The 57,671-nt window shown below is 43.3% G+C and carries 45 protein-coding genes and 1 riboswitch (2 of these 46 running past the window's edge); of the genes, 23 read left to right on the forward strand and 22 right to left on the reverse strand.

Annotation, left to right across the window (positions count from 1 at the left end; genetic code table 11):
• The 3 genes from P4S58_RS06640 to P4S58_RS06650 all read right to left on the reverse strand — a co-directional run.
• On the reverse strand, positions 1-939 hold the 5' portion of the coding sequence (locus tag P4S58_RS06640; protein ID WP_042482572.1) for an amino acid ABC transporter permease. Its footprint begins 159 nt before the window's first position; the window shows 939 of its 1,098 coding nt (coding positions 1-939); the start codon lies at positions 937-939; its stop codon lies off the left edge, out of view.
• Between the two features lies 1 nt (position 940).
• Entirely contained in the window at positions 941-2,146 is a 1,206-nt protein-coding gene (locus P4S58_RS06645; protein WP_102955056.1) for an amino acid ABC transporter permease, read from the reverse strand.
• 68 nt (positions 2,147-2,214) lie between these two features.
• Positions 2,215-3,243, reverse strand: coding sequence for an amino acid ABC transporter substrate-binding protein (locus P4S58_RS06650; protein ID WP_042482566.1), 1,029 nt, complete (start codon positions 3,241-3,243; stop codon positions 2,215-2,217).
• Positions 3,244-3,700: 457 nt separating this feature from the next.
• Between P4S58_RS06650 and P4S58_RS06655 the strand changes: the two genes are divergently transcribed.
• Positions 3,701-4,642 carry a precorrin-2 dehydrogenase/sirohydrochlorin ferrochelatase family protein gene (locus tag P4S58_RS06655; RefSeq protein ID WP_102966597.1) on the forward strand — a complete coding sequence of 314 codons (942 nt, stop codon included), beginning with the start codon at positions 3,701-3,703 and terminating at the stop codon, positions 4,640-4,642.
• 114 nt (positions 4,643-4,756) lie between these two features.
• Here P4S58_RS06655 and yidA read toward each other — a convergent pair whose 3' ends face one another.
• Positions 4,757-5,563 (reverse strand): sugar-phosphatase, encoded by an 807-nt coding sequence (gene yidA, locus P4S58_RS06660; protein ID WP_102966596.1) that lies wholly within the window; start codon positions 5,561-5,563, stop codon positions 4,757-4,759.
• A gap of 241 nt (positions 5,564-5,804) precedes the next feature.
• On the opposite strand from yidA, the gene queE reads away from it, so the two are divergent.
• Both queE and queC read left to right on the forward strand, forming a co-directional pair.
• Positions 5,805-6,473 (forward strand): 7-carboxy-7-deazaguanine synthase QueE, encoded by a 669-nt coding sequence (gene queE / locus P4S58_RS06665; RefSeq protein ID WP_337163293.1) that lies wholly within the window; start codon positions 5,805-5,807, stop codon positions 6,471-6,473.
• 11 nt (positions 6,474-6,484) lie between these two features.
• Positions 6,485-7,174, forward strand: a complete 690-nt coding sequence (gene queC / locus P4S58_RS06670; RefSeq protein ID WP_102968000.1) for a 7-cyano-7-deazaguanine synthase QueC — start codon at positions 6,485-6,487, stop codon at positions 7,172-7,174.
• Here queC and P4S58_RS06675 read toward each other — a convergent pair.
• Complete coding sequence (locus tag P4S58_RS06675; protein WP_337163296.1) at positions 7,140-9,113, reverse strand: tetratricopeptide repeat-containing diguanylate cyclase; 1,974 nt, start codon at positions 9,111-9,113, stop codon at positions 7,140-7,142. The two genes, queC and P4S58_RS06675, sit on opposite strands and share 35 nt — an antisense overlap.
• 285 nt (positions 9,114-9,398) lie before the next feature.
• On the opposite strand from P4S58_RS06675, the gene P4S58_RS06680 reads away from it, so the two are divergent.
• On the forward strand, positions 9,399-10,178 hold the full coding sequence (locus tag P4S58_RS06680) for a GNAT family N-acetyltransferase (RefSeq protein WP_337163299.1): 780 nt from the start codon (positions 9,399-9,401) through the stop codon (positions 10,176-10,178).
• Positions 10,179-10,339: 161 nt separating this feature from the next.
• The gene (locus tag P4S58_RS06685) at positions 10,340-10,567 is read left to right on the forward strand and encodes a hypothetical protein (RefSeq protein WP_042482548.1); all 228 of its coding nucleotides are present in this window, start codon (positions 10,340-10,342) and stop codon (positions 10,565-10,567) included.
• A gap of 112 nt (positions 10,568-10,679) precedes the next feature.
• Here P4S58_RS06685 and P4S58_RS06690 read toward each other — a convergent pair whose 3' ends face one another.
• The 4 genes from P4S58_RS06690 to P4S58_RS06705 form a co-directional block, all read right to left on the reverse strand.
• Positions 10,680-11,228: an MSHA operon transcriptional regulator gene (locus P4S58_RS06690; RefSeq protein ID WP_337163302.1), complete on the reverse strand. Its 549-nt coding sequence runs from the start codon at positions 11,226-11,228 to the stop codon at positions 10,680-10,682.
• 480 nt (positions 11,229-11,708) lie between these two features.
• Entirely contained in the window at positions 11,709-14,525 is a 2,817-nt protein-coding gene (locus tag P4S58_RS06695; RefSeq protein WP_337163304.1) for an Hsp70 family protein, read from the reverse strand.
• Between the two features lie 65 nt (positions 14,526-14,590).
• The gene (locus tag P4S58_RS06700; protein WP_337163306.1) at positions 14,591-16,495 is read right to left on the reverse strand and encodes an Hsp70 family protein; all 1,905 of its coding nucleotides are present in this window, start codon (positions 16,493-16,495) and stop codon (positions 14,591-14,593) included.
• Positions 16,495-17,127 carry a DUF2760 domain-containing protein gene (locus tag P4S58_RS06705; RefSeq protein WP_102968004.1) on the reverse strand — a complete coding sequence of 211 codons (633 nt, stop codon included), beginning with the start codon at positions 17,125-17,127 and terminating at the stop codon, positions 16,495-16,497. The genes P4S58_RS06700 and P4S58_RS06705 overlap by 1 nt, the downstream gene beginning before the upstream one ends.
• A gap of 325 nt (positions 17,128-17,452) precedes the next feature.
• On the opposite strand from P4S58_RS06705, the gene P4S58_RS06710 reads away from it, so the two are divergent.
• On the forward strand, positions 17,453-17,983 hold the full coding sequence (locus tag P4S58_RS06710; RefSeq protein WP_337163308.1) for a 3'-5' exonuclease: 531 nt from the start codon (positions 17,453-17,455) through the stop codon (positions 17,981-17,983).
• Positions 17,984-18,071: 88 nt separating this feature from the next.
• On the opposite strand, the gene P4S58_RS06715 is transcribed toward P4S58_RS06710, so the two are convergent.
• From P4S58_RS06715 to P4S58_RS06725, 3 genes are all read right to left on the reverse strand, one after another.
• Positions 18,072-18,518, reverse strand: a complete 447-nt coding sequence (locus P4S58_RS06715; protein ID WP_337163309.1) for a tellurite resistance TerB family protein — start codon at positions 18,516-18,518, stop codon at positions 18,072-18,074.
• A 103-nt stretch (positions 18,519-18,621) separates the two neighbouring features.
• Positions 18,622-18,984, reverse strand: coding sequence for a hypothetical protein (locus tag P4S58_RS06720; protein ID WP_102987072.1), 363 nt, complete (start codon positions 18,982-18,984; stop codon positions 18,622-18,624).
• Positions 18,985-19,325: 341 nt separating this feature from the next.
• Positions 19,326-19,913, reverse strand: a complete 588-nt coding sequence (locus P4S58_RS06725) for an FMN-dependent NADH-azoreductase (RefSeq protein ID WP_112404717.1) — start codon at positions 19,911-19,913, stop codon at positions 19,326-19,328.
• A 183-nt stretch (positions 19,914-20,096) separates the two neighbouring features.
• Here P4S58_RS06725 and hrpA point away from each other — a divergent pair, with 183 nt between their 5' ends.
• Entirely contained in the window at positions 20,097-24,026 is a 3,930-nt protein-coding gene (hrpA, locus tag P4S58_RS06730; RefSeq protein WP_337163310.1) for an ATP-dependent RNA helicase HrpA, read from the forward strand.
• A gap of 99 nt (positions 24,027-24,125) precedes the next feature.
• Positions 24,126-24,608, forward strand: coding sequence for a porin (locus P4S58_RS06735; protein WP_102955068.1), 483 nt, complete (start codon positions 24,126-24,128; stop codon positions 24,606-24,608).
• An 88-nt stretch (positions 24,609-24,696) separates the two neighbouring features.
• On the opposite strand, the gene P4S58_RS06740 is transcribed toward P4S58_RS06735, so the two are convergent.
• Entirely contained in the window at positions 24,697-26,181 is a 1,485-nt protein-coding gene (locus P4S58_RS06740) for a carboxypeptidase M32 (RefSeq protein WP_112404715.1), read from the reverse strand.
• Between the two features lie 257 nt (positions 26,182-26,438).
• Between P4S58_RS06740 and hcp-2 the strand changes: the two genes are divergently transcribed.
• The gene (gene hcp-2 / locus P4S58_RS06745) at positions 26,439-26,957 is read left to right on the forward strand and encodes a type VI secretion system effector Hcp-2 (RefSeq protein ID WP_042482515.1); all 519 of its coding nucleotides are present in this window, start codon (positions 26,439-26,441) and stop codon (positions 26,955-26,957) included.
• A 71-nt stretch (positions 26,958-27,028) separates the two neighbouring features.
• On the opposite strand, the gene P4S58_RS06750 is transcribed toward hcp-2, so the two are convergent.
• The gene (locus P4S58_RS06750) at positions 27,029-27,922 is read right to left on the reverse strand and encodes a DMT family transporter (protein ID WP_102964445.1); all 894 of its coding nucleotides are present in this window, start codon (positions 27,920-27,922) and stop codon (positions 27,029-27,031) included.
• 348 nt (positions 27,923-28,270) lie between these two features.
• Here P4S58_RS06750 and P4S58_RS06755 point away from each other — a divergent pair, with 348 nt between their 5' ends.
• Both P4S58_RS06755 and P4S58_RS06760 read left to right on the forward strand, forming a co-directional pair.
• Positions 28,271-29,626 (forward strand): 8-oxoguanine deaminase, encoded by a 1,356-nt coding sequence (locus P4S58_RS06755; protein WP_042482508.1) that lies wholly within the window; start codon positions 28,271-28,273, stop codon positions 29,624-29,626.
• A gap of 83 nt (positions 29,627-29,709) precedes the next feature.
• On the forward strand, positions 29,710-30,348 hold the full coding sequence (locus tag P4S58_RS06760) for a LysE family translocator (protein WP_042482506.1): 639 nt from the start codon (positions 29,710-29,712) through the stop codon (positions 30,346-30,348).
• Between the two features lie 87 nt (positions 30,349-30,435).
• On the opposite strand, the gene P4S58_RS06765 is transcribed toward P4S58_RS06760, so the two are convergent.
• Complete coding sequence (locus P4S58_RS06765) at positions 30,436-31,803, reverse strand: alanine/glycine:cation symporter family protein (RefSeq protein ID WP_042482503.1); 1,368 nt, start codon at positions 31,801-31,803, stop codon at positions 30,436-30,438.
• A gap of 99 nt (positions 31,804-31,902) precedes the next feature.
• Positions 31,903-32,001, reverse strand: a riboswitch (glycine riboswitch).
• 305 nt (positions 32,002-32,306) lie between these two features.
• On the opposite strand from P4S58_RS06765, the gene P4S58_RS06770 reads away from it, so the two are divergent.
• Positions 32,307-32,465, forward strand: coding sequence for a hypothetical protein (locus P4S58_RS06770; RefSeq protein ID WP_042482498.1), 159 nt, complete (start codon positions 32,307-32,309; stop codon positions 32,463-32,465).
• A 115-nt stretch (positions 32,466-32,580) separates the two neighbouring features.
• Positions 32,581-33,315, forward strand: coding sequence for a chromosome partitioning protein ParA (locus tag P4S58_RS06775; RefSeq protein WP_337163320.1), 735 nt, complete (start codon positions 32,581-32,583; stop codon positions 33,313-33,315).
• A 64-nt stretch (positions 33,316-33,379) separates the two neighbouring features.
• On the opposite strand, the gene P4S58_RS06780 is transcribed toward P4S58_RS06775, so the two are convergent.
• Both P4S58_RS06780 and P4S58_RS06785 read right to left on the reverse strand, forming a co-directional pair.
• Positions 33,380-33,862: a YajQ family cyclic di-GMP-binding protein gene (locus P4S58_RS06780; RefSeq protein ID WP_102955554.1), complete on the reverse strand. Its 483-nt coding sequence runs from the start codon at positions 33,860-33,862 to the stop codon at positions 33,380-33,382.
• 11 nt (positions 33,863-33,873) lie between these two features.
• Positions 33,874-34,938, reverse strand: a complete 1,065-nt coding sequence (locus P4S58_RS06785; protein ID WP_337163322.1) for a 3-deoxy-7-phosphoheptulonate synthase — start codon at positions 34,936-34,938, stop codon at positions 33,874-33,876.
• Positions 34,939-35,144: 206 nt separating this feature from the next.
• Between P4S58_RS06785 and P4S58_RS06790 the strand changes: the two genes are divergently transcribed.
• Both P4S58_RS06790 and P4S58_RS06795 read left to right on the forward strand, forming a co-directional pair.
• A complete protein-coding gene (locus P4S58_RS06790; protein WP_337163324.1) occupies positions 35,145-36,035 on the forward strand; it encodes a putative PEP-binding protein in 891 nt (296 codons plus the stop codon).
• A gap of 144 nt (positions 36,036-36,179) precedes the next feature.
• Positions 36,180-36,665 carry a PaaI family thioesterase gene (locus P4S58_RS06795; protein WP_042482485.1) on the forward strand — a complete coding sequence of 162 codons (486 nt, stop codon included), beginning with the start codon at positions 36,180-36,182 and terminating at the stop codon, positions 36,663-36,665.
• A gap of 24 nt (positions 36,666-36,689) precedes the next feature.
• On the opposite strand, the gene P4S58_RS06800 is transcribed toward P4S58_RS06795, so the two are convergent.
• Positions 36,690-38,042, reverse strand: coding sequence for a hypothetical protein (locus P4S58_RS06800; protein ID WP_112404618.1), 1,353 nt, complete (start codon positions 38,040-38,042; stop codon positions 36,690-36,692).
• A 113-nt stretch (positions 38,043-38,155) separates the two neighbouring features.
• Between P4S58_RS06800 and P4S58_RS06805 the strand changes: the two genes are divergently transcribed.
• Positions 38,156-38,989, forward strand: coding sequence for a CvfB family protein (locus tag P4S58_RS06805; RefSeq protein ID WP_042482480.1), 834 nt, complete (start codon positions 38,156-38,158; stop codon positions 38,987-38,989).
• Between the two features lie 221 nt (positions 38,990-39,210).
• On the opposite strand, the gene rsmF is transcribed toward P4S58_RS06805, so the two are convergent.
• The 4 genes from rsmF to P4S58_RS06825 all read right to left on the reverse strand — a co-directional run bounded on the left by rsmF (position 39,211) and on the right by P4S58_RS06825 (position 46,562).
• The gene (rsmF, locus tag P4S58_RS06810) at positions 39,211-40,635 is read right to left on the reverse strand and encodes a 16S rRNA (cytosine(1407)-C(5))-methyltransferase RsmF (protein WP_042482477.1); all 1,425 of its coding nucleotides are present in this window, start codon (positions 40,633-40,635) and stop codon (positions 39,211-39,213) included.
• Positions 40,636-40,816: 181 nt separating this feature from the next.
• The gene (locus P4S58_RS06815) at positions 40,817-43,480 is read right to left on the reverse strand and encodes an MlaD family protein (protein ID WP_042482475.1); all 2,664 of its coding nucleotides are present in this window, start codon (positions 43,478-43,480) and stop codon (positions 40,817-40,819) included.
• Complete coding sequence (locus P4S58_RS06820; RefSeq protein WP_042482472.1) at positions 43,473-44,729, reverse strand: paraquat-inducible protein A; 1,257 nt, start codon at positions 44,727-44,729, stop codon at positions 43,473-43,475. Before P4S58_RS06820 ends, P4S58_RS06815 begins: the two co-directional genes overlap by 8 nt.
• A 33-nt stretch (positions 44,730-44,762) precedes the next feature.
• Complete coding sequence (locus P4S58_RS06825) at positions 44,763-46,562, reverse strand: ABC transporter ATP-binding protein (protein ID WP_337163328.1); 1,800 nt, start codon at positions 46,560-46,562, stop codon at positions 44,763-44,765.
• A gap of 124 nt (positions 46,563-46,686) precedes the next feature.
• Here P4S58_RS06825 and P4S58_RS06830 point away from each other — a divergent pair, with 124 nt between their 5' ends.
• The 7 genes from P4S58_RS06830 to P4S58_RS06860 form a co-directional block, all read left to right on the forward strand.
• Positions 46,687-47,160 carry a GAF domain-containing protein gene (locus tag P4S58_RS06830; protein ID WP_042482467.1) on the forward strand — a complete coding sequence of 158 codons (474 nt, stop codon included), beginning with the start codon at positions 46,687-46,689 and terminating at the stop codon, positions 47,158-47,160.
• 99 nt (positions 47,161-47,259) lie between these two features.
• Positions 47,260-47,886, forward strand: coding sequence for an RNA chaperone ProQ (proQ, locus tag P4S58_RS06835; RefSeq protein ID WP_042482463.1), 627 nt, complete (start codon positions 47,260-47,262; stop codon positions 47,884-47,886).
• A 17-nt stretch (positions 47,887-47,903) separates the two neighbouring features.
• The gene (prc, locus tag P4S58_RS06840) at positions 47,904-49,910 is read left to right on the forward strand and encodes a carboxy terminal-processing peptidase (protein ID WP_102964454.1); all 2,007 of its coding nucleotides are present in this window, start codon (positions 47,904-47,906) and stop codon (positions 49,908-49,910) included.
• 145 nt (positions 49,911-50,055) lie between these two features.
• Positions 50,056-50,730, forward strand: a complete 675-nt coding sequence (locus tag P4S58_RS06845) for a hypothetical protein (protein WP_042482457.1) — start codon at positions 50,056-50,058, stop codon at positions 50,728-50,730.
• Between the two features lie 155 nt (positions 50,731-50,885).
• Positions 50,886-53,492, forward strand: a complete 2,607-nt coding sequence (gene pepN / locus P4S58_RS06850) for an aminopeptidase N (protein ID WP_337163331.1) — start codon at positions 50,886-50,888, stop codon at positions 53,490-53,492.
• A 75-nt stretch (positions 53,493-53,567) separates the two neighbouring features.
• On the forward strand, positions 53,568-53,786 hold the full coding sequence (locus P4S58_RS06855) for a DUF2835 domain-containing protein (RefSeq protein WP_081878676.1): 219 nt from the start codon (positions 53,568-53,570) through the stop codon (positions 53,784-53,786).
• 185 nt (positions 53,787-53,971) lie between these two features.
• On the forward strand, positions 53,972-57,671 hold the 5' portion of the coding sequence (locus tag P4S58_RS06860; RefSeq protein WP_102969504.1) for an NAD-glutamate dehydrogenase. Its footprint extends 1,139 nt past the window's final position; 3,700 of the gene's 4,839 nt are visible here — the first part of the coding sequence; the start codon lies at positions 53,972-53,974; its stop codon lies off the right edge, out of view.

Below are 57,671 nucleotides of genomic sequence, written 5' to 3' on the forward strand. Positions count from 1 at the left end.
TACGTCGAACATACCGATAATCAGAACCAGACTGGTATCTTTAAACAGGCCAATAAATGTGTTTACGATAGATGGAATAGTAATTTTCAGTGCTTGCGGAAGAATGATTAAACCCATTTTCTTCCAGTACGACAGACCGAGTGCGTCAGCTGCTTCATACTGACCCTTAGGTATCGCCTGCAAACCACCACGAATAACTTCTGCCATGTAGGCTGAGCTGAACATCACCACACCGATAAGAGCACGGATGAGTTTGTCCGTTTCAGAACCTTCAGATAAGAACAGAGGTAGCATAACGGAAGCCATGAACAGGACAGTGATTAGCGGAACACCACGCCAAACTTCAATATACACCGTACATAGGCTGCGGATGATTGGCATATTAGAACGACGCCCCAAAGCCAGAACCACACCGATTGGCAGAGATACAACAATACCTACTAACGCAATGATAAGAGTAACTAACAAGCCACCCCATTTGTGTGTCTCTACGACTTCTAAACCAAACACGCCACCGTATAACAAACCAGCGATTAGGAATGGATAGATGTTAACGAAAAACAGCCAGATCCAAGTTCTTTTTGGTGTTTTATCGTAAGCAATCGCAGCGACGAACATGGCTAAGGTAATAAAGAATAAGCGAGGGCGCCAAAGTTCAGCTTCAGGGTAGAAGCCGTACATGTATTGTTGCCAACGTACACTAATAAATACCCAACATGCCCCTTCACGGCTACAAGCATCACGAGTGGCACCCACCCAGTCAGCGTTTATAAACGCCCAATCGATAACGTTCCAAAGTCCCATAAAGGCAAAATACGCCAGAATGACAGTGACAATGGAGTTTGCCGGACTGTTAAACAGGTTCTTTCTAAACCAGCCAACGACACCAGTGGTATTTTCTGGCGGCGGGAGACTTGGTTGAAATTGATGTACTTTCATCTTATCTCTCCACCAATGCTACTTTGTGGTTGTAAATGTTCATAAATAGTGATGTGAGCAAGCTAAGTGTTAAGTAAACGCCCATGGTCATTGCAATGATTTCAATTGCTTGACCAGTCTGGTTCAACGTTGTACCAGCAAACACAGAAACTAAGTCTGGATAACCAATCGCCATTGCAAGTGAAGAGTTCTTGGTTAAGTTCAAGAATTGACTGGTTAAAGGCGGAATGATGATTCGCAATGCTTGCGGAATAACCACCAGTTTCAAAGTCTTAGAGCGAGGTAGCCCCAAAGACATCGCCGCTTCAGTTTGGCCATGGCTAACTGCATTGATACCAGAACGAACAATTTCAGCGATAAAGGAGGCTGTATAGATACTGAGTGCTAACAGCAATGCCGCGAGTTCAGGAATAATACTGATACCGCCTTTGAAGTTGAATCCTTTCAATACTGGGTATTCCGCAGAAATCGGCATGCCCATGATGAAATAAACAACCAGTGGTAAACCAACACACAAGCCTAACCCGATACGGAACATAGGTGTTTGTTGACCAGTCAAACGCTGTTTGTTTTTGGCCCAGATACCCACACTGATTGTCGCAATGACACCAACAATGAAGCAGGCAACAACAATGCCGCTTCCAGCTTCAAAAACTGGCGCTGGGAAATAAAGACCGCGAACGTTCAGAAATATAGCTTCGCCCAGGCTCATACTTTCTCTGGCAGACGGTAGCGCTTGAAGCACGGCCACATACCAGAAAAATATTTGTAGAAGTAGGGGGATATTTCGAAAGGTCTCAATGTAAACGGCGGCTAAACGACTCACTAGCCAGTTTGAAGAGAGTCGGGCGATACCCAAAACAAAACCAATAACGGTTGCTAAGATAATACCCAAGAATGAAACAAGAGCTGTGTTAAGCAAACCCACCACAAACGTACGACCGTACGAAAAGGTTTCGTTGTACTCAATTAGGCTCAAACCAATCCCAAAACCTGCAGGTTGGCTCAGAAAATCAAAACCAGTTGCAATACCTCGCGCGCTAAGGTTATTCAGTGCATTGTTTATTATCGTATAAAAGAATAAAGCGAGAGCAGCCAGTGCTATGAACTGAAAAACGACAGAGCGAAAAGTGGGATTATAAAGAAGATTTGTGCTTTTAGCCGGAGCTGATTCCGACATTTGCACTGAATTATTTGTAGGCTTCATACAGCGATAACCTCTTTATCCATTTAGACAAAGGGCGGCCTAGACCGCCCATTTCAATTAGATATCTATTAACGGATAGGTGGAGCGTACATAAAGCCACCCGCATTCCATAATGCGTTTACACCACGTGCAATTTGGAGTGGAGAGCCTTTACCTACAGTACGTTCAAAGCTTTCACCGTAGTTACCAACTTGTTTAACAACTTGGTAGCTCCAGTCATCACGAATGCCTAGGCCAGAACCTTTTGGACCGTCAACACCAAGAATACGTTTGATTTCTGGGTTGTCAGACTTCAGCATTTCGTCTGCATTTTTAGATGTGATGCCATACTCTTCTGCGTTGATCATCGCATTTAGAGTCCATTTCGCAATGTTGAACCATTTGTCGTCGTCTTGACGAACAACTGGACCTAGAGGCTCTTTAGAGATGATTTCTGGAAGTACTACTGCTGAATCTGGATTTGTTAAGTTCAGACGCAGTGCGTATAGACCTGATTGGTCTGTAGTTAGAACGTCACAACGACCAGAGTCGAAACCTTTAGAGGTTTGTGCCGCTGTATCAAATACCACTGGTTTGTAGCTCATACCGCTTGCACGGAAGTAGTCAGCTAGGTTTAGCTCAGTTGTTGTACCTGATTGTACACATACTGACGCACCGTCAAGTTCTTTAGCGCTTGAAATACCTAGATCTTTTTTAACCATGAAGCCTTGACCATCGTAGTAGTTCACACCAACGAAGTTCAAACCAAGTGCTGTATCACGTTGTAGCGTCCATGTTGTGTTGCGAGATAAAACATCTATCTCACCAGATTGTAGAGCTGTAAAACGTTCTTTAGCAGTAAGTGGTACGTATTTAACTTTAGTTTTGTCGCCAAGAACCGCTGCAGCAACTGCTTGACAGTATTCTACGTCAATCCCTTCCCATTCGCCTTTAGAGTTAGGGTTAGAAAAGCCAGGTAGACCTGTACTTACACCACAAGACAAAACACCAGCAGCCATAACTTTATCTAAAGTACTTTCTGCTGCTGAAGCTGAAGTCGCTGCAAAGGCAGAAGATGCCGCTACAACTGTGGCAAGAAGTGTGAGTTTATTCGCCATTTGTATCCTTCCTGTATGATCCATGTTTGACCAGGTGACACCTGATACAAGCTTTATATATGTTGTGTTTTATAGTTAGTTTCCTAATGGGTTGCACTTTTAAGGTGCTTCTCATCAGTTATTTAAAAGCGTAGATATAAATTCTGGATTTCTCAAATACATAATTTAAATAGACTTTCGAGGGAAATCACATACCTAAGCTTGGTTTAGAATGGCTAAATGTTGTGCCAATGTAAATAGTGCAACTAGGCTCACCCTTGGTGCAACAGGATGTCTTCGGGATAATTGACTGAATGTTTGATATATTAACATGCTGTTAACGAATGAAACTTATATGATCATCTAATAATGGATTAAAATTTAGTCATTAATTATTTGATGAGTATTGGCTAGTGATTTTATTGCACCTTTTTTGTTAGCATTACCGAATAGTTATTTACATTGTGATGAAATTTAAATGCAATATTTTCCTCTGTTCCTGGATCTCTCAAATAAAGCTGTTTTAGTCGTTGGTGGAGGCGAGGTTGCATGCCGTAAAATTGACGCTCTATTACGTGCTGGTGCTCGTGTTACTATCGTTTCCCCTCAGATTGCTAAGTACCTGTATAAGCTTGTAGAACAAGGGAAATGTGAGTGGATACAGAACTTCTACTCGCCTAGTGTTTTAAGCAATCGCTTCGTGCAGGTATGGGCGACTACGGATAACCCAGACCTCAATCACCAAGTGCATAAAGATGCAAAAAAGATTGGTGTTTTAGTCAATGTGGTGGACGATTTACCCTATTGCGATTTCATCACCCCTTCGATGATAGATAGAGGCCGAATTCAGATAGCGATTTCAAGCGGAGGCGCGTCCCCCGTGCTTGTGCGCAATGTTCGTGAAACTTTAGAGTCGGTATTGCCGCAAAATTTAGGTCTACTCGCAGAGTTTGGTGCTTCTAAACGAACTTCGATTAAAGAGCGCCTGCCAACAGTTGATCTACGTCGCAAGTTTTGGGAAATGTTTTTTGCCATTAGAGAAGTTAAAGAAGCAACTTCGCGAGAACAGTTGGAAGTTCTATACCGCGCAACTCTAGAAAAAGATATCGAAAACCTCGGTGAAGTCACATGGATAGAATACGGTTCCGACGTTGAACTTCTGCCAATGAAAGCCATGCGATATATGCAACAGGCAGAATTGGTGTTGTTTGAAAAAGGTTGTTCATATGATGTGATTGATCTTTGTCGCCGAGATGCAGAAAGGGAAGAGTTCTCAAGCTCTGCTCAATTGGGCGAGCGTTTAAAACAGGCGAAAAAGGACAGGCAACGAATTTGTGTCTTAGTCTCTCAGCTAACCCAAGAGTTTTCTTTGTTACACAGTCAACAAAGAGTGATAAAGCCGGGCAGTGAAAAGAAATAGCCGAGTAGGCATGGATAAGCTGTTTTTATTCAAAGTCACTATCAATGAAAAGGGCTGACTTCATATATTGAAATCAGCCCTTTTTGATCTTGTTGCGGATGTTACCAGAAATGGCTACAGAACAAATTTCTCGATAGCAGCCGCTACGCCATCTTCATCGTTACTGAGCGTGATGTAATCTGCGATGCGTTTGGTTTCTTCCATCGCATTAGCCATCGCAATACCCATTCCTGCGTACTCAATCATATGGTGATCATTCTCAGCATCACCCATACACATCACTTGGCTTGCTGGCACACCAAGGTGGTCTGCAATCGCTTTAACACCCACACCTTTATTACTTTGTGTGTTCAAAAACTCTAGAAAGTGCGGGGCACTTTGCACCACAGTAAATTGTTGATGCAAATGTGCAGGGATTTTCTTGATCGCTTCAGAGAGCAGGCTTGGTTCAGCGACAATCATGGTTTTGATGATAGGGTGATCGTCTTCTAGCTCAGAAAAGTCCATCTCAGTGATCTTTAAGCCGTCGTTGATTTTCGACTCAAGTTCTGTGAATTCGCTGATACGAGGAGTTATAAGCCCGTGAACTTGGCTGAATGCATGCGTATTTACACCTAGCTCAGCGGCCAATTTGGCGATGGTTTTCGCGGCTTTGCCGTCAATGATTTGCTTGTAGATAACTTCACCAGTCGCGACGTTTTGCACCATTGAGCCATTGTAGTGAAGGACATAATCTTGATCTGAGGTTAATTCCAGCTCTTCAAGTTTGCTACGCATACCATCAATTGGGCGACCTGAAGCAAGAACTACTCGTACACCTTGCTCTTTTGCCAGAGCAATAGCTTGTTTTGTGCGTGGCGTAATTTGTTTTTGGCTATTAAGAAGAGTGCCATCCATATCAAGGGCGATGATTTTGTACATGTGATACCTAGAATGCTTAAATTAATTCGGAAAAGAATATCTATAATTTATGACAGTTTGCTCGTTTGTGATGCAAAGAGCAAAACAAATTGCATGATTAGTTTGAGCCGGAATGCGGATAATTCATTTAGTTCAATGATGATTTTTGTGATTCAGGCGAGGTTTTAAATTGACCTGAAGCAGACCTTCTATTAAGGTCTGCGGCTGCGATTTTTCGGAAATTTGAATTAGGCAAAATACTTTGTACAAAGTTAACGAAATGTTTGAAACGATACAGGGTGAGGGCGTATTTACAGGCGTTCCTGCCGTTTTCGTTCGTTTACAAGAATGCCCTGTGGGTTGCGCTTGGTGTGACACTAAGCAGACTTGGGAAACCAATGAGCACGACCAGCAGTCTTTCGAGCAGATTATTGTAAAGACTGGCGACTCGCCAAACTGGTGCTCTGCTTCCGCACAACAGATCATTGCGATGTATCAGTCGCAGGGATACACAGCGAAGCATATTGTTATTACTGGTGGTGAGCCTTGTATCTATGATTTAGTCCCCCTTACTCAGGCGTTTGAAGAGATTGGCTGCCAATGCCAAATTGAGACCAGCGGAACCTTTGAAGTAAAAGCAACTAAAGATACGTGGGTGACAGTGTCACCAAAAGTGGCAATGAAAGGTAAGCTACCTGTTATCGAATCGGCATTGTTACGTGCGAACGAGATTAAACATCCAGTTGCGACAGACAAAGATATTGAGAACTTGGATCAGTTGCTCCAGTCTGCCAATGTTCCCGAATCAACCGTGATTGCTCTGCAGCCTATTAGTCAGAAGCCGAGAGCAACACAATTGTGTATAGATACTTGCGTAGCGCGTAACTGGCGTCTGTCTATTCAAACACATAAGTACCTCAGTATTGCCTAAAGGATTTACCCATGAAAAAAGCGGTTGTTGTATTTAGTGGTGGTCAGGATTCAACGACATGTTTGGTCCAAGCGCTACAAGAGTTTGATGAAGTTCATGCCATTACCTTCGATTATGGGCAGAGACACAAACTTGAAATAGAAGTGGCTCAAGCGTTAACCAAGAAGTTAGGCGTAACTGCACACAAAGTGTTAGACGTTGGTCTGCTTAATGAACTCGCTATTAGTTCACTGACGCGTGACGATATCCCAGTTTCCCATGAACTCCAGGAAAACGGCCTTCCAAACTCATTTGTACCTGGTCGAAACATTCTGTTTTTAACGCTAGCAGGTATTTACGCATATCAGATTGGCGCGCAAACGGTCATTACGGGTGTTTGTGAAACCGATTTTTCAGGTTATCCAGATTGCCGAAACGATTTCATCAAAGCGATGAACAGTGCTCTTGTCAAAGGGATGGACCGTGAGCTAGAAATCCGCACTCCGCTTATGTGGTTAAATAAAGCCGAAACTTGGGCATTGGCTGATCAATACCAATCGCTTGATCTCGTGCGTAATGAAACATTGACATGTTATAACGGAATCATCGGTGACGGATGTGGTGATTGTCCTGCCTGTCATTTACGTAAGGCAGGGCTGAACGATTACTTGGATAACCGCGCCGCTGTTATTGAGTCTTTAAAGCAAAAGAACAATCAATAGAATCGCTGCAAGCATCGAAAATACAGTTTTGTCCTTTTTGTTTGGTTTTGAATAACGCCTGATCTAAGACGGAATAAAGCTGATTGAAGTCGCTGATTTGTCCTGCCGTTGCCATAAATGCAAAGCTGGTGGACAAATACAGCGGCTTTTTACTACCTGCTTTATTAATGTGATACCAATAAGGCCTAGAGGTTAGTGCCTTATGTAACGATTCAACTCGCTGCTGCACTTCGTACTGATCTACATTGGTTAATACAGTAATAAACTCATCGCCACCCAAACGCCCCCAGAAATCGTCTTTCTTTAAACACTTTTTCATCATATTTGAGATTGTCCTTAGAGCTTTGTTGCCAACTCCGTACCCGTATCTGTCATTAATCAATTTAAGATTGTCGATATCAAAGAGTATCACCACGTTTCTGGTTTCCAATGTTTGAGGCTTTTCGACTGTTTTCAAATGATTAATGAAGACTGTTCGATGAAGGGCATCAGTAAGGCCGTCCATTTTCTGGTTACTTTTTAAATGCACCGATTTGTGAACAAGATATGCGATGGATAGCAGCAACAATACAATAAGCAACAGCAAGTAACGTCGTTCCTGCTTCATTAACTTGACATGGTTGTTTAGCTGTTCATTCTGCGTTAGCAGTTCTGATCTTAAGTTTTTTTGTTGGAGTGAAGATGTCGATTGATCTAAAGCTTCCAAAGCTTTGAAGTGTTCTTGGTCGCGAATAGTAATCTCATTTTCAACGTATTCGCGGTAATACGACAGCGCCAACTCGTACTTTCCACTCTTGTCTGCAATCTTTGCTAACTGACGCAATGCTTGTGTTAGCGTGCGGGCGTTTTGTGATTCTTCAGCAAGAGTTTTCGCTTTTAACCCGTAATATTCGGCTTGTCTGTAATACTTTTTCTGAACATAGGAATTAGACAGTGCAAGTACGATGTCGCTTTTTAAACCGATATCTTTGTATTGAATAGCGTAGTCTAGCCCTTTAAGTAGCTCATTGATGCCTTCGTGAAATGCACCTAATTCATTATGTGATTTACCCAAACCGAGATGAACATAAGCCAACCCTCTGAGATCGTTCTTCTTCAGGTGAATCAAACGGGCTTTATTAAAGTGGGCAATACTTTGGTGCAGTTCCCCTTTGTGATGATATACCTCACCCAAGCTGTGTTCTGTTTGTGCAATGCCATCGTCGTTATGGTTTTCTATGTGAAGGGTCAGAGCACGGTAGAGATATTCTAGCGCTTGTTGATATTGTCCCAAAGTACAAAGTAACAGGCCGATATCATTGAATATTTCAGCGGTGTCCGTTCCTTCTGGAATTTCGTCTAACAAACGTTTGTAGTAGTCCAGAGCGCCTTTGTAGTCACCGATAAGTTCGAGATTCTTAGCTATAACAATGAAAGCACGGTATCGAGGTAGAACAGGGTTGCTGCTGTGCTCGAGTGAATGCTGAAGCTGGTCGCAGAAGTTTTGGCTGTGTAAATAGTTCCCTTGCAGGTTTAGCAAGCGGCACAGATGGTACTCAAACAAGAAAATGCCATCACTATCTTGTCGCTGCTTCATTCGTGAATAGAGCTCTTGGTAAATTTCACCGGCTTCAAAGAATTGCTTGTTTTCCTCTTTATTGAGCGCTTCTATAAATTGTTTCTCTTCTTTGCTGTAAGCAAGCTGAGTGGTGTTGTCACTGCCGAAATAATGCAGTCCATGCCTTGTCATATAATCGTGGATACGGCTAGCTATGTAGAGCTTTTCTGAACTCGGTGGGAGTGAGGTATACCTGTCCTTGAGAAGTTGAAGCACAGAGTTGGGATTGCGACTCAGGGTTTTGTTAACCACCGCTTCCCATTCAGCTCTTTCACTCGCTTGGCTGATAGGGTTGAAGAAAAAGAATGAGAAGAAAAGAATGGCAGTGTAAATATTAAGCATTTCAAGCACTGTAAGCTGAGGAACCTGACAACTATATGCTTGTGGAAAGAGGCTCTCAATTCGTTATTTTTGCCAGATGATAATCTGTGAAATGCGCCGAAGTTCACTCCAAATAAGTTGCATTTTCAGGACAAAATCAGTTTCAAACAGTTAACTTAAACACAAGAAAAAAGGGTGGGTTCGAAATTACTAACACTATTTGAAAACTAAGTAGATAATGCCGCGCACAATATCAGGTCAATCGATCTTAAATGTCTCAATTTTTTGTTTTCGAGAGGAAATGCCTTGAACGCAGCTGAAATCATGACTCAATTTAACCGTCATGAGCGCATGCAAATTGAAGTACCCGGTTGGGAGATCTATTTGGATAATACGCTTGTTAGAGTGGTCTCTCCCGATGAAGATGGGAGCTTTATTGCTTATTTCAATTTAGATACCTCAAAGGCGTCTGAAGTTATTGATCAGCAAATGGAATATTTCTACCGTTTAGGTAAAAACTTTGAGTGGAAAGTCTATGATTTCGACAAGCCAAGCGATATCGACAGGACGCTTCTCAACAAAGGCTTTTATGAACAAGATCCAGAGTCCTTCATGGTTTTGGATCTCCGTGTCTATGATTCAGTCCCGGAACTTCAGACTCAGTGCGTTGAGGTGTTTGATGAACGTGGAATCCGTGATGCAATTGCAGTCAAGCAATCTCAAACAGGTGAAGATTGCAGTGGTTATTTTTTGCATCTGTTGAACCTCAAACAAACTCGTCCTGAGAACATCCGTATTTATGTTATCTATGATGGTAACCTGCCAGTTTCTTCTGCGTGGGTGATCTTCAACAGTGACACGTCACCATTTGCTGGGATTTGGGGCGGAAGTACGGTTCAAACTCACCGTGGGCGAGGGTATTATCAAGCATTGCTCAAGCAGCGCATCAGAGACTCAATCCTCGCGGGTAAGCAATACCTGTATATTGACGCTTCTGAGATGAGTCGACCTATTGTTGAGCGATACGGTTTTAAAGTTATCGCTAAAACCACACCGTATTTCTATCGACACCCAGATCTTAACTAACCTATTTAAAACAAATATTTACTACATGAATAATTAAGGATCCTTAAAGATCATGAAGTAAGAGCTAAAGCACAATTACTGTGTTAATAACCAGTGTTTTATTGACAATTGTGTAACCTTATCTATACTGTACACATAAACAGTGCTAGAGGAGGTAACTTATGTTGTTAGAAACATTAGAACGCATTAACCGCCTACGCCAAGAGGCGATGTCTAACCCTGAGTTTATAGAAATGGCTAAGGAACACGAAGCCACACTCAAACATGTCGAGCAAGAATTTGAACCGAAACGGTCTCGACGTCATGCCACAAAGCACAAAAACAAATCCCTTGCCGATATCTATCAACAATCTGATTTCGGCTCTAATCCATCTGGCGTTCAACACTGATCAAACAAAAGCTTGAACGTATAATTAGTTAAAAGCAAAAAGGCTCATGTGAATTCACATGAGCCTTAAATATTTTAGAGCTAAGCTTCGTTTGTTTGCAGATAAACAAGAGCTAAAAATCGGCTTTCTTTACAAAGTATGGATTAGAGTATTTGCGCTCTGGCCCAAACTGAGAGATCACCAGCTTGTTCCATAGATTCTTATCAAATTGTGCTTTAGGGATAGAAGGGTAAAGAGTCTCAACTTCCTCCCAAGCGTGAACCATTAACTCTTTTTTCTTTATCTTATTGTATTTGTTGACGATATCGTTGTACTTACGCATCCATTCTATTTTGTACTGGCGTAAAGCTGGCTCTGCCTGCTCAAGGGGTACACGAGACAAATAAACACGTTTGTACGACACTTTCTTGTCAATCATGGTGAGCATAGTTGTTTGAATGTATTTGCCATGATGAGTGATAGAAATATCGTCTTCAGAGAAAGGTGTCAGGCACCAGCCTCTGGGTAGAAAATCTGGTTTTTGGAATTGCTTGTTTCGAACGATGAGTGCATTGTGCAACACAATATCCGAGGTGCCACGAAACGTCGCTTGCCATTTAGCAATACGAACCTGAATAGAACCCGGCAGACGATAAACGTTAGTAAACTTATCTTGATTCATTGGCTTTCACGATCTTTAAGTAATGCTGTAAGAAGTTAATACGAAAGTTATTGCCATTTCGAATATAAGGTATCGAAAACGATCTACACCTTGGGTTGAACTCATTTGAGTGTAAATCAACTTATACTCTTCTCAACTGAATCTGCAATAAGGTTGATGGTATTCACTTAGGCAAATCACATTCGCTAAGTAATTTAATTCAGCAACGTCTCTATGGTTTGCAAATTCAAATCGAGTAGAGAATTTCTCGCCGCTTACAGTGAGTTAGCCACTCGGGCTGCGAGGGCGCACATTCTACAACGGTTCATAGCTCAAATGCGAGTCTAAAAATGCGCATTTTTTCGTCTAATTGAAAGAAAATATATATAGAAATGAACGATGAAAGAGAGTTTGAGCATAGTTCGTTTTAACGAAGAGGGAATTTTCAAAAAACTGAAGCCGCTTAACGAGACGTTTAAGGCGGCTTCAGTTTAGATTTTGTTAGTGAGAAATGAGCGTTAAACCATGGGGTAAGGCATCACCAAAAATACGCTTAGACTCTGTTTCACTCAGTTCACTGACATTTTCGACCAACTGTATCCAAGCTTCAGGCGCTCGGCTTTGCTTGAGTTTCTCAAGAACCAAAGTTCTAAAATCGTCTGAGATATCCAGCGTTCTATCGCCAGTTTTACGGCAAATCATCACTGCTGCAAACGCGATCATTGGTTCTTTCAGCCAGTCTTTGTCTAGCAGTTTTGGTAACCATTGCTGAACCTGCTCACGAGCAACGACATTGTGTGCACTGCCATACAGAGGTGTACGAGACAACAGACGACCGACAGCCCACCAATGAGCTTGTTCATACTGAGTTTGGTTCAGGGCTTTATTAATAAACCAAGTTGCCAGTAGAACTTTATCTTCCACGTCCAGATGTTCTAACGAAGCGGCTAAGCGAACCATGGCTTCGTAACCTTTATCTTGCGCTTCTTGCTGAGATTTCGGATTTCGTGAAGCACCGGGATGCAGATACTTAGCAATATCCGCCAGCAGTGTCTCTTGCTGCTCTTGGTTTAACCCGCCCGCGATACGACGCCAGAATACCCACCAGTCGCTCCAGCCTTGGTGGTTTTGGAACTGAATGCCTTGTTGGTATAAACCCCAAATCTGTTCGATTCGCCAACTGTCTGTGGCATCACCAAAACCTGGTCGCAATGCAAAACCGGCTAATCGTAACCAGTTCTTTTCATGTTGTTCAGAGCGACGACGACGTTTTCTTCCCTGTGCCAAAGTATCAAATAGGGAACGCAAAACGGAAAAATCCCACTCGTCGCGTTTACCTAGTAGTTTCTCCAGATCTTTGTTCAAGGTTTTCACGGCTTTGCTATCAGCGCTGTTTTTATTACCGCTGTATATTTGCGTCACCAGTGTTTTCGCCTGTTCAAGTTTTGGATTCGGCTTTTCTGATTCTTCATTGTTCTGAGCTTGGCTGCTGTTACGTACTTCAAACTCCATTAGCCAGCGTTTGTTCTCATCGCTGGTGGATACACACTCCATTTTCAGTGTGCCGACTTCGGTCAACTGGCAAGCAATAAATACCTCTTCGCGTTGCTTTTGGTTTGCCTGTAATTGAATATTGTCGTCACCCTGTAACGTAGTGATGTAAGGTGGCAAAGGCTGGAACTTATCTGCATCAATCTCAACGAGTACACCATTTTGTATTCTGGTGTTGTCAGCGATTTGATCGTGCGTTGAGGTAAGCAGGTTAAAACGAACGGGCATACCTAGCGTTAGCGAGAAACGACGGCTGCTTAGACGAATTTCTTGACCTTCTTCCGTTCCTTTTGCCAACAGGCACAACGCTTTGCCCATGCTGTTTTTTTCTTTCAAATGAAGGAAATAAGAACGGGCAGAGCCACCACCGATTTTCAGTTGTGCGCCACGGCGTGCTTTGGCAAAAGCCACCGCGCCCAAAGCAACCGACCAGTCTGGATGAGGGTTGTCCAGTTGGGTAATGGCTTCACCACGCCAGTGACCCAGCAGGCTCAACATGCGTTCTGTGATTAAGTCACTGTTAAAAACACCGCCGTTTAGCAACAGACCAACAGGGATTGAAGGGGAGCTAAGCTCCGTTTCGTTTAGTGCTGCTTTGGACACTTGCTGATGCTGAGTAAGAAACTCTGCTACGTGTTTACTGACTGCAGGGTCGGCAACATAAGGCAGACCAAACTCCATCATCGCGCTACGACGTTTGTTTGGCAGTTCAGAGAAATCAGACACAGGGAAGAAACCATCTAATGCAATCTGGTGAACTTCCTGTTTAGTTAAGCTGACGCTCTTTGTACCGCCAAGCAGTTTTGAACCGCTGCCCAACATGGTGATTTTCACTGTCTCTGGTGCGTTACCGGAGAGCAAGTTTTCTTTCGCTTGTCGGGTTTGCTGAATAAGCTTTGTTAATCCCGCCGCAGTGAGCTTCTTACTTTGATTAAATCGGCTTTCTGCTAAATGAGCGAGTGCTAGGTCGAGGTTGTCACCGCCAAGCATTAGGTGTTCACCAACGCCAATACGGTTTAAAGTCAGCTCTCCGCTTTCAAACTTCGCTTCAATCAAACTTAAGTCGGTGGTACCACCGCCCACATCACAAACTAAAATTAGTGGAATTTCTGACAGCTGTTCATCAGCAGAATCTTTATGGCGTGAATACCAGTCATAACAGACCGCTTGTGGCTCTTCTAACAGAATTATGTTGTTTAAACCAGCCAGCTTGGCCGCTTCTAAGGTCAGGTTTCGCGCGGTTTCATCAAATGAAGCCGGAACGGTGACGACAACTTCCTGAGCTTCCAGAGGATTACTTGGATGTCGGTAGTTCCACGCTTGGCGGATATGGTTGAGATAACTGGCGCTTGCTACTACAGGGGAGACTTTTTCGACATCAGCTGCACCAGCCCAAGGAAGAATGGCTTCAGAGCGATCCACACTTGGATGAGACAACCAGCTTTTTGCACTTGAGACTTGTCGCCCTTCGACCTTTGCTCCTAAATCTCTTGCCCACTGGCCAATAATAGCGAGTTCGGTGTCGCCTTCGACGGGGTGGTTATCCCAAGGCAGGGTTAAATCGCTGGCCGCAATTTGACCCGGTGCAGGGTGGTATCTAAATGAAGGTAACAGTGGTTTACGAACCACTTCACCGGGGCCTATTAACTGATCAATAGGAAAGAGTTCTACAGCGGCATGTTCGAGATCATCCATCAGTTCACAGAATGCGACCACTGTATTAGTGGTACCTAAATCGATCCCGACAAGAAAACGCGGTGCTGCCATAATAATAGAAACCTCGTTATATATTCAGATAGATAAACGGCATCGCTAGGGATGCCGTTTAAAGATTAATGTTGCTGCTGAGAATCTTCGCTTGATTCTCTTACATCGAATTCAACATGCCACTTTTGGCCGTTGTCCGCTGCAATCGCTTCTAGATAAAGAGTCCCCAACTCAGTCACTCGTGAAGCAAGAGTCACAGGAACCACTTCTCCTTCACGACGTCCTTCTGAAACAGGCAGTGTAACTTGAATTTCAGGCAATTCTTCCAGCTCCTCTGGTGCCCAATAATCAAGGTGAGTACCTGCAATATCATCTCGGCGAGTGGTTGAACCAAAGAACTGGAAGTGAACTGGTTGACCAATCACAAGGCCAAAGTGTTGGCTTGGAACTTCAACATGTGAACCTTCTTCCATGCCAAATGGTGCAACACAAAGAGCTTCCATTGGCGGAGCCATACCCGGAATAGCAGGCATCGCACTTTCAATACCGACGTAATAAGCTGAAGCAATACCACCACGAATTCGAACACCTTGTCCACGACGCACGTTACCGTAGTATGCTGCGCCGCTTGCAACAGCGAGATCTAGGTCAAGACCAGTAAGACGTTTCGCCTGAGCAGCTTGTGCGCTGCTTAGCCATTGGTTAATGGTAGTAAACAGTCTGTTCGCTAACAGATCAGACTTAAGCACACCACCGTTAAACAAAACTGCGTTAGGCTTGATGAAATTTGCCACCGGCGCAGACATACCCGGAATCCCCGCCATATTGAATGGCGCAGGCTCGCCATAGCTCTGACCGCTGTTCTCACCGTTTGCTTGAGCATCGGCTTGCTTTGACAAGAAAGCCGCGATGTGACGAGTAATACCGGCATCTTGTGCATACGGCAGACCCATATGAGTCAAAGCGCCACGAGGTTTTTGCACAGGGTGATCTGTGATAGCAACTTGCGGGAAGAAACCATCAACCAGTGTTTGCTGTACTTCTTCTTTAGTTAATTCCGTTTTTAACGTCGCGCCCAATAGTTTAGAACCGCGGCTTGGCACCACAATCGGTACAGATTGTAGTTCAGAATCTTTCAGAAGCGCTTCTTTAGCATCGCGACAAGCGTGCGTCATTGCCTGTACTTGCCACGGTTGGAGTTCTTTGCCTTCTTGAGCAAGCTTCATTTTCAGACGGTAGGCAAGCGCTAGATCCATGTTGTCGCCACCCAGCAAAATATGTTCACCAACCGCAATACGGTTCAGTGAAAGATTGCCCTGATCTTCCGTGACTTCCACCAAAGATAAGTCAGTTGTACCGCCACCGATATCAACCACCAGAATGACTTCACCGACGGACACTTCATTGCGCCAAGCATCACTGCTGTTGTTAATCCAGCTATAAAGCGCTGCTTGTGGCTCTTCTAACAGAGTTAAATGGGTGAACCCCACATTACGAGCCGCTTCAGCGGTAAGATCACGAGCTGCTGGGTCGAAAGATGCAGGTACAGTAATGGTGACATCTTGTTCTGAAATTGGGTGAGCAGGGTGCTCATGGTCCCAAGCTTGCTTAATATGCTCTAAGTAAAGCTCAGTCGCACGCAGTGGCGAAACTTTTGCCACATCTTCAGGGCTACCTTGAGGTAGAAACGCATCGCGACGATTCACGCCACCATGACACAACCAAGATTTCGCACTGGCAATCAGACGAATCGGCGTTTTCACACCAAGATTACGCGCAATTGCGCCAACCAAGGCTGGTGGTGTATCTGTCCAAGGAAGCTTTCTGGAAGCCTCTGACATTTCATGTTCATGAGGCTGGTATAAAAACGAACCGAGCTGTTCGCGGGTTTCAACAGTACCCGGTGCTGTCATCTGAGCGATGCCCATGACTTTAACCGCTGGGTTTTCCGCTTGCGTATCAACATAAGCGAGAACGCTGTGCGTGGTTCCTAGGTCAATACCAATACTGAATTTTGCGTTTTGTTCCATTACAGCTCAACCTCTGCCGGAGCAATAATTGAAGCATCGTAGTTTTCAGCAAGTTTTGGCAGCGTCATAGAGTCCGCTTTCCAACCTTTATGAATCAGAGTGCCAGTGAACGGCGCAGAGCCAGAAACATTGCCTACCAATCTAACTTGCTGAGCATTGAAGCCTTCTTCCAACGTGATACGACTTTCTTCGTCTTCACTGCGTACAGGAGAAAGAGAAACATACTCTTTTAACACTTTTTGACCACCAGCGTGGATTACACGAGCAGCGGCACCGACTTCTTCGTCAGAAAAACCAGCTACGTCTTCTTTTAGGAAATCAATGAGACGCGCTTCTTGTTGGAACAGAGAAAGCAATTGCATTGCAGAGTCTGTATTGGCTGTTGCCAGTTTTGATTCAACTTCGACCACTTTCTCGACGATTTTTTCAACTTCGACAATTTTTTCCACTTCAACGATCTTTTCAACCGGCTTTTCCACTTCCACAATTTTTTCTACTGGTTTCTCAACCACTTTCTCGACCACTTTGGATTTACGAGATACGGCAATAAGTAGAAGCAGAACGCTAGACGCGGCTAAACCAGCATGAAGGATATCGAAAGTGGTTGGAATGGCGTTTAAATCGAAGTTCATGATGAATTCTCTATAGATGGATGAATGCAGAAAATGTTGAGCAAAATTACTGCACGACTAGATAAAAGTTAGCAAAAAAATAGGGGCGAATCTTACCATATTCAAGGATTAAGGCTTACAGAAATGCGGTTTTCTCACTATTAATCTCGTTCAATAGACTATCTTTTAAACACTGTTGAAGAATAAGTAGGCAAATGAGTTCACTGTGCGTGGCTTACTCAGGCTAAATTACGTTTGAGCGTCGAGTTTTGACTTTTGTTCAGGTAACATAGCGGCTTTTCAGTTTTAGATTTTCAGCTTTAAAAGAAAGGGACCAGATTTACCAATGAACTATAACCGTGTTGTTTGCTTCGATTTGGAAATGTGCTGTTGGAATGAAAACGGAGTGGGCACGACTGGCGAGATCATTGAAATAGGGCTGGCTGAAATTGATTTATCGGCAGGAGAGGTCGTAAAACGCGCTCAGTATTACGTTAAACCTGAACATGACGAAATTTCGCTGTTTTGTACCGAGTTAACGGGTATCACACCGAAAAAAATAGAGAAGCAAGGTCGCCCATTGGCTGAAGTGTTAAAGTCGATGGTGAAGAATTTTGGTGGTCCACATAAGATTTACGCGTCTTGGGGACGAGATGATCAAATCTTAATCAATGAGTGCCAACAAAAGGGAATTGATGTGCCGTTTAAAGAGTTCCTTAATCTCGCCACCCTATACCGCATTCAAAATCGCCTTAAAGATAAACGTATTGGCCATCGAGCGGCTCAAGAAGGGAAAGGAATTGAGTGGGAAGGTCGCCAGCATTCAGGATACGTGGATGCTTACAACTTAGCGAAGCTTGCATTAACTATGCTTTAAAAATCGCTCATCAAAACAGTTGAGCATCAAAACCGCTGATTATCAAAACAAAGGGCACTGAAGTGCCCTTTGTTGTATCTGTCGCGGTTTATTGCTTATTTGCCGTCATCAGTTTCGCGCGAATAAACTGGTGGTGGTCTACGTAAAGTAGCTCTGATGCTTTACGAATGACGGCATCTTCCAATGGGTCAATTTCGCCGTCAGCGTGGGCAACTTCCCACATCGCTTTTATCAGTTCAAAACGTGTTTCTTGTGAAAGCTCACGTAACTGAGAAGTGAAATCGTACAGTGAGGCAGACTGTTTAATTTGTTCTTCCGCTTTGATAATTAAAGATTCAGCCTCGGTTTCATTTAAACCTAATAAGCGTTGAACCAGATGCAGTTTGGCTTCCTGCTCCTTGCTATCTGTTTGGTAGTCAGCGCCCGCAACTTCACTCAATAAGCATGCGATCGCAAGGTTTGGGCTCTGTTTTTGCTGGCTTAGGTCTTGGCCATCGAGCAACTGTTTGAACAAAGAGGTAATTGCGTTGAACATAATGAAATCTCACTCACTTATATATTTCATCTATTAATTTTAAAGACCGATTTTAAGCCAAACAGTTCAATCGGGTTTAGCTATATCAGCGAGAAAGGGAAGACTAGTAATCATCATCGGAGACAAAAGGTTCAATCAATTCAATAAATTCTGAGCTGGTACGCTCATGAGCCATCACCAGTAAGGTCAGCAACATTTCTGCTTTGGTTTTAATGCCTTTGTCTTCTTCACGCAAAAGGCTTTCAATTTGGCTGCGAATCATCTCAATTTCATGTTCGACAAATCCTCGGCCTTCTTCTTCGCCTTGATCTTCTTCTGGTGCATTGTCGAATTCCAGAAACAAGAAATCGTCATTAAGATGCGTATTGATCAAGCGCTCTGGCAGCCAATCTTCACCCATCACGATATCTGGGTCGAAGTCTTGTGGAAGTGAGTCTAATAACGCTTTAAGTTCTGATGCTTTCAAAATGTGGTCTTATTGGTATTCCAGTCTGCGTATATTAACGGCCAAACGTCATGAAAACTAAGTATTCTTAACCTCATTCTCTTAATAAATGTGGGGCGTGCCACTAAATTTGTCCAATTTAGGCAGTACCTATAAAAAAGCAGCCCTTGATGGACTGCTTTGAATGCACTGAGTTATGGACTACTGGCTATGTTGTAGCTTTATCCCCTTCCTACTTGAAGCTGCAGCGGTGTTGGCTACGTTCGTTCACCCCAATCACATAGTTATCTATGCTCATGGGGATTCACTCGCTTGCCGCCTACCTGCAACTCCAAGTAGTTTGGGTATACAACGATTGGAGATTACAGTGCGATAGCTTCTAGTTGAGATTGTGCTGATTCAATCCCTTTAGCCGCTGGTTCATCGCCCATGTTTAGGGCTTCTGCGTATACAAACTCAACGTTTGTAATACCAACAAAACCTAGAATCGTTTTTAGGTAAGGCGTCACGTTGTCAGTTGCAGAATCTTTATGGATACCACCGCGAGTCGTGATAACAACAGCTTTCTTGCCTTCGATTAGACCTTGAACGCCTGTTTCTGTGTACTTGAATGTCACACCAGCGCGAGCAATCAAGTCAAACCAGTTTTTAAGCTGAGTTGGAATTGTGAAGTTGTACATAGGTGCTGCGATAACAAGTGTATCTGCCGCGTTGATTTCAGCGATTAGAGCGTCTGAAAGTTCAACAATTTCTTTTTGCTCTGCAGTCAGATCATCCGTAGCGCGAAGTGCTGTTGCTACTGATAAATCAAGTACTGGAAGAGGAGAAGCAGCCAGATCACGAACAACGAGTTTATCTTGATCGAATTTGGTTAGGTAAGCATCAATCAGTTTACTTGATTGAGAGTAATCACCAAGGATGCTGGATTTAAGTGCAAGTACTTGAGACATAATTTTTCCTTTACTGGAGGTATCACATTGATGGTTACATCATAATGAGAGCTATGACACATAAGAAGCAGGAATATTTGCATGACTCATTCAAAAAAATTGAATAAGAGGAATTGCTAATCCTGACCGCACTCTGTGATACAATCCGCGCAGTTTTGTTAATTAAAAGAATAGGTAAACGCTTTGACTCAGTCACAGCCAAATACAGAAACGAATAACTCAGCAAAAGCGAACAGTGCAGAATCTCTGAAGAAAGCACTGAAGCAATGTTTGCTGAAAGATCGCTTTCGATTAAGCAAGCGTATTTCGGGCGCAAGTAAAATCAAAAAAGATGCTGCTCGTCATGCCGTGTTTGATGAAATCGCTTTAGATATCGCACAATCTATGATGGTCGTGCAGCAGCGAATCAACCAGAAAGTCACTATCGAATACCCAGAGCTTCTTCCTGTCAGTCAAAAGCGCGACGACATTGCGAAAGCGATTCAAGAGAACCAAGTGGTTATCGTTGCTGGTGAAACAGGTTCAGGTAAAACTACTCAGCTACCAAAAATTTGTGCTGAGCTTGGTCGAGGTAAATATGGCCTGATTGGTCATACTCAGCCGCGTCGTCTTGCTGCTCGTTCAGTTGCAACCCGTATTGCAGAAGAGATGGAAACCGAACTGGGCAATTTTGTCGGTTATAAAGTTCGATTCAACGACCAAATTTCGAATCAAACACAAATCAAGTTGATGACAGACGGTATTTTACTGGCTGAAATTCAGCACGACCGTTTTCTCAACCAATATGACACCATCATTATCGATGAAGCGCACGAGCGTAGCTTAAATATCGACTTTATCCTCGGTTATTTGAAACAGTTGTTGCCGCGTCGCCCTGATCTGAAAGTTATCATTACCTCGGCAACGATCGACCCTGAACGTTTCTCAAACCACTTTAACAATGCACCTATCATTGAAGTGTCTGGACGTACATATCCGGTGGATACTCGTTACCGCCCATTGTCGAGCGACGAAGATAGTGAACGTGATCAGCTTGAAGGCATTTTTGAAGCGGTAGACGAGCTTTGCGATGAAGGCTTAGGCGATATTCTGATCTTTATGAACGGTGAGCGCGAAATTCGTGATACGGCGGATGCGTTATCGAAACGTAACCTTCGTGATACTGAAATCGTTCCTTTGTATGCTCGCCTTTCAGCCGGTGAACAAAACAAGATTTTCCAACCGCATGCTGGTCGTCGAATTGTATTGGCGACCAACGTGGCGGAAACATCGCTTACCGTACCGGGTATCAAATATGTGATCGACCCAGGTACAGCGCGCATCAGTCGTTACAGCTACCGAACTAAAGTTCAGCGTCTTCCTATTGAACCTATTTCTCAGGCAAGCGCCAACCAGCGTAAAGGCCGTTGTGGTCGTGTGGAAGAGGGTATCTGTATCCGCCTGTACTCCGAGGAAGATTTTAACTCGCGTCCGGAGTTCACCGATCCTGAAATTCTGCGTACCAACTTAGCGTCGGTTATTCTACAAATGACTGCACTTGGTCTGGGTGATATTGAAGCCTTCCCATTTGTCGAAGCGCCAGATAAACGCAACATTCAAGACGGTGTGCGTTTGCTTGAAGAGCTCGGAGCGGTTAAAGAAGAATCGAAAAACAGCAATAAACAACTTACCGAAGTGGGGCGTAAACTGGCTCGCTTGCCAATTGACCCTCGTTTAGCTCGTATGGTGTTGGAAGCGCCACGCATGGGTTGTTTAAAAGAAGTGATGATCATTGCTTCTGCGCTCTCTATTCAAGATCCGCGTGAGAGACCAAGTGATAAGCAGCAGTCTTCGGATGAAAAACATCGTCGTTTCCATCATGAAGAGTCTGACTTCCTAACGTTTGTGAACTTATGGGAATACATCAAGCAACAACAGAAAGCGCTCACGGGTAACCAGTTCCGCCGTCAATGTAAGCAAGATTACCTCAACTATTTGCGCATTCGCGAGTGGCAGGATGTTTACTTCCAATTGCATCAGTCAATGCGTGAAATGGATTATAAGCTCAACGACGAACAGGGCAGCTATGAAGGTGTTCATACCGCTATTCTTGTTGGTTTGTTATCGCACATTGGTATCAAAGACCCAGAGAAGAACGAGTATCAAGGTGCTCGCAACGCTCGCTTCAATATTTTCCCAGCCTCTGGCTTGTTTAAAAAGCAACCTAAGTGGGTGATGTCTGCTGAGTTAGTTGAAACATCCAAACTCTGGGCGCGTATCGTGGCGAAAATCCAGCCTGAATGGATTGAACCGCTGGCGAAACACTTAATCAAACGCAGCTACAGTGAACCGCATTGGTCGAAGAAACGTGCGGCGGTAATGGCGTACGAGAAAGTAATGATCTACGGTATTGCGATTGTACCTAAGCGCCTAGTGAACTACGGCAACATTGATCCGGTATTAAGCCGTGAAATCTTTATTCGTAGTGCGCTTGTTGAAGGTGAATGGGAAACCAAACACAGCTTCTTCAAACTTAACCGCTCGCTACTGCAAGAAGTGGAAGAGCTGGAGCACAAGTCACGTCGTCGCGACATCTTGGTTGATGATGAAGACTTGTTCCAATTCTATGACCAGCGTGTTGGTAAAGAAGTGGTTTCTGGTCGTCATTTTGACACTTGGTGGAAAGCGACCAGCAAGACGTCGCCAGAGCTGCTGAACTTTGAAAAAGAGATGCTGTTCAAAGGCGATGCTAGCCATATTACAGATTTAGATTATCCAAACTTCTGGTATCAAAATGGCCTCAAGCTAAAACTCAGTTATCAGTTTGAACCGGGTGAGGATAGTGACGGTGTCACTGTTCATATTCCTCTGCCGATCTTAAACCAAGTTGAACCACAAGGTTTCGAATGGCAGATACCGGGTTTACGTCATGAACTTATCGTCAGTTTGATTAAGTCTCTACCGAAAATCTTGCGTAAGAATTTCGTACCCGCACCTAACTATGCAGATGCATTCTTGGCGCGAGTAAATGCGATGGAACTGCCTCTACTTGACGCTTTAGAGAAAGAACTGCGTCGCATGACGGGCGTTGCAGTATCCCGTGATGACTGGAATTTGTCGCAGGTGGCGGATCACTTGAAAGTCACCTTTAGAGCGGTAGACCACCGAAACCGTAAGCTTAAAGAGAACAAAGATCTCTACGAGCTGAAAGAGAGCTTAAAAGAGAAAGTTCAAGAAACCCTTTCTCAGGTTGCTGATGACGACATAGAGCAATCAGGTTTACACACTTGGTCGTTTGGTGAACTGCCAAAAGTGTATCAGCAGAAACGTGGTGGTTTTGACGTTAAGGCATACCCTGCGCTTGTAGACAAAAAAGACAGCGTTGAAATTAAGCTGTTTGAAACTGAGCAAGAGCAAATCAGTGCGATGCGCGAAGGTCAACGTCGTTTGATTTTACTGAACGTGCCTTCACCGATTAAATATCTGCACACCAACTTGCCGAACAAGTCTAAACTTGGATTATATTTCAACCCGTTCGGTAAAGTGATGGACTTAATTGATGACTGCATTGCATGTGGTATCGACAAGTTACTTGAAGAGCGTGGTGGACTAGCGTGGACGCCAGAAGAGTTTGAGTCTCTGAAAGAGTTTGTAAGAGCCGAACTGGGTGACACCGTGGTTGATATTGCGAAGCAAGTTGAAGCGATACTGACAATGGCATTCAATATCAATAAACGATTGAAAGGTAAGGTTGACTTCACGATGGCATTTGCATTATCCGATGTGAAAGCGCAAATCGAAGGCTTGATATTTAAGGGCTTTGCAACGGAATGTGGCTGGAAACGACTACCGGATATCTTGCGATACATGAAGGCAATAGAACGCCGCTTAGAGAAATTGCCGATCGATCCGAATAAAGATCGTCTGCATATGCTTAAGGTGGAATCGATTCGCAATGATTACAAAGAGCTGTTAAACAAAGTTCCGAAGGGAATGGCATTGCCGGAAAATATCAAAGAAGTTCGCTGGATGATTGAGGAACTTCGAGTAAGTTTCTTCGCGCAACAACTCGGCACGCCTTATCCTGTCTCGGATAAGCGAGTTAAGAACGCTATTGATGCATGTTCGGTATAAGATTTGCATAGCTGAATGAAATCACTATAATTTGGCGCCACGTGGCAACGGATCGCCGAATTTGGGACTGTTGCCTCACGTTATAAAAGAAGGTTTATTATGAAAAAGACTCTATTAGCAATTGCTCTTATCGGAGCTTCAACAACAGCGTTCGCTGATTCATGGATTTACGGTGGTGCAACTGTTGGTCAGTCTGACTTTAAAGGCAAAACGGGTACTTCTTACAACGTACACGCTGGCACAGGCATTCTGCCATTTATCGGTGTAGAAGCAGGTTATACAAAGCACGGTGATTTCGATTTCGGCGCTGGCAATGATCAAACTGCGAGCTCAGTTTACTTTGCATTAAAACCAAGCATTGATTTTGGTCCTCTACACGTTTACGCGAAAGGTGGCCTACATTCTTGGGACCTAGACCAAAACGGTACGAAGATCGATGATGGCGTAGATATCATGTACGGCGTAGGTGCTGAATACTTCATCATGGGTCCATTCTCTGTTGGTGCTAGTTACAACAGCTACACTTTAGATAACGAAGATATCAACTCATTCTCACTAAACGCGACTTTCCACTTCCTATAAGTCGGATAGTTCCTATAAGCACTGAGAGTGCGGATACGTAAAAGCCAGCCTACTAAGGCTGGCTTTTTTGCGTCTTCGATTAGGAAACTTAACCTAAGTAACGTGAAGTCAGGTGTTTCTTAAAGAATTCCGCATTCAGTGTTTCACCAGTGGCTTGTGTCACCAACTCGTCAGTAGTGAATAAGCTGCCTTTACTCCAGATATTATTCGACAACCAAGTGAAGATTGGTGTTAAGTCACCGCTACGTATAACGCTGTTTACATCTACCGTTTTCTTCATTGCTGCCATAAATTGAGCTGCATACATGGCACCTAACGTGTAGCTAGGGAAGTACCCGAAGCTCCCATCTGTCCAGTGGATATCTTGCATGCAGCCATTTCTGTAGTTGTCTTTGGTGCTTAGACCTATGTAGGCTTGCATTTTTGCATCCCATAGATCTGGAACATCAGTGTGTTTGATCTTGCCATTCATTAAATCGCGTTCGATTTCATAACGCAAAATGACATGGCTAGGATAGGTGAGTTCGTCGGCATCAACGCGAATAAAATCTCTTTTCACTCGAGTGTAGAGCTTCTTCATGTTCTCCACTTCAAGAACGTGTTTATCACTATCCTTAAAATGAGTCGCAGCTAAGCCCGCTAGATGGTGAATAAAGTTTTCGTTTCGTCCAACCTGCATTTCAAAAAATAGCGATTGAGATTCATGAATACCCATTGATCGTGCTTCGCCAACAGGATTGCCAGCTAATGACTTTGGAAGTCCTTGTTCATATCGTGCGTGGCCGGTTTCGTGCACTATGCCCATCAGCGACTGAACAAACTCTTTTTCGCTGTAGCGAGTGGTAATACGAACGTCACTTGGAACACCACCACAGAAAGGGTGAACACTTTCATCGAGTCTGCCGTGGTTGAAGTCAAACTGAAGTAACTTCATTACATCTAAACCGAGAGCTTTTTGTGTCTCAGTCGCATAGTGACCATTAGGCATAATGATCTGTTCAGATTTCTGCTTTTCTATCGCGGCATCAATTAAGTCTGGTAGCCAGCTTTTAACATCATTAAATACTACGTCCAAAGATTGTGTGGTTGTGCCCGGTTCATAGATATCCAGCATCGCGTCGTATGGCGTTAGGTCTGTAGCGTCTGCTCTGATTGCGGCTTCTTCTTGTGACAACTTAACGACTTCTGCCCAATTCTTTTCAAAACCAACCCAGTCGTTCTCTTTACGTTGAGTCCGCCAAGCGTGTTCACACTTTGAACCAGCAAGGGATTTCGCCTGAACTAAGCTTTCCGGAAGCACATTTGCTTGCTGCCATTGGCGTTTCATCTCTCTTAATGTAGATAGCTGTTGATGATTAAGAGATTCAGAAGCGGCAGAAGTAAACCACTCTTCAAGCTGTGGTTTCGTCATTAGGCTATGAATATGAACTGAGAGTTCAGCCATCGCTTCAGAGCGAGCCTGAGCGCCGCCATTTGGCATCATTGAAGCTTGGTCCCAACCACAGATCGCAGATAGGTGGCTGAAATGAGAAATGGTTTTAAAGTGTTGAACTAAGGTGTTGAATGCACTCATAGAAAGTGTTCCTTTATCCTTAAAGAAATTTGCAGAAAGTGTATCAAGGGAAAAACTAATCACCAAATTAAGTTGTTGTAATCTTGTTGCTCATTGAGCAGAAAGTTACTTATTTTTAGGCAGGATATTGCTTTATATCTCAATGGTTTAATTTAACTTATTGATTTGTTGATGATAATTATTTGGCATTTGACTTGCTCTTTATTCAGCGACTTAGCGCATAACGCGATATTTATACCGATAAAGAGGAATGTAAAATGCCAACTCCATGTTATATCTCGATAGAAGGTCAAACCCAGGGCTTGATTACGTCTGGAGCATGCACTTCAGATTCAATTGGCGATTCATTTGTTGAAGGCCATGAAGATGAAATGCTGGTGCAGCAATTTGACCACAGTGTGACTGTTCCAACGGATCCACAGTCGGGTCAACCTTCAGGTCAACGGGTTCATAAACCGTTTAAATTCACTGTAGCGTTAAACAAAGCTGTACCTCTGTTGTACAACGCTTTGGCGTCAGGTGAGAAAATGAAGTCCGTTGAGTTGAAATGGTACCGTACGTCCATTGAAGGTAAGCAAGAGAACTTCTTCGTCACCAAACTAGAGAATGCTTCGATTGTTGATATTCATTGTGAAATGCCTCACTGCCAAGATCCGGCAAAATCAGATTTTACGCAAAATCTAACGGTGTCGATGTCTTACCGTAAAATCACTTGGGATCACGTCAATGCTGGTACGTCAGGCTCCGACGATTGGCGAAAACCCGTTGAAGCGTAAGCCTAAAGTTAAACCAACAAAAAAGTCGCCTAGTTTGGCGACTTTTTTATCTGTATACACTCAATCAATGATTAGGCTCTACGCAGAGCAATTCGTTGTCCAAACACGTTGAACAAAGCGCCGACAACAATAAGAGCACCACCGATATAGGTAGACACAGCTGGAATTTCTTCGAAATACACCAGTCCGATAACAATCGAGAATACGATCTGAACGTAAGAGAACGCTGAGGCTTTACCCGCTTCTTGCGTTTTCATTGCTTTGGTTAAGCCATATTGCCCAATCTGTGTAAACACACCAATCATAATCAACATAAAGGTCAAATGAAGATCCGGCCATATAAAATCATTCCATACCAGCAGAATCGAAATGGGAGTAGCAATCATTGGGAAGTATAAAATGATGACAGAACTGTCTTCCGTTTGGCTTAGCTTACGAACAATGACATAAGCGATAGAGCTACCAAAAGCGCCAATGAGGGCAACTATCACGCTGAATGCGGGTAGGTTGACTTCAGTGGAACCATCAAGTTCTGGCAATAGGATGCAATATAGACCCAGTATGCATAGCACAATACAGATCAAGGTTGCTGGTTGAATTCGTTCTTTCAAAAAGAACACGGCTAGCAACGCGGTGAAAATAGGGTGCGTGTATTGAAGAATCGTTGCTTCTGCTAGCGGTAGTGACGTTACGGAGTAGTAGACACAAATAAGTGAAAACGTGCCTACAGCGCCTCTAAGCAATAGCAATGGGCGATTGTTACCCCAAACCGAAATGCGTTTACGTTTTACGTCAGCATAACTAATGACAAAAGAAACCAGAGCCCTTGCCGCGACGATTTCAAAGACAGGAATGCCATATTCATGAACCGCTTTTACGCTGGCTGTCATCAAGGAGAAGCCGAGCGCAGAAAGAAACATAAAACGTACGCCGACAGGAATTGCCAGCAAAGGGTTGGTTTGCATAGTAAAAGGTGACTTAGTTTAAAGCAGAATTAGAGCGATACTTTATCGTTACACGTCGTCGTTGTCGCGCATTTTCTGAAGTGTTTTTCATTCTCATTACTATCACAGAACCGTAAACGGTAAGAATGTTTCTAAAAACGGGAATATTGGTTATGGTATTTATGTCTAAAGGGAAAATGCTAGTTGGAAAGAAGCAAGGATTCTCTTAGGTTTAAATACATAGGGCCAAGTTCATTGGAAATTCATTAACGATAAAACCGTTGTCCTAGATAAGTGTTGGAACTGCTTACGGCGACAAATAAAGTCCGTTTCCCCTGAAATGGTTGAAACGGCTAAGGATATTTATGAATGCAAACTATCTGGATTAAAAATCCTCTCGCGATTTATACAGGGAATACCAAAGATGCTCGTGGTGGTGTGGTAATTCGCGGAAACAAAATTATCGAACTGGTTGCGTTAAACGCTTCACCTTCAATATCTTATGACTACGCTGTTGATGCTTCGCATCACGTCGTCACTCCCGGGCTCATCAATGCTCACCATCATTTTTATCAAACATTAACTCGCGCTTATCCAACCGCTTTGAATAAAGAGCTTTTTCATTGGCTCAAGAGCCTCTATCCGGTATGGGCGAATCTTGACGATGAAATGCACAGTGTTGCGACCGAACTTGCGCTGGTGGAACTGATGCGTTCAGGCTGTACAACCGCATCAGACCACCATTATTTGCTGCCATCAGGACTTGAACACGCCATTGATATACAGGTTGAAACGGCACGTAAACTCGGCGTGCGTACTATCTTCACTCGTGGATCAATGAGTTTAGGCGAGGATGAAGGTGGTCTTCCGCCAAGGCAGACCATACAAAAAGAACAAACCATCATTGATGATAGCGAACGATTAATCCGTGATTATCATCAGACTCAAGATGGAGCAATGACGCAAATCGCGTTAGCACCGTGTTCACCGTTCTCGGTCACTACAGACTTAATGAAGGAAACCGCTCGTATTGCAGAGCGCGACGGTGTTATGACTCATACACACTTGTGTGAAACCATCGATGAAGAGAATTTTTGCATTCAACGCTTCGGAATGAGGCCGGTAGATTATTTGGAAGATGTGGGTTGGCTTAATGACAGAACTTGGCTGGCGCACGGCATCCATTTCAACTCAGAAGAAATTATCAGGCTCGGTAAAGCAGGGGTGGGTATTTCACATTGCCCGACCTCGAACATGATGCTTGCTTCAGGAATGTGTAAGAACTTAGAACTGGAATCTGCTGGCGTGAAAGTAGGGCTGGGTGTAGATGGTTCGGCTTCCAATGACGGTTCGAATATGATTGCCGAAGTTCGTATGGCGATGTATTTGCAGCGACTTCAATACGGTTCCGCCAAAGTGACCCATTTCGATGCATTACGTTGGGCGACGAAAGGTTCGGCAGCGGCAATGGGACGCAGTGATATCGGGGAGTTAGAGGTTGGTTTAGAAGCCGATATAGCCATGTTCAAGCTTGATGATATTCGTTTCTCAGGAAGTCACGATCCATTAGCTGCGCTTTTACTGTGTGGTGCTCAGCAAGCGGATAAAGTGATGGTGGCTGGTCAATGGCGAGTTTTAGATGGTGAAGTGTTGGGTATTGATATGGCTCAACTGCTAGAGCGTCATTCAGCGGCAGCGAAGCGCTTAGCGCAGCTCGCTAAATAATTATTCTTTAACTTAAAAGTCATAGAGACAGTGTGAGATCTTTGTTGTATAACGAAGATCTCATAATTCATCAGGGATTGATAATGTACATTCAAAATTTCGAAGCTTTTCTTATTGCTATTACCATTCTGACTCTCACTCCTGGATTGGATACCGCACTGGTTATTCGTAACACCTCACGAGCGGGATTCGCGGATGGTTGTACTACGAGCTTGGGAATTTGTACGGGACTATTTGTCCACGCTACCTTTTCTGCAATCGGTATTTCAGCGATCTTGGCTCAGTCAGCAGAGCTGTTTCATTTCGTGAAAATGATTGGTGCGGCTTATTTAATTTGGTTGGGTTTATCGAGTCTTAGAGCGCTTATGGCTTCTGGTCAAGGGCTCAATGTAGCAGTGGCTACGCATTCATCTTTGAATTTGAAACGTTCACTGCGTGAAGGTTTCTTATCGAACGTATTAAACCCTAAAACAGCGGTATTTTACTTAGCATTTTTGCCACAGTTTATTAATCCTGAACATTCACCTTTGCTTCAATCTCTATTGATGGCTGCGATTCATTTCGTGATTGCTATGATTTGGCAATGTGGTCTCGCAGCAGCGTTAAGTTCAGCTAAGAACCTACTTAAAAACGCGTCTTTTATGCGTTGGATGGAAGGCACAACGGGTGTGGTGCTAGTGACTTTAGGCATTAAATTGTTATTTGAAAAAGAAACGGTTTAGTCTGAAACATTATGTTTGCAATAAAAAATAGCGCCAATGCGGCGCTATTTTTTTATCTGTCGAATGATACTTGGTTAAGCTGCTTGGTTAAGCAACAGCTTTTGAATAAGTCACATGCGCTTCAAAGTAACGTTTTGTCTCTTCAACCACAACATGGCGTAGGGCAATCAGACCGATAAGGTTTGGAATCGCCATCAGGCCATTCACGATATCCGCCAAAATCCAGATCATATCCAAATGCAAGAAAGCGCCTGATGCTACGAGAGCAATGAAGATTAGCTTATATGGCAGAACCGCTTTTGTCCCCAATAGGTAAACCACGCAACGCTCACCGTAATAGTTCCAACCTAAGATGGTGGTAAATGCGAAGAACATTAAGCCGATAGAGACAAGCATTGGCCCCAACGTGTTTGCATTTAAGCCAACAGCGAATGCATGAGTTGTCATTGCAGCACCAGCCAAATCTGTTTGCCATGCACCGGTAAGAATCAATGCTAAGCCCGTCATGGTACAGATGATGATGGTATCGAAGAACGTGCCTGTCATGGAGATCAAACCTTGGCGTACACAAGAGTCCGTTTTCGCTGCTGCTGCTGCCATTGGAGCACTACCAAGGCCGGATTCGTTTGAGAATACGCCGCGTGCTATACCAGATTGGATAGCCAGCATAATGCTTGCGCCAAGGAAACCACCTGTTGCAGCGGTTGAAGTGAAAGCAGAAACCAGAACCAACTCAATAGCATTCAACAGTTGATCTGAATTGGTGATAATCACACTCAGACAAGCAACAATGTAGAACACCGCCATTGTTGGTACCACTTTACCCGCTACTTTCGCAATAGACTGAATACCGCCGATAGTGACGAATGCCACTAGCAGAGTCAGCACCACTGCGGTTACTTCACGTGATACACCAAATGAAATCTGTGTTGCATCTAAAATCGCGTTTACTTGAGGGAAAGTACCAATACCAAAACAAGCGACACCCAGAGCAAAAATTGCAAACAACACTGCAAGTGCTTTTGAGCCAACGCCGTATTGTAAGTAGTACATTGGTCCGCCGACCATTTGACCATTTGCGTCTGTTTTACGATATTTCACAGCAAGTAGACATTCGGCGTATTTAGTCGCCATGCCAAATACAGCAGCCAACCACATCCAGAACAGTGCGCCAGGGCCACCGACTTTGATAGCTGTAGCTACGCCCACGATGTTACCCGTGCCTATCGTTGCGGATAGGGCAGTACACAAGGCAGCGAAACTGGATACATCACCTTCTTTGTTTGAGTTTTTGTCTTTGGAAAAGACCATCTTTAACGCAGTGGGTAGATGGCGAAACTGAAGTAAGCCTAAACGAAATGTGAAATAGATACCTGTACCAACAAGTAATATCAGAAGTGGTGGACCCCAAATAAAATTGTCGATCGATTGTAGTAATGATTGAAGGTTTGTCATGAATTCCCCTTAAAAAATAACACATAAGGAGAAGAGAGAAAGGGTATTAAAAAATATAAATAGATCCGTGGCATTGGATGCAACGAACACAATAGGGCCTTTCACTCCTCTGTCCTTTTGCCTGAGAGTTTCACCCTGCTAAACGCAGGACTTGCTCCTTCGGCGACCGATTTAACGGTTCTCTCCAGAGGTTCCTCCAACTACAGTCCTCGCTTATTCCAAATACGGAATAAAGCACCTGAAAGATTTACTTCTTCGGCGGGTAACACTAATCTAACAATTTTTTATTAGATTAATAACCTCTCTCCTGCAGTCTTCATCGGAACAATTATCCAAGTGAATGGATAATTTGCGTTGGCGATATTAGCGAAATCAAAATGTGATGTCACGCGCTAGATCAATTTAATGTAACATTGTGGTTCAAGTTACGGATTTATATACTTTCCCATGACTTTATGGGCAATAATACGTGATATAAGCAAGTCAACAAATTGGAGGAATCCATGAACAGGTTAATTGCTATCGCTGTATTGGTGGTGCTGGCTTTTCTGTTAATCCGATATGGTACTAACGCGAAATTTCAGAAGTGGATTGTCACAACTTTGGTTTCTGCGTTTGTCATCTACGTTGTGACAGTTGTTGTAGCTGAATTGATCCGCTGATGTTTGTATACCTAAGTGACTTCAAGATGCAGAATTCAGAGCTTCATCAAAGAGTACAGGTCAATCTAAATAACGGTAGGAATGGCATTCCCTTTCAATATATTGGGAGTAAAAAATGAATCAAACAGATTTAGATGATGATCATGATGATGTTGTCGTCATCGAGCAGCGTGATAAAAGGGGTGTTGTTTATATAGCAGTGGCTGCTGTATTGGGTTTGGCACTTGGAGGTCTGATTGGTTCTACAGTAACGGCTTCTAAGTGGGAAAAAACATACCAAGTGCTTGAGGCTCAGTATCAGAAGAGTTTAGAAACCAAAACAGAAGAAGCGGCGGTTGCAGAGCAGAATAAAACCTCAGCCCAAGAAGAGTTTGATAAGCAGCTTACAGCGGCGATGGATGAGCAAGAACAAAAGCATCAACAAGCTTTGGCAAACATTGAATCGCAACTGACTGAGCTTGAAAAAGTGAATATGTCGTTGGAAGCGCAAGTCGCAGAACAAAAAGCGCTGCTGGAGCAGACTACTCAGCAAAACGCTAAGTTGAATCGTCAGTCAGATATGCAAACCACCATGCTTGAGCGTTCTCGTGAGTTATTCCAGCAAGAGCTGAAAATTAAGCAAGAAGTAGAAACCTTGCAGAAAGAACGTGACGAGTTGGTTCCTAAGCTAAAAACACTGAAAAAAGAGTGTGATGTTTATTTAGAAGGTAAGTCATGGGATGCGACCTCAGACTCTTGTGATAAACAGGATGCTGCGAGTTCGAGAATTAGCCAAATTGATCAAATGCTAAGAATTCATCAGATGGACTTAGAGCAAATCAAAGCACTTTCAGAAGAACTTGGACTTTGAATGTCGAAAGAAAAAACCAGCCAAGTGGCTGGTTTTTTTCAACTTAGTGTGACAACACTTGTTATTAATCGCGGAAGTTGTTGTATTGGAACGGCTGTTCCAAATCAGAACCACGTAGGAAAGCGATCACTGCTTGTAAATCATCACGCTTTTTACCGGTTACGCGTACTTTGTCGCCTTGAATTGAAGCTTGAACTTTTAGCTTCTCATCTTTGATCATCTTAACGACTTTCTTCGCTAAATCGGTCTCAATACCTTGTCTGAAAACCACTTCTTTAGACCAAGTTTTACCTGACGGTACCGATTTTTTCGATTCCATTGAACGTGGGTCAACACCGCGTTTCGCGAGGTTGTTACGCAAGATGTCCATCATCTGAGTGATTTGGAAATCGTCAGGGGCAGTAAGTTTTACCGTTTCATTTTTTAGTTCAAAACTGGCTTCAACGTTGCGGAAGTCAAAACGTGTTGCTAGATCACGTACAGAGTTCTCGACAGAGTTACGTACTTCAACAGTATCGACTTCAGAAACGATATCAAAAGAAGGCATGTTAAGTTTCCTTATTGTTGATTAGAGCGGCGTACTTTTATCGACTCAGCCAGCATCGCTAGCATTGTCTTGGTATCTTCCCAGCCCAAACAAGGGTCAGTGATAGATTGGCCGTACGTCAGATTATCAAGGTCAACCATAGACTGGTTTCCTTCCTCAATAAAACTTTCAGCCATGATACCCGCTATTTTATGACTACCGGACTCGATTTGCTCACAAATGTTTTGAGCAACGTCTAATTGTTTACGATGCTGCTTTTCGCAGTTCGCGTGGCTGAAATCGACCACAAGACGTTCCGGCAAATTAAATTGGGCTAGTTGCTTACACGCTTCATCAATTGATGTGGCGTCAAAGTTTGGTCCAGATTCGCCACCACGTAGGATAATGTGACCGAAAGGGTTACCCGCAGTGCGATAAACCGTCATGCGACCATTTTTATCTGGCGAATAAAAGTAGTGCTGGGCATGTGATGCACGAATCGCATCAATAGCAATTTTCACATTGCCATTGGTACCGTTCTTAAAACCGACAGGACAAGACAGGGCAGAAGCCATTTCTCGGTGAATTTGAGATTCCGTCGTACGCGCGCCAATTGCTCCCCAGGTAATCAAATCAGAGATATATTGGCCGGTGATCATATCCAAGAACTCAGTCGCGGTTGCAAGACCAAGCTTGTTAATATCGAGCAGAAGTTTACGCGCTTTGTTTAGACCAGTTTCTAATGCATAGGACCCATCTAAGTTTGGATCGGTAATTAAACCTTTCCAACCAATAACTGTGCGCGGTTTTTCAAAGTAAGTTCGCATAACAATAAACAATTCATTGCTATATTGTTCTTGAATTGCACTTAAACGCTGGCCGTAATCCAAAGCTGCTTCTGTATCGTGTACAGAACATGGGCCTACGATGACCAAAAGGCGATCGTCCTCGCCAGTAAGAATCTGTTCGATTTGTCTGCGAGAGTGAGCAATACGTTGTGCAACTTCTTCCGTAATTGGATGTGCTTGGCTAAGTTCTGCCGGAGTTGGCATTGGTCCCAACGCTTGGGTTCTTAATTCATCTGTTTTGGTTGGCATAGGAGAATAGCCTGTCCTTTTATTGCGAAGCGCTAAAGATAGCGAATTTGGCTGTCAGAATAAACAGTTGCGAGCATTTGACGCTCATAAAAAGTGTAAAGTGAAAATATATTCAGTTTTTCATCATAACTATTGAATATATGCTTGTTTTTCTCTCTTTGACTCGGTATTTTCGAGCTAACAACAAAACGGTAATTGGAGCAGTAATGAGTTTTGAACAACAAGGAATCATCCATCAAAAATTGGTGTTGGGAAATACCCTGCCAAATGCGGAGCCACAGCAAAGTAGCCATGCCTTATTTATATCGCTGTCTGAATTGATTGCAGAGAGTGTGTTCTACCATCCTGCATTGGCTGCGGGTGGAGTAGAGTTGCTTCCTGAGTTAGAACAAAACTCTTTGAAATCTCTGCTAAACGGACAGTCGATCGAAGAACATTTTGTCTCAGTTCTTGTAGAACGCATTACGCGGTCGATCAGTGCTGAACATGCCTCAATTCGAATTTGTTTAAGCTCATCAGACAGCTATGCGTTTAAAGCACTGATTGGCGGAAGCATAGAAGAAGATGAAGTTAACCCAGCAATGGGTGTTCGCGGTGTGTCTCGATTTGCTTCTAGCAAGTATTCACCGGCGTTTGCTCTAGAGTGCAAGGTCATCAAAGCACTGCAAGAGAAAGGTCATAACGTAGAGATCGTTGTACCGTTTGTCAGAGCGTTGAGCGATGCTGCAACCATTATTGATCGTCTGGCTGAACAAGGTTTACCACGTGGTTTGAATGGTCTGAAAGTGCTGTATGTTTGTAGTGTGCCTTCGGCTGCGTTGGTTGCAGAGAAACTGCTGCAGTACTTTGATGGTGTTGTCATCGATTGGGACGACCTGACGCAGATGACGTTAGCGGTGGATAAACATAATGATGCGATTAGCTATTTATATAACCCAGAAAGCGAAGCGGTAAGTCAATTAGCGAATCTTGCTGTAACTGCTGCAAACTTGGCTAAAAAGCCTGTAGTGGTTGTTACTCGTGGTTTGGAAAACTATCCGAAACTGCAGGAACATCTTGTAGAAAACATCCAGCCAGAGTCTATTTTTAACTTTTAACTCGCTGTTCTTGATTGAGAATTAAGAGATTGGTGAGAGCATCACTGATCTCTTAATTTTGTTAGCGAAATGTTGACACTTTATCCTGCATCCCTTTAACTGACCGAATAAATATAAAACAACATACCTTAAAAGGTCAGAAACATGCTCTCTACACTTACTAAAGCAAATTGGTATCTCAAGTCATTTGGATTTTTTAAAGTTCCTTTGATTTGGGCATGCCGCCCTCAAATTTTATCTCTCAATGATAAATCGATAGAAATCCGTATTCCTTTAAAACGACGCAACAAAAACCATTTGAACAGTATGTACTTTGGTGTGCTCGCTGTAGGCGCAGACGTAGCTGGTGGCTTTATGGCTATGGACAAAGCAGGGCAACGTGGCGAAAAGGTGTCATTGGCTTTTAAAGCGGTCAAAGGGGAGTTTTTTAAACGTCCGGAAGCGGATGTGCACTTTCACTGTAATGACGGCGAACTGATAGATGCAATGCTGGATGAAACCATAGCAACAGGTGAGCGAATTAATAAAGACGTAAAAATTGTTGCCACTTGCCCATCTTTACATGGAGATGAGCCAATGGCGGAGTTTTTGTTAACCTTGTCGCTTAAGCGCATTAACAAGCGCGGATAGCCTGATTTAACTAGCTTAGCCCGATTATAGTTGGATTTCGGTTTTCTCAATATCGACGATCTTGCTTCGGTTGAGTACTACTTTCCAACGATAGTAACGAGGGCTTTGCTGGTGTCCGTCTTCTTTAATGATTAAGTTGATTAAATGACGTTTTTCGACGGATTCTCGGCTTACCTGACCATTGCTCAGCCGATAAATACGGTTGGAACCTTTATCCATCAAGCGGGTTAGGGCTCGCAGATCGATCAGCATTACATCTCGAGTTTCTTCATAGCCACTCATGAAACGTGACGTTGTCATTTCAGTTTCGGAGCGATAATGGAGAATTTGCTCTTCCCTTTGAACCACGCGTTTCTTACGTATTATTTTGATGCGATCGGCTAAAGCAGAAAGCGGCTTATAGTCGAGCCATTCGATTTTTTGACCCACCTGCTTGCCGGTTGTCGGATCGAAATAGCGTCGACGCCACTTCGGTTTTCCTTTGCGAATCCAGCGCCACATCATGTCTTTCAAATCGTCTTTAAATATCTCGCGCAAAGCGTAGACAAAAGACATAGCGATAATGAATGATGCGGTGATTTCTCCCCAATAATCTCTTGCCAGAATCGCTGTAATAGTCACAAACACCATCACTAACCCCGTCGCTAAGCCTTTGACTGCGCGCCTCATATTTTTACCTAAAGAAGTCACCTTCTCAGTAAGAATAATCGGATGCTCTATCAAACGACGTAGCAAACGCATTTTGTTGCTCAAGCGGGTAATGTCTTGATCAGCTTTGACAGAGTTATAGTTGTTCAGAGTTCGGTGCGCTTGCTCCCTTTCAACCAAGGTAATCAGGCGCTCTTTTATGGTTTTATATTCTTTATCACGAGTCAGCTGAGACACCATGGATAAGAATTTTTGTTCAGTATACCAAGAGAGGTAGTTATCGATATTTGCGTAGTAACGCTTCAAACCTTCTTCGTACGGAATGCTTCGGCGTAGTCGTTTAAGTATGTCTAAAGAGAGTTCTATAACAGTATCAACCTCATCTTCAGTGACGCTGTCACTTGAAAGGTTGAGCTGACTGACGGCTTTATCTAATGCGATAACATATTGATAAGCAAACAAACTTAAACTTACACGGTACTGTGTTGGAGAGAGCCTGCCACGTTGGGCAAGTCGACTGTGTACAAGTGGGAGAAGAATTTTGTCACTGTAGTAGGAGCGTTTTTGATGAATGGAGCTGTAAAAAAATTCAGACTCAGTCATTACGTCAGAGGTAAGTCCTAGTTCGCCCGGAACAAAGATATACATGTCTAAGTCCAGTTTTTTGCTTTCTGACATCTCAGTGGTGATTTTTAACGTAACCGCATCTTGCTTATCTACCGTGATCAACAATAACTCCTAACTATCTTCGAAAAAAATAACGAAATTTTCTCTGATGAACAGGCGAAAGCATAACAGAGATAACGTATAATCTCTGCAAATTTGAGGTGAGACAGTAATTAATGATTAACGTTGGCAAGATTAACAGTCTAGAAGTGGTAAAAATCGCTGAGTTTGGCGTGTTTTTAGATGCGGGCGAATATGGCACAACAATGTTGCCAAAACGCATGGCTCCTGAGGGCGTAGAACTCGGACACTATGTTGACGTATTTTTGTATTTCGATTCAGACAACCAATTGGCTGCTACAACTGAAAAACCTGTGGCTCAAGTGGGTGAATGGGGCTTAATGACGATTGAAAGTGTTAACAGCACTGGCGCGTTTGCAAGCTGGGGTATCAAAAATAAAGATTTGTTGCTTCCATTTAGCGAGCAACGTACGCGCTTTAAGCCGGGTCAAAGCGTACTGGTTTATGTTTATACAGATAAAGCGTCTGGTCGTATCGTTGGTACCACTAAGTTCAATAAATGGTTGGATAAAACACCAGCTAATTACACTAAGAACCAGCAGGTTGATTTAATTATTGCTGAACGGTCAGACTTGGGCTTCAAAGCAATAGTAAATGGCGAGCATTGGGGAATGATTTTCCCTTCAGATGTATTTGGTAAGTTATTTATTGGTAAAAAGCTGAAAGGCTTCATCAAGAATATTCGCCCTGATGGCAAAATTGATCTCTCTTTGCAGAAGATCGGTGTTGAGAAGATGGACGACTTGAGCGAGAAGATTTTAGAGACTCTGGCTAAGAAAGGCGGTTCAATGCCATTAAGTGATAAATCAACGCCTGAAGCTATCTTTGCTGAGTTCCGTACCAGTAAAGGGACGTTTAAGAAATCTATCGGTACTTTGTACAAACAAGGTAAGATTGTTATCGAGCAAGATGGCATCCGCTTGGCTTAAATGCCAAGCTTTATAGCTTTGTTTGTTCCTCCTGAATAACCTTGTTTCCCTAGAATAAAAAAAGGCCCGAAATGCTTTGCATTTTTGGGCCTAGGGGAATGGCTCCGAAGAGCCTGCGCTAATTTCCACTTACAAATAAGTGTAGTACAGGCTCCTCGTTTAGCGAGGGTTAACTAGAATTTCATACTATAGTTTGCTTTTACAAAAGAGAAGTTTGCTTTTTAGAATAGGTTTTTGTCTCTAACAAGCTCTCTTGGTAAACCATTTTTCACTCGGTTACCGACCCATTTTCCTAATCCAATCACATCGTTACCAAAGCGGACGATGACTTCACCTTGGCCACTTTGCCCTTGTGGACGAACATCACGCCCCATATACCATTCTCTGGCGTCTTCAATCGAGAGTTCAATACCGCAAGCTTCTTTCCCCGTTGCAAGAGTGGTTGCAACTTGGTGTTGCCAGCGATAGCCTTTTTTGTGCGTTTCAGCAATTTTAATCCCCATGCGAGAGAAACGTAGCTCACCCAGCATTGGCTCTAATGCATCAGGGAATAACCATACATCGTTATCACGAAGCCAGACGGAACTGTTTTCTGGCAGCGAAATACCTAAGCATTTTTTCAGCTCTTGATTCACGTCGTTTGAAATCTTCGCGTTGGCTTTTTCAAACGGGAATTTACCTAAGCGTTTTTTGACTGGTGGCGTTTCGACACTGGCATTCTTGCGGATTCGAGCCACGAAGAAGCCTTCGCAGTCATAAACTTGTGGGAATATATGCAGGAAACCTTCTTCTGTTAATGCTTTATTGGCTTCAGGGAATAGGGAAGCTAACGATTCAAAACTGACTGCATCGCCGAATGTCTGTTTAAGATGCTGGCACACGTCTTGGTTCTCTTCACGGCTTAATGTACAGGTTGAATAAACAAGCACACCACCGACTTTTAGGGCCTGAAAGGCACTTTCGATCAGCTCTTTTTGTGTATCCGCAATACTATGAATGGATTCTTTGCTCCAGTTTTTCAATGAATCTGGATCTTTACGAATGGTTCCTTCGCCTGAACATGGCGCGTCCAACAACACGGCATCAAATTGCTCAGGTAACCAACTGCCAAACACTCGTCCATCAAAGTTGGTCAGCGCAGTGTTGCGAATGCCGCAGCGTTCTATGTTGGCATGTAGGACTTTTACACGGCTGGCTGAGAATTCATTCGCTACCAAAATACCGTTGTTTTGCATTAAGCCTGCAATCTGCGTTGTTTTTGAGCCCGGTGCTGCCGCAGTGTCTAGCACTGACAGATAAGGGCTGTCTTCCGCGGTGAACAGTGCAGATACAGGCATCATTGAGCTGGCTTCTTGGATATAGAACAAGCCTGCCATATGTTCAGCGGTATTCCCCAGAGGTACGTCACTTTCGTCAGCATCAATCCAGAAACCAGTATCACACCAAGGTACAGGTTCTAAAGCCCAGCGTTTATCTTCAGCGCGTTTTTTGAATTCCTCTACAGAGATTTTCAATGTGTTTACGCGAACACTTTTACGTAACGGTCTTTGGCATGCTGCAATGAAATCTTCCATGTTTAACTCAGGAGGAAGAATTTCGGCCATTGAAGATAGGAACAGCTCAGGGAAGGATATATTAGGATGCAAAACGTATTCTCGATTAGCTAAAGGGCAGAGTAGGTAGTAGGCGGCAGATTATAGCGGCATCACAGTTTTATTTGAAGTCGTGGTTTTACTGCTGGATTAAGCGTTGTTAAGCAGATAAATGAAAAAAGCGTGTTTCCACGCTTATTTCTTACTACTTTGAAGTTGCTAGTCCGGTTGCAGACTAGTTTGGTTGAGGAATAGGTGTGCGCCATTGTTTCCAACCTTCTTCAGCGCGCGAGTACAAGTAGAACGACTGTCCCGCTTTGGCAGCAGGCATGAGCTGTTTTTGTTCTGGTGTCGAGAAGGTAATACCACCGCGAACAATACTGTCAAACGTACCTGCCTTGATGTCCGCACCAGATAAGCCAATCGAAACATCAACACCGGAAACATTCCAGAAGACACTGTTTTGGCGAATGAGATAGCTGTACTCAGGTTCAATTTCGATAGTCGAAATCACTCTGTCAGCAAGGTTTCCTAACTGCACTCGAGTTACTCGACCTACATCCATGCCTCTAAACAAAACAGGGGTGCCAACGGAAACCGAGCCTTTATCTTCGCTTTGTAGGGTAAACGAGATACTGGTTTTCTTATATGGCAGTTCTGACAACGGGAATGAATAGGTTGGATCGCCATCTCCCGGCTTAACCTCAATAGACTTGCTTAGCAGGTTCTCGATGTTTTCAATACCATGAGTCAAGCTAACTTTCGCTGATGCAATCCAGAATACTGATCCTTTTGTGGCAATGTTCTTGCTGTATTCAGGTTTAATGCGCGCGGTAATCGAAATCTTATTTGCAGTGAAACTTGGCGTGACGCTGACCACTTCACCTACAGATACGCCTTGGTATTTGATGTTTGTACCGACAGGAACCGCCACATCGCCAGAGGCTGTAAGAGTAATGGTTTTGCCGTATTTTTGAGCTTGTTGATAGCTTGGATAAAGCACCCATTTGTCATTAACTTTGTTATCAACACCACTGATGTTATCAAACGCTATCCCTCCTTGAATCAATGTTTGTAGAGGCGCAGCTTTAACACTTATTCCTGCCAGCGATGCATCAATTTCGACACCTGAACGGTTCCAAAATACAGTTTGACTCGTAATTAGATGTTTGTACTGATTCTCTATTTTTACCTTAATCTCAACCCCTTTAGACGTCAGCGTGTAGCCTGCTACATTCCCCACTCGCAGGTTGCGATAGAGAAGTGGGCTACCCGCACTGACTGGAGGAAGTTCTTCCGCCATTAAGGTAAATGTTTGAGTGCCAGACTGATTGTACTTCGCCAATTCAGCTAACGATTGGCTTTGATAAAGCCGATATTGTGACTGAATTTGCTTACTGCCTTCACTGACAAAGCTAATTGAACCCGTCAGTAGCTGTTTAGCTGGAGGAATAGAAACGTTTAACCCTGATTCTGTCAGTTCGGCGGTTGCAGTACCTGTAACATAAAAGCGGCTATTTGAGCCGATAAATGGAACATACTCTTCATCAATCAGCACATCGAACTCAACGTTATCAGGCTTAAGGGCGACTTTTGTAACGCTACCGACCGCAACGCCGCGATACAAAATGTCGGTGCCAGCACTCAGACCAAATGAGCTGTCGGCGATAAGTTTTAAGGCGACGGATTTCGCCTGAGTACGGTTAAATTCTTGCTTACGCACTGCCACGAAATGACGAGAGCGATCACCTTCACCGGGAACCAGAGTTAGATAGTTACCCTTTATAAGATTGCCTAGGTTCTCAACGCCTGTCAGTGCGATTTTTGCTTCTTCAAGAATGAAGTTGCTGCCACTGTTCAGCATGTCGCTGAAGGCAGGTTGAATAGCGGCAGATGCAATAATTTCTTTGCGTTCTTCATCCAACTGCAGATTGGTGATCTGACCGATTTCCAACCCTCTGTACATAATTGGCGCACCAGAAACACTGATGTTGTTATCGTCTGGCAGAACAATCTTAATGGCGACACCACGTCCAGCAGTTCTGAGGTCCGGATAAAGTTTAAATTCAGAATTTTGTTCAGCGGGTTCTCCTTCGTCAGGAGAGTCAACTGCGATAGCCCCACCTAACAAAGCAGCTACACTTTCCATACGAATATCAACACCACTTAAACCTAAGTTAGCGCCAATACCACTTACGTTCCAAAAACGGCTTTCCGTCGTTATGACATTGCGATATTGCTCTTGAATGGACGCATCGATAATTACAGACTGATTGTCATCGGCCAGTTGATAGTTGTATACCTCACCGATGGGGATCTTTTTGTAGACGATTTGCGAGCCAACAGAAATTCCACCCAAATCTCGAGCTTTCAAAGTAATGGTTAACCCTTGATTGGCGAGCAAGTCTGAAGGTGCAGAGTCGAGAGCGCGATAGCTTTGAGGATGGTCGTCTGCATCATAATCATTGTCTTCAACAATTTCATCACCCGGGTCAATAGCAATGTAGTTACCCGATACCAAAGCATCAAGACCGGAAATGCCAGACAAACTTGCGGTGGGTTTTACTAACCAAAAGCGGGTCTTTTCAGAAAGCAGTCTTTTCGCATCCGGATAAATGTCGGTGTCGACATAAATGCTGTCTAGGTTAGGGGACAACTTGATGTTTCTGACCATACCGACCTCTAAGCCTTGATAGCGGACCGGTGTTCTTCCAGCTACCAGACCTTGTGCATTAGAGAAGTAAATTTGAATGCGTTCACCAGCATCATGGATAGATTTCATTATTAACCAACCAGCCAGCACGACCGTGAGGATAGGCAAAATCCACAAAGGAGAGATTCCTTTGTTCTTTTTGACATCTGGCTTGTAGGAGGTTTGCTGAGTAATATTTTTATTCATCAACTGACTCTTGTTTATTGTTATCGTCGCGGTAGTTATCCCAAATGAGTCTTGGATCGAGGCTTTCTGCTGCCAACAGCGTCAACACCACAACCATTCCAAAAGCAATGGCACCGTATCCGGGAGTAAAATCGAGCAACTGCCCACGATCAACGACCGCTAACATTATAGAAATAACAAACAGGTCCATCACGGACCATTTTCCTATCCATTTGATAACAAAGTATATGATCATTCTTTGGCGGAAAAAGACGCTTCGCTTAAATTTTATGGCAAGTAGTAGATAAGTTAAGCCAAGTATTTTGGCGACCGGTACCACAATACTTGCCACAAAAATGATGACTGCAATTCCAATCATGCCGCTGTTAATCAGTGATGCTACACCCGAAAATATTGTGTCTTCGAGTCTTTGTCCGTTGGTTAACAAGATTGAAATTGGCAGAATGTTGGCTGGAATAATCGAAACCGTAGCGGCCAATAAGTACGCCCAAGTCGTTTCAATGGAATTAGGCTTTCTGTGGTAGAGCTTCTGATGGCAACGAATGCAATTTGAACTCTCCGGTTGAGAGAGATGGCAGTTGTGGCAGTGCACGTGTTTCACTTCGAGCGGATATTCAGTTTCTGGTCGCCAAGCTTCCCAATAACGTCTTACACTGATACGACTGATTAGCAGAACGGTAAATATCTGTAGCAGAACCAGTCCGTACAGCCCGGGGCCAACGAAAACATCTGAAATATCAATCAGTTTGAAACACGAAACCGCAATGCTCACCAGAAATACATCGATCATAACCCAAGGCTTAAGCTTAGAGATCAGCAGCAGCGAATAGCGCATTAGGGCGAAATTATTGTGTCTTAACGCAACGTGTGCACCTACAACGCTGCAGCAAAGTATAAATGGAGCGAGCGAAGCACAGAAAAACACGAGCAGTGCTAAGCCGACATATCCTTCGTTATAGAGTGCTTCTACACCGGAAGGTAGTGTTGCTGGAATCATAACGCCTATTAGGCGAATACGAATGAAATCGAAAAAGTGAGAGGGTATAAACAACAATAGGCAGGTAATAGCCAAAGCTAAGTTGCCTGATAGGGAAGGTTGCCCGCCACGATAAAGTTGCGTACCACACCGAGGGCAATATGCACTTTTACCTTTCTCTACGCTAATGACGTCCACGGGCAACTCACACCCTTGGCAAAGGCGTATTCCAGAAGGAGTGGATAGATGTTTTTCTATCGCTCTCACTTTCATCAGATACCCCTTGAACTTAATGTGTCAATGTAACTAATTGGCGTAGGATTGCACCGAACCGTAGAGAGTTTGATATAGCCCTTCTTGCTCAACCAGTTCTCTATGTGTGCCAGCTTGGCTAACGCGTCCATCTTCCAATACATAAATCAAATCTGCTTGTTTCACCGCTGAAAGTCTGTGAGCGACTATCAAAGTGGTTCGTCCTTTTAAAAACTCGTTTAATGCCTTATGTAAGGCACTTTCTGTCGCGGTATCGAGTGCTGAAGTCGCTTCATCTAAAATGACGAATTTGGGGTTACTTAAAACCATGCGTGCAATGGCTAAACGCTGACGCTGACCACCGGACAGACGGATACCATTACGCCCGATTTGAGAATCCAACCCATGATCCAGCTTACTAATTACATCCTGCATTTGCGCAATTTCAAGAGCGCGCCACAGTTCAGCTTCATCATGTTCTCCACCAAGGGTCAAATTGTGCCTTAAAGTGTCATTAAAGAGTATAGGTTGTTGTAGAACAACGGCAATTTCCCCACGGATAACATCGAAACTAATGTCGTCGCATGTCTCGCCATTGAAACGAATTTGCCCTGTGTTCGCCCGATAAACACCGATCAGTAGCTGTATTAGAGTCGATTTTCCTCCGCCACTTGCTCCGACCAGTGCAACTTTTTTACCGGATGGGATATTAAGGGACAAATCCTTGAGCACATTGTTTTCACCGTCATATGAAAAATTGACGTTTGAAACCGTCACTTCTACTTCTTTGTCTTCAGTAAATGGATTGATTTTACTGATTGGGCGATGTTCTTCTTCTAAATCAAGTAGAGCGTTGATTCGGCCAAGCGCGGCTTTGGCGCTATACCAAGAAAATTGAATGCTCAACAGTTCCTGAACAGGTGAAAGCATGAACCACAAATAGCCGAACACAGCAAACATCTGCCCAATAGAAAGATCACTGAACACTACCATGAGCATGGCCGCCGCTCTGAACAACTCGAATCCAAGCAAAAACAGCAGGAATGATAAGCGGCCAGCCGCTTCGGATTGCCATGCATATTTGTCCGCACTTAAACGTACTTCATTGGCCTGTTCTTTTAGCTCTGTAAGAAATTCACGTTCTTTGTTGGCCGCTCTAAGTTGATAAATACCATCGAGAGTTTCTACCAGCCTGTTTTGAAAGCGCTCAAAGGCTTGGTTTTCTCTTTTCTTCAGGTGTTTGACTTTACTACCAAGCAAACGCGAAAAGTAAACCACGACAGGGTTTACTAATAGGATAAAGAGCCCTAAACGCCACTCAATCCACAATAAAACGATAGCAGTTCCGCTGACGGTTAACAGGCCAATAATAAATTTACTTAACGTAGACCCGATAAATTGGTCTATGGTTTCAATATCTGTAACCAAATGGGCATTTATTCCACCGCTTCCCCGAGTCTCGTATTGTTTTATGCTAATTCGCCCCAACTTATCTATCATCTTGCTGCGCATCTGATAGGTGATGGTTTTAGAGACAAGCGTGAACTGTCGGCTTTGTAGAATATTGAGCATCTGGCTCGCCGCTCGCATGAGAACGACAAGTACTAGAGTGAGGACGATGTAACCTGTTGCTGTTTGCCAAGACGTCGGCAAAACACCATTCATCATCTCGATACCGGTTGAAGGCTGGTTTAGCAGCACTTCATCAACCATTAGAGGCATAAGCAGTGGAATGGGCACACTGATTAGCGTTGCAACAATCGCAATTACATTGGCAAACAATAGCTTGGATTGATGCTTTTTCGCTTGTGTTATTAGCCAAGAACGGCTAATAGTGTTTGTGGAATTTGCCATCTTTATGAGAATGAATCCTATTTAGTTTTGGCGCATTATATGTAAAACCTTTAGGTAATCAAAACTTAAAGGCATTTAAAACCTAAAGTGAAGTCTTTATTTTTCAATTGGAAGTTTAGTTTATATGAAATTAGAACATTACCACCGCTTAACAAAACAAGCTGTCGCACTACTAGAATCAGAAAAGGACTTGATTGCGAACTTGTCTAACTTAAGCGCACTACTCAACATGGAATTAGAAGACCTTAACTGGGTTGGTTTCTATTTGATGCGAGAAGGTGAGTTGGTATTAGGTCCATTCCAAGGTAAACCTGCTTGTGTGCGTATTCCTGTCGGACGTGGCGTATGCGGTACAGCAGTTTCAACTAATAGTGTACAACGTGTTTATGATGTTCATGAGTTTGAAGGTCATATTGCGTGTGACGCTGCCAGCAATTCGGAGATTGTTATTCCATTTTCAATCAATGGTGAAGTAGTCGGTGTTCTCGATATTGACAGTCCAAGTGTGGGTCGTTTTTCCGAAATTGATGAGGAAGGACTGACATTTTTGATGACAGAAGTTGAAAAGCTGCTCAATTCACAGGCTAACAAGGCATAAATTGTCTTTTGCCTGTGGTTTTTCGTATTCAGGTCACTATAATACCGAACATATTTACTCTTAATGCTCGCGGACAAGCCGCATAAACCAGGAATCCTCATGGAAAACACTGAAAAGTTAAAAAACAGCAAAGAAGTTATTGCGTACATTGCTGAATGTTTCCCTAAATGCTTTACTTTAGAGGGTGAAGCGAAGCCTCTTAAAATTGGTATTTTTCAAGATCTTGCTGAACGCCTTGGCGAAGATCCAAAAGTTAGTAAAACTCAGCTTCGTGCAGCTTTAAGACAGTACACTTCTTCATGGCGTTACCTACACGGCGTAAAACCTGGTGCGGTTCGTGTAGACCTAGACGGAAACGCTTGTGGAGAGCTTGAAGAGCAACATGTAGAACATGCACAAGCAGCGTTGGCAGAAAGTAAAGCTCGTGTTGACGCTCGTCGTAAAGAACAAGGTAAAAAAGCTCGCGAAGAAGCGAAAGCTAAGCCAAAAGCTAAGAAAGCAGCTCAGCCTCGCCGTCCTCAAAACAAAGGGCCAAAACCAGAAAGTAAACCTGTTGAAACAAGAGCTTTGAATGCTGACGAAATCATTGTTGGTAAAGAAGTGAACATCAACATGGGTAAAGGCAACATGGCTGCGACCATTGTTGAAATCAATAAGGAAGACGTGCGTGTTCAACTTGGTAACGGCCTACAAATGGTTGTAAAAGCGGAGCACTTGCGCGCCTAAAGGAGAAACTCCTACGCATGAAATGCCGTTCAAAATGGACTCTGATTGCTGCTAGCGTTTGGCTAGCAGCATCTTCAGCTCAGGCTGTTGAAGCCCAAATTCAAAAGAAAGATTTACCCGTTCTTGCTCCTGAAGCTCAACATGAAACAGCAAGTAAAAGGGTAACTTCTCGTTTTACTCGTTCTCACTACAAGCATTTCAATCTCGACGATCAATTTTCTCAAGAGATTTTTGAACGTTACGTTGAGCTTCTTGACTACAACCGCAGTCTTTTCACTCAAGCTGACATCGATTCTTTCCAGTCTAAAGCTGTTCAATTAGATGATGAACTCAAGGCAGGTAGCAACGCTATTGCGTTTGAAATCTATAACTTGTCGATGATTAAGCGTTTCGAACGTTTTAAATATGCTTTGTCATTACTCGATAAAGAAATCAAATTTAATACTGATGAAACCATCGAAATTGATCGTTCTAAAGCGGCTTGGCCTAAGAATAAAGCTGAAATTGATGAGTTATGGCGCAAGCGCGTAAAATACGATGCTTTGAGCCTAAAATTGACAGGCAAAGAGTGGCCTGAAATCAAAGAGACGCTGTCAAAACGCTACAACAATGCTATCAAACGCCTAACTCAAACTCATAGTGAAGATGTTTTCCAACTTTACATGAATGCGTTTGCTCGCCAGATTGACCCGCATACCAGTTACCTTTCACCTCGTAATGCAGAACAATTCCAGTCTGAGATGAGCTTATCTCTGGAAGGGATTGGTGCTGTTTTACAAATGACGGATGACTACACGGTTATTTCTTCGTTGGTTACTGGTGGCCCAGCTGCAAGCAGCAAGCAATTGTCAGAAGGCGATCGTATTGTTGGCGTTGGTCAGGATGGTGAAGATATCGTCGATGTTATCGGCTGGCGATTGGATGATGTTGTTCAGTTAATCAAAGGTCCGAAGGGCACTAAGGTTAATCTTGAAATTCTACCTGATGGTAAGGATGTAAAACGTCACGTTGTAACAATTGTCCGCGATAAGATTCGTCTAGAAGATAGAGCCGTTAAATCAGAAGTGATTGAAAAGGGTGGTAAAAAGATTGGTGTTCTAGAAGTACCAAGTTTCTACGTTGGCCTTTCTCAAGACACCGATAAACTGATTACTCAGTTAAAAGCTGACAAAGTGGACGGCATCATTGTTGACTTACGAAATAACGGTGGCGGTGCTTTAACAGAAGCGACGGCATTATCCGGTTTGTTTATTACCAGTGGCCCAGTTGTTCAAGTTCGTGATAGTTATGGTCGCGTGAACGTAAACAGCGATACCGACGGAAAGATCAGTTATTCAGGTCCAATGACGGTATTGATCAACAGCTATAGCGCCTCTGCCTCTGAGATTTTTGCTGCGGCAATGCAAGATTATGGTCGCGCTATTATTCTTGGCGAAAACTCATTCGGTAAGGGTACGGTACAGCAGCATCGTTCTTTGAATCATATTTACGATATGTTCGATAAAGAGCTGGGCTATGTGCAATACACGATTCAGAAGTTTTATCGCATTGACGGTGGTAGTACGCAAAACAAAGGTGTAGTACCTGACATTGCGTTCCCTGCTGCAATTGATGCTGCTGAAACGGGTGAGAGTGTCGAGCCAAATGCGCTTCCTTGGGACAGCATTGATCAAGCGAAGTATTCTAAACTCCATGATTTCTCAGCGATTATTGCCTCGTTGACGCAAAAGCATCAGCAACGCATTGCCTCTGATCTTGAGTTTGGTTTTATCCAACAAGATATTACTAAATATAAAGCAGAAAAAGATGACAACGCGCTGTCTTTAAACGAAAAAGCTCGTAAGAAGAAAAGTGATGAAGCCGATGCAGAGCGTTTAGCTCGAATCAACAAACGTCAAGTTGATGCTGGAAAAGCAGAATACAAGAGTTTAGACGACGTGCCGAAAGATTATGAAGTGCCTGATGCGTATTTGAACGAATCGGTAGCCATCATGGTTGATATGCTGAAGTCGGCAAAAAAATAGAAAACTCAATGTAATAAAAAGGCGAGCTGGTTAGCTCGCTTTTTTCATGCCTAAAATCCATATGCAACTAAATGTGATGTGTATCAAATAATTTAGCGAAATCTAACATGCGATCCTAAGCTTAAGAAAAGTGAGGGAGATCGCTATGAAATGGATAACCGTTATTTTTGCCTGTATTGCTTTGACGATAACAGGCCAGTCCTTTGGTTCAATGAATGGGCCGATTAAAGATTTAACGCAGTTTGATCAGCCGTTTCTTCTTGGCGATTGGTATTTGTTGAATCCAGCCCCAGAGGAATCAGAGGAAAACTTCCTCGCCATCAAGCTGAACTTTGAGTCCGACTATACCTTCAGCATTGATATTCAGAAGAAGGATTACAGTGTCGACCACTGGGAAGGTATGTATACAGCAAACAGTGATACGCTCATTCTAGGATTAAATAGCGATGATCCTCAGGTTTATGAATATCAAAGTAACCACAATTTGCTGTTTTTAAATGGTGTAACGTTTACCAAAGCTTTACCCAACGCTTTAGCAGGAATGTGGTCTAGCACTTCACTGTCCGGTCGGGATTTGTATGCCGATAAACTCACGGAAGTGTTACTCATCCTTCAGCCGGATTTTGTGTTTCTGTTTAAAGCCAGTGGTAGTGATGGAAACGAAACGACCCATCAAGGTGTGTATTACATGGAAGGGGATCACCTTGTTTTGCTGTATGAAGACGGCGAACAAGATACTCGCTATACGCTACAGCAGGACCAGTTAACTCTGGATATGGAAGGCGGCTCTATGTATGCGGTTTTAAATCGAATTCGTTGACGGCGACAATCGAATGTTTATTAACCAATTGAATTCTATTTATAAGAGATAGCCAGTGATGGGTATCTCTTTTTTTCTTTTAGGGGTTGTTATTGGCAATAACAAGCCTAAGATCTGTAATTGTCACATATCATTATGTCAAAAGGATTCCGGCAATGGCTCACACTCCTCAAGCCAAATATCGTAAAGATTATACTCAACCATCCCATACCATTTCTCAAATCGAACTGACTTTCGATCTGTATGATACAGAGACGACGGTAACTGCTGTTTCACAAATTAAACAAATGAAGGACAGTACAACCTTAGTTTTGGATGGTGAAGATCTTAAGTTACAAGCGCTGAAAGTAAATGGCGTTGATTGGAACGAATACACTGAACTGGAAGCTGGTTTAGAAATTCGTCAGCTACCGGCGGAGTTTGAGTTAACGGTTGTTACTTTGATCAACCCAGAGGCAAACACTGCATTAGAAGGTTTGTATAAATCCGGTGGCGCGTTCTGCACGCAATGTGAAGCTGAAGGTTTCCGCAGAATTACTTACTATTTAGATCGCCCGGATGTTTTAGCGAAATACACCACAACGGTCATTGCAGATAAAGCTCAATATCCATATCTGCTCAGCAACGGTAACAAAGTTGAACAAGGCGAAGTAGACAATGGTCGCCATTGGGTGAAATGGCAAGATCCGCATCCAAAACCAGCATACTTATTCGCTTTAGTAGCGGGCGATTTTGATGTTCTGCACGATAAATTTGTTACTCAGTCTGGCCGCAACGTAGATTTGGAAATCTTCGTTGATAAAGGCAACCTAGACAGAGCGCACCACGCGATGGTTTCTTTGATTAACTCAATGAAGTGGGATGAAGAACGTTTTGGTCTTGAGTACGATTTAGATATCTACATGATCGTTGCGGTTGATTTCTTCAACATGGGCGCAATGGAAAACAAAGGGTTGAACATTTTCAACTCGAAGTTTGTATTGGCCAATGATCAAACGGCAACAGACACTGATTATCTTGGTATTGAAGCAGTGATTGGTCACGAATATTTCCATAACTGGACAGGTAACCGCGTTACTTGTCGTGACTGGTTCCAGTTAAGCTTGAAAGAAGGCTTAACTGTATTCCGCGATCAAGAGTTCTCTTCAGATTTAGGTTCTCGTGCTGTGAACCGCATCAACAATGTTCGTATTATTCGTGGTCCGCAGTTTGCAGAAGATGCAAGCCCAATGTCGCACCCAATTCGTCCAGATAAAGTGATAGAAATGAATAACTTCTACACGTTGACTGTGTATGAAAAGGGCAGCGAAGTGATTCGAATGATGCATACTTTGCTTGGTGAGGAAGGTTTCCAAAAAGGTATGAAGTTATACTTCGAGCGCCATGATGGTACAGCCGCAACCTGTGAAGATTTTGTCGCTGCGATGGAAGATGCATCAGGTGTTGATCTGAAGCAGTTCCGTTTATGGTACAGCCAGTCGGGTACTCCAACGGTATCAGTTAGCAGCGAATATAACGCAGAAGCAAAAACGTATGCGCTAACGGTATGTCAATCGACAGAACCAACACACGATCAAAAAGAGAAGCAACCTCTGCATATTCCTTTTGATGTTGAGCTTTATGCAAAAGATGGAAGTGTGATTCCTTTGCAAAGCAAAGGTAATCCTGTTGCGAATGTGCTGAATGTTACTCAAGCGGAGCAAACATTTGTATTTGAGAACGTGACAGAAAAACCAATCCCATCGTTACTAAGAGAGTTTTCTGCTCCGGTGAGGTTGGAATATGACTACTCAGATGAAGAGTTAGTATTCTTAATGTCCAATGCGAGTAACGAATTTGCACGTTGGGATGCGGGTCAAATATTAATGGCTAAGTATATTCGTGACAATGTAACTCGTGAACAACAAGGACAAAAGGTTGAATTACCTGCCGTTGTTGTCGATGCATTCCGCGGTGTTTTACTGAGTGATTCTTTAGAACCTGCATTTGTTGCCGAGATGCTTTCACTACCGAGCCATAACGAAGTGTCAGGTTGGTACAAGTGTGTGGATGTTGATGCAATTGCCAATGTGCTTAAAGCATTCAAAGTTATTCTTGCAACTGAACTTGAAGATGAATTAGGCGCAACATATCAAACACTAAAACAAAATGAATACACCATTAGCCATGAAGCCATTGGTAAACGCGCATTACGTAATATCTGTTTGTCCTACCTAGCGTACACTGAGCAAGGTAATGCTTTAGTGGAGAAACAATACAACCAAGCGAACAATATGACTGACACTATCGCAGCCATGAGTGCGGCGAACAGTACAGGGCTTGCATGTCGTGAAGCCCAAATGGCGGATTACAGCAATAAGTGGAAACATGACGGTTTAGTGATGGACAAGTGGTTTACTCTACAGGGTTGCAACCCGGCGAGTGATGCACTAGAAGTGATTAAGAAAACGATGAATCATGAAGCGTTCAGTTTGAAGAACCCAAACCGTACTCGTAATCTGATTGGTGCTTTCTTAAATAACAACCCGGTTAACTTCCATGCGAAGAGTGGTGAAGGCTATCGTTTTGCGGGCGAAATACTTCGCGAGCTCAACAGTAGTAACCCACAAGTGGCATCTCGTTTAATTGACCCTCTGCTTAAATTCCGTAAATACGATGAAGAGCGACAAGGATTAATTAGAAAAGAGCTTGAAGCGTTAAAAGCGATGGATAATTTAGCGCGAGATCTTTATGAAAAAGTCTCTAAAGCACTAGAAGATTAACAATAGGCAGTGGTGGCATTTCGATGCCACCTTTTTTATTTCTAAACCACAATTCATCGCTGCGGTGATTGGTCTATGAAGCATTACTATTTTTCACTCAACATTTCGTATCAAGCTTATTTGGCACATTATTCGGGAGCGGCAAGTTCCATTTTAGTTGCAACAGAGCAGGGATTGCGTTTGCAGTTGCCAGCATCAAGATTTCGGCCATTTCTTAGCCAAATTGGAGTAAAAGGTCGATTTAGATTGATAACTGACCAAAATAACAAGTTTATAAAGTTAGAAATGCTATGAAGAAAGTTATTACCAGATGTTTAAATAGGAATCTTAGTCACATTCTCAAACATTTGGCTGTGTGGAAATGTTAAAAATATTAACGTTTAGTTCCTAAAACTTTTACAATAAAACATGCATTACCAGCGGTAGGTTATATTCTTACTGCATCCCCTACAAAACATAATTCTAATCTGGAGTCGCCTATGACCGCGCGTGAGACTTTGATGCCGGTTCTACTTGAAAAAGTTTACCAACTGATTCAAGACAAACTTGAGCAAAAACAACAACCTTTGGTTACTCAACTCGCTCAACATTTATTTAGCAATGTATCGCAAGATGATTTAGCTGAACGAAATGAATCGGATTTATACGGTGCAGTTGTCAGCCTTTGGCATCATATCTGTGAGAAGAAGAGCGATGATTACTCTGTTCGAGTTTTCAATCCAACAGTAAGCCGACATGGTTGGGAGTCTACCCATACGATTGTCGAGATTGTTGTTCCTGATGGTCCTTTCCATGTTGACTCTATTAAGATGGCATTAAGCCGACTAGATTTAACTGCCCACCTAATGCTAAATGGTCCTACTCAAATTGATCGTGATGATAAAGGCGCAATCAAGAGTATCAATAACGGAGAAGGGCCTCTTCAGTCTTTATTCCATATTGAAGTCGATCGTTTAAGCAATAAAGCAGAGATGAAAACTCTTCAGGATGAACTGCTAGAAATTCTGCTTGATACCGCTCTGGTCGTTAAAGACTGGAAACCTATGGTAAACAAACTGGATCAAGTTATCAGTCAACTTGAAGCAAATGTTGATCGTCTTCCAGAATCTGATCGTTTTCAGGAGACCATGGCATTCTTACGTTGGTTAGGTGATCATAACTTTACCTTCATGGGCTACAAAGAATACGATCTTGTTGAGATTGAAGGCGACACAACACTAAGACCTACTGAGGAAGCGGGGCTTGGTCTTTTCTCACAAAGTGATCGCGTTCGTTCAGTAAAACTATCTGAGTTTTCAGATTCAGCACGTCTAGAAGCGAAAAAAGCCTACTTATTAATTCTAACTAAAGGCAATAAGCAATCTCGTATCCATCGTCCGGCGTATACCGATTACATCGGAATTAAAAAGTTTGATGAAAACGGAAAAGTGGTCGGCGAGCACCGCTTTACAGGTTTGTACACATCAGCGGTATATAACCAAGCCGTACAAAGCATTCCTCTTATTCGCGAAAAAGTGGAACGTATACTCAGTGCTAGTCGCTACCGTGTTGGTTCATACGCTTATAAAGCGCTGCACAACATTCTAGAAAACTACCCACGCGATGAACTGCTTCAAGCGACCGAAGAAGAATTATTAGAAGTCGGTATGGGTGTTGTACAAATGCAGGACCGAGATCTTCTACGTCTGTTTGTACGCAAAGACCCGTTTGGCCGTTTCTTTAGCTGTATGGTGTATGTAACAAAAGAGCGTTACAACACTGAGTTGCGTCGTCAGACTCAACGCATTTTTAAACAGTATTTTGGTTGTGAACAAGAAGTCGAGTTCACAACGTATTTCTCTGAAAGCCCACTTGCAAGAACTCATTACATCGTTCGTGTTGATAACAACAATATGGACGTGAATGTGAAGAAAATAGAGCAAAACTTAATGGAAGCATCAACAACTTGGGATGATCGTTTGTCTGAAGCGATCGTGGCGAACTGTGGCGAAAGCAAAGGCTTACCGCTTTCAAAACAATACCTTCATGCATTCCCTCGTTCATATAAAGAAGATGTAATGCCAGCTTCTGCGGTTGCAGACATTGAGCGCCTTGAAGCACTCAATGAAGAAAATAAACTGGGTATGCTGTTCTATCGTCCGCAAGAAGAGACCAAAGATTCTAAAGCGGTACGTCTGAAACTGTATCACCGTGATGAACCTATCCATCTTTCTGATGTGATGCCAATGCTTGAAAACTTGGGCTTGCGCGTAATTGGTGAATCGCCATACGAAGTGATCAAATCAAACGGTCAGGTTTATTGGATCCTAGATTTCTCAATGCTTCATAAGAGTGAAAACCAAGTTGATCTTCGTGAAGCTCGTGATCGTTTCCAACAAGCATTTGCGGCTATTTGGTATGGTGATCTGGAAAGCGACGGTTTCAACCGTTTAGTTCTAGGCGCTTCATTAACTGGTAGAGAAGTATCGATTCTTCGTGCTTACGCTCGTTATATGCGCCAAGTGGGTTTCCCATTCAGCCAACAATACATCGAAGATACATTGAGTCACTATCCTGATGTAGCGAAAGGTTTGGTGGATCTGTTTGTACGTCGTTTTGATCCTAAGCATAAAGGCGCTCAAAAAGGTCAAACCGAACTGATAAACAAGATCACAGAACAGTTAGATCATGTAGAAAGTCTTGATGATGACCGTATCATTCGTCGCTACATGGAAATGATCCTAGCGACTTACCGCACCAACTACTACCAATTGGATGAAGATAAGCAACCAAAACCTTGGTTAGCATTAAAGATGAAGCCAAAAGAGATCCCAGAGATTCCGGCACCTGTGCCTGCTTTTGAAATCTTCGTCTACGCACCAGATATTGAAGGTGTGCATCTACGCGGCGGTAAGGTAGCGCGTGGTGGCTTGCGTTGGTCTGACCGTCAAGAAGATTTCCGTACTGAAATCCTTGGTCTGGTAAAAGCACAACAAGTTAAGAACACAGTAATTGTACCTGTAGGTGCAAAAGGTGGCTTCGTTTGTAAGAAACAGTACCTGTACAACACTCGTGATGAAATTTTCGCTGAAGGTCAGCGTTGTTATAAACGCTTTATTCGTGCGCTATTAGACGTTACAGACAACATTGTAGAAGGCGATCTTGTTGCACCTGTGAGCGTAGTTCGCCACGATGAAGACGATCCGTATTTGGTTGTTGCGGCAGATAAAGGTACTGCAACATTCTCTGACCTTGCTAACTCAGTTTCTGCGGAATACAACTTCTGGTTAGGTGATGCTTTCGCCTCTGGTGGTTCGAATGGTTATGACCACAAAGCGATGGGTATTACCGCGAAAGGCGGCTGGGAATCAGTTAAACGTCATTTCCGCGAAATAGGTATTGATTGTCAAACCACAGACTTCACTGCAGTTGGTGTCGGTGATATGGCGGGTGACGTATTTGGTAACGGTATGCTGCTATCAAAACACATCCGTCTACAGTGTGCATTTAACCACTTACATATCTTTATTGATCCAACTCCAGATGCAGCAAGCAGTTGGGAAGAGCGTAATCGCTTGTTCAATCTTCCACGTTCTAGCTGGGAAGACTACAACCCTAAGTTGATTTCTAAGGGCGGTGGTATTTTCTCACGTAAGGCAAAATCCATTACCTTAACGCCTGAAATTCAGAAGATGTTAGGGACTAAAAAAGGATCGGTTGCTCCAAATGAGCTGATTAAGATGATCCTTTGCATGGAAGTTGATCTGTTATGGAACGGCGGTATCGGTACTTACGTTAAATCTTCGCGTGAAACGCACACCGATGTGGGTGACCGTGCAAACGATGCATTGCGTATCGATGGCCGTGATCTCAACGCTAAGATTGTCGGTGAAGGCGGCAACTTAGGTATGACTCAGCTTGGACGTGTAGAATACGCACTGAAAGGCGGCCGAGTGAATACCGATTTCGTTGATAACGTTGGTGGTGTGGATTGTTCAGATAACGAAGTGAACATTAAGATCTTCCTCAATGGTCTGGTTGCAAATGGTGACATGACGATCAAGCAACGTAACCAAGTTCTTGAATCAATGGAAGACGAAGTCGGCGCGATCGTAATTGAAGATGCGTATGTTCAGTCAGAATCTATTTCTGTGACCGAGCAACAAGGTGTTGCTGTCGTTAAAGAACAGATTCGCTTTA

It is taken from the genome of Vibrio sp. Hal054 (assembly GCF_037162405.1).
Classification (GTDB): domain Bacteria; phylum Pseudomonadota; class Gammaproteobacteria; order Enterobacterales; family Vibrionaceae; genus Vibrio; species Vibrio diazotrophicus.

Coding starts and splice junctions, on each gene's coding strand:
- P4S58_RS06645 (WP_102955056.1), bottom strand. CDS start 2,146: ATGAAGCCTACAAATAATTCAGTGCAAATGTCGGAATCAGCTCCGGCT.
- P4S58_RS06650 (WP_042482566.1), bottom strand. CDS start 3,243: ATGGCGAATAAACTCACACTTCTTGCCACAGTTGTAGCGGCATCTTCT.
- P4S58_RS06655 (WP_102966597.1), top strand. CDS start 3,701: ATGCAATATTTTCCTCTGTTCCTGGATCTCTCAAATAAAGCTGTTTTA.
- yidA (WP_102966596.1), bottom strand. CDS start 5,563: ATGTACAAAATCATCGCCCTTGATATGGATGGCACTCTTCTTAATAGC.
- queC (WP_102968000.1), top strand. CDS start 6,485: ATGAAAAAAGCGGTTGTTGTATTTAGTGGTGGTCAGGATTCAACGACA.
- P4S58_RS06675 (WP_337163296.1), bottom strand. CDS start 9,113: ATGCTTAATATTTACACTGCCATTCTTTTCTTCTCATTCTTTTTCTTC.
- P4S58_RS06685 (WP_042482548.1), top strand. CDS start 10,340: ATGTTGTTAGAAACATTAGAACGCATTAACCGCCTACGCCAAGAGGCG.
- P4S58_RS06690 (WP_337163302.1), bottom strand. CDS start 11,228: ATGAATCAAGATAAGTTTACTAACGTTTATCGTCTGCCGGGTTCTATT.
- P4S58_RS06695 (WP_337163304.1), bottom strand. CDS start 14,525: ATGGCAGCACCGCGTTTTCTTGTCGGGATCGATTTAGGTACCACTAAT.
- P4S58_RS06700 (WP_337163306.1), bottom strand. CDS start 16,495: ATGGAACAAAACGCAAAATTCAGTATTGGTATTGACCTAGGAACCACG.
- P4S58_RS06705 (WP_102968004.1), bottom strand. CDS start 17,127: ATGAACTTCGATTTAAACGCCATTCCAACCACTTTCGATATCCTTCAT.
- P4S58_RS06710 (WP_337163308.1), top strand. CDS start 17,453: ATGAACTATAACCGTGTTGTTTGCTTCGATTTGGAAATGTGCTGTTGG.
- P4S58_RS06715 (WP_337163309.1), bottom strand. CDS start 18,518: ATGTTCAACGCAATTACCTCTTTGTTCAAACAGTTGCTCGATGGCCAA.
- P4S58_RS06725 (WP_112404717.1), bottom strand. CDS start 19,913: ATGTCTCAAGTACTTGCACTTAAATCCAGCATCCTTGGTGATTACTCT.
- P4S58_RS06735 (WP_102955068.1), top strand. CDS start 24,126: ATGAAAAAGACTCTATTAGCAATTGCTCTTATCGGAGCTTCAACAACA.
- P4S58_RS06740 (WP_112404715.1), bottom strand. CDS start 26,181: ATGAGTGCATTCAACACCTTAGTTCAACACTTTAAAACCATTTCTCAT.
- hcp-2 (WP_042482515.1), top strand. CDS start 26,439: ATGCCAACTCCATGTTATATCTCGATAGAAGGTCAAACCCAGGGCTTG.
- P4S58_RS06750 (WP_102964445.1), bottom strand. CDS start 27,922: ATGCAAACCAACCCTTTGCTGGCAATTCCTGTCGGCGTACGTTTTATG.
- P4S58_RS06755 (WP_042482508.1), top strand. CDS start 28,271: ATGCAAACTATCTGGATTAAAAATCCTCTCGCGATTTATACAGGGAAT.
- P4S58_RS06760 (WP_042482506.1), top strand. CDS start 29,710: ATGTACATTCAAAATTTCGAAGCTTTTCTTATTGCTATTACCATTCTG.
- P4S58_RS06765 (WP_042482503.1), bottom strand. CDS start 31,803: ATGACAAACCTTCAATCATTACTACAATCGATCGACAATTTTATTTGG.
- P4S58_RS06770 (WP_042482498.1), top strand. CDS start 32,307: ATGAACAGGTTAATTGCTATCGCTGTATTGGTGGTGCTGGCTTTTCTG.
- P4S58_RS06775 (WP_337163320.1), top strand. CDS start 32,581: ATGAATCAAACAGATTTAGATGATGATCATGATGATGTTGTCGTCATC.
- P4S58_RS06780 (WP_102955554.1), bottom strand. CDS start 33,862: ATGCCTTCTTTTGATATCGTTTCTGAAGTCGATACTGTTGAAGTACGT.
- P4S58_RS06785 (WP_337163322.1), bottom strand. CDS start 34,938: ATGCCAACCAAAACAGATGAATTAAGAACCCAAGCGTTGGGACCAATG.
- P4S58_RS06790 (WP_337163324.1), top strand. CDS start 35,145: ATGAGTTTTGAACAACAAGGAATCATCCATCAAAAATTGGTGTTGGGA.
- P4S58_RS06795 (WP_042482485.1), top strand. CDS start 36,180: ATGCTCTCTACACTTACTAAAGCAAATTGGTATCTCAAGTCATTTGGA.
- P4S58_RS06805 (WP_042482480.1), top strand. CDS start 38,156: ATGATTAACGTTGGCAAGATTAACAGTCTAGAAGTGGTAAAAATCGCT.
- P4S58_RS06815 (WP_042482475.1), bottom strand. CDS start 43,480: ATGAATAAAAATATTACTCAGCAAACCTCCTACAAGCCAGATGTCAAA.
- P4S58_RS06820 (WP_042482472.1), bottom strand. CDS start 44,729: ATGAAAGTGAGAGCGATAGAAAAACATCTATCCACTCCTTCTGGAATA.
- P4S58_RS06825 (WP_337163328.1), bottom strand. CDS start 46,562: ATGGCAAATTCCACAAACACTATTAGCCGTTCTTGGCTAATAACACAA.
- P4S58_RS06830 (WP_042482467.1), top strand. CDS start 46,687: ATGAAATTAGAACATTACCACCGCTTAACAAAACAAGCTGTCGCACTA.
- proQ (WP_042482463.1), top strand. CDS start 47,260: ATGGAAAACACTGAAAAGTTAAAAAACAGCAAAGAAGTTATTGCGTAC.
- prc (WP_102964454.1), top strand. CDS start 47,904: ATGAAATGCCGTTCAAAATGGACTCTGATTGCTGCTAGCGTTTGGCTA.
- P4S58_RS06845 (WP_042482457.1), top strand. CDS start 50,056: ATGAAATGGATAACCGTTATTTTTGCCTGTATTGCTTTGACGATAACA.
- pepN (WP_337163331.1), top strand. CDS start 50,886: ATGGCTCACACTCCTCAAGCCAAATATCGTAAAGATTATACTCAACCA.
- P4S58_RS06855 (WP_081878676.1), top strand. CDS start 53,568: ATGAAGCATTACTATTTTTCACTCAACATTTCGTATCAAGCTTATTTG.